This is a genomic window from Vibrio sp. 1F279, assembly GCF_041439815.1.
Lineage (GTDB): Bacteria > Pseudomonadota > Gammaproteobacteria > Enterobacterales > Vibrionaceae > Vibrio > Vibrio tasmaniensis_A.
The window spans coordinates 1-57,671 of the sequence record NZ_JBGOOU010000003.1 but is presented as its reverse complement, the minus strand read 5'-3'; the positions used below and the strand labels follow the sequence as shown (position 1 = coordinate 57,671).

Annotated in this window: 48 protein-coding genes and 1 pseudogene (1 of these 49 running past the window's edge); 19 read left to right on the top strand and 30 right to left on the bottom strand. The window is 44.7% G+C overall.

Annotated features, from left to right (window positions below):
- From ACED60_RS03365 to hrpB, 7 genes and pseudogenes are all read right to left on the bottom strand, one after another.
- Positions 1–596, bottom strand: partial view of an ammonium transporter gene (locus ACED60_RS03365; RefSeq protein ID WP_122045983.1) — the beginning only. It extends 634 nt beyond the left edge of the window; only the first 596 of its 1,230 coding nucleotides appear in the window; the start codon lies at positions 594–596; the stop codon falls past the left edge of the window.
- Between the two features lie 27 nt (positions 597–623).
- Complete coding sequence (gene glnK / locus ACED60_RS03360; protein WP_004738200.1) at positions 624–962, bottom strand: P-II family nitrogen regulator; 339 nt, start codon at positions 960–962, stop codon at positions 624–626.
- A gap of 226 nt (positions 963–1,188) precedes the next feature.
- Positions 1,189–1,557, bottom strand: a complete 369-nt coding sequence (locus tag ACED60_RS03355; RefSeq protein WP_029223087.1) for a YacL family protein — start codon at positions 1,555–1,557, stop codon at positions 1,189–1,191.
- Between the two features lie 159 nt (positions 1,558–1,716).
- Positions 1,717–4,305 (bottom strand): bifunctional aconitate hydratase 2/2-methylisocitrate dehydratase, encoded by a 2,589-nt coding sequence (acnB, locus tag ACED60_RS03350; RefSeq protein WP_371726936.1) that lies wholly within the window; start codon positions 4,303–4,305, stop codon positions 1,717–1,719.
- Between the two features lie 272 nt (positions 4,306–4,577).
- Positions 4,578–6,917: pseudogene (locus tag ACED60_RS03345) on the bottom strand (patatin-like phospholipase family protein).
- Positions 6,918–6,955: 38 nt separating this feature from the next.
- The gene (gene mrcB / locus ACED60_RS03340) at positions 6,956–9,355 is read right to left on the bottom strand and encodes a penicillin-binding protein 1B (RefSeq protein ID WP_371726935.1); all 2,400 of its coding nucleotides are present in this window, start codon (positions 9,353–9,355) and stop codon (positions 6,956–6,958) included.
- The gene (gene hrpB / locus ACED60_RS03335) at positions 9,352–11,850 is read right to left on the bottom strand and encodes an ATP-dependent helicase HrpB (RefSeq protein WP_371726934.1); all 2,499 of its coding nucleotides are present in this window, start codon (positions 11,848–11,850) and stop codon (positions 9,352–9,354) included. The genes mrcB and hrpB overlap by 4 nt, the downstream gene beginning before the upstream one ends.
- A gap of 34 nt (positions 11,851–11,884) precedes the next feature.
- On the opposite strand from hrpB, the gene sfsA reads away from it, so the two are divergent.
- From sfsA to panC, 7 genes are all read left to right on the top strand, one after another.
- On the top strand, positions 11,885–12,643 hold the full coding sequence (gene sfsA, locus ACED60_RS03330) for a DNA/RNA nuclease SfsA (protein WP_009847580.1): 759 nt from the start codon (positions 11,885–11,887) through the stop codon (positions 12,641–12,643).
- A 135-nt stretch (positions 12,644–12,778) separates the two neighbouring features.
- A complete protein-coding gene (gene dksA, locus ACED60_RS03325; RefSeq protein WP_009847581.1) occupies positions 12,779–13,225 on the top strand; it encodes an RNA polymerase-binding protein DksA in 447 nt (148 codons plus the stop codon).
- Between the two features lie 147 nt (positions 13,226–13,372).
- A complete protein-coding gene (gene gluQRS, locus ACED60_RS03320) occupies positions 13,373–14,275 on the top strand; it encodes a tRNA glutamyl-Q(34) synthetase GluQRS (RefSeq protein WP_371726933.1) in 903 nt (300 codons plus the stop codon).
- 156 nt (positions 14,276–14,431) lie between these two features.
- On the top strand, positions 14,432–15,787 hold the full coding sequence (gene pcnB, locus ACED60_RS03315; protein ID WP_371726932.1) for a polynucleotide adenylyltransferase PcnB: 1,356 nt from the start codon (positions 14,432–14,434) through the stop codon (positions 15,785–15,787).
- Positions 15,784–16,269 carry a 2-amino-4-hydroxy-6-hydroxymethyldihydropteridine diphosphokinase gene (gene folK, locus ACED60_RS03310; protein WP_065678072.1) on the top strand — a complete coding sequence of 162 codons (486 nt, stop codon included), beginning with the start codon at positions 15,784–15,786 and terminating at the stop codon, positions 16,267–16,269. Before pcnB ends, folK begins: the two co-directional genes overlap by 4 nt.
- A gap of 22 nt (positions 16,270–16,291) precedes the next feature.
- Entirely contained in the window at positions 16,292–17,086 is a 795-nt protein-coding gene (gene panB, locus ACED60_RS03305; protein ID WP_371726931.1) for a 3-methyl-2-oxobutanoate hydroxymethyltransferase, read from the top strand.
- Between the two features lie 8 nt (positions 17,087–17,094).
- On the top strand, positions 17,095–17,985 hold the full coding sequence (gene panC / locus ACED60_RS03300; protein ID WP_371726930.1) for a pantoate--beta-alanine ligase: 891 nt from the start codon (positions 17,095–17,097) through the stop codon (positions 17,983–17,985).
- A 152-nt stretch (positions 17,986–18,137) separates the two neighbouring features.
- Here the strand turns inward: panC and ACED60_RS03295 are convergent, their stop codons facing one another.
- The 3 genes from ACED60_RS03295 to ACED60_RS03285 all read right to left on the bottom strand — a co-directional run bounded on the left by ACED60_RS03295 (position 18,138) and on the right by ACED60_RS03285 (position 21,781).
- A complete protein-coding gene (locus ACED60_RS03295) occupies positions 18,138–18,908 on the bottom strand; it encodes an ABC transporter permease (RefSeq protein ID WP_009847587.1) in 771 nt (256 codons plus the stop codon).
- A gap of 1 nt (position 18,909) precedes the next feature.
- The gene (locus ACED60_RS03290; RefSeq protein WP_009847588.1) at positions 18,910–19,827 is read right to left on the bottom strand and encodes an ABC transporter ATP-binding protein; all 918 of its coding nucleotides are present in this window, start codon (positions 19,825–19,827) and stop codon (positions 18,910–18,912) included.
- 322 nt (positions 19,828–20,149) lie between these two features.
- Positions 20,150–21,781 carry a SulP family inorganic anion transporter gene (locus tag ACED60_RS03285; protein WP_029223085.1) on the bottom strand — a complete coding sequence of 544 codons (1,632 nt, stop codon included), beginning with the start codon at positions 21,779–21,781 and terminating at the stop codon, positions 20,150–20,152.
- A 286-nt stretch (positions 21,782–22,067) separates the two neighbouring features.
- Between ACED60_RS03285 and can the strand changes: the two genes are divergently transcribed.
- Positions 22,068–22,727: a carbonate dehydratase gene (gene can / locus ACED60_RS03280; protein WP_371726929.1), complete on the top strand. Its 660-nt coding sequence runs from the start codon at positions 22,068–22,070 to the stop codon at positions 22,725–22,727.
- 95 nt (positions 22,728–22,822) lie between these two features.
- Here can and hpt read toward each other — a convergent pair whose 3' ends face one another.
- Entirely contained in the window at positions 22,823–23,353 is a 531-nt protein-coding gene (gene hpt, locus ACED60_RS03275) for a hypoxanthine phosphoribosyltransferase (protein WP_009847591.1), read from the bottom strand.
- A 337-nt stretch (positions 23,354–23,690) separates the two neighbouring features.
- Between hpt and ACED60_RS03270 the strand changes: the two genes are divergently transcribed.
- Positions 23,691–24,296, top strand: a complete 606-nt coding sequence (locus ACED60_RS03270) for a LuxR/HapR/OpaR family quorum-sensing transcriptional regulator (protein WP_012604737.1) — start codon at positions 23,691–23,693, stop codon at positions 24,294–24,296.
- A 340-nt stretch (positions 24,297–24,636) separates the two neighbouring features.
- On the opposite strand, the gene lpdA is transcribed toward ACED60_RS03270, so the two are convergent.
- The 5 genes from lpdA to ampD all read right to left on the bottom strand — a co-directional run bounded on the left by lpdA (position 24,637) and on the right by ampD (position 32,741).
- Entirely contained in the window at positions 24,637–26,067 is a 1,431-nt protein-coding gene (lpdA, locus tag ACED60_RS03265) for a dihydrolipoyl dehydrogenase (RefSeq protein ID WP_012604738.1), read from the bottom strand.
- A 242-nt stretch (positions 26,068–26,309) separates the two neighbouring features.
- On the bottom strand, positions 26,310–28,196 hold the full coding sequence (gene aceF, locus ACED60_RS03260; protein ID WP_371726928.1) for a pyruvate dehydrogenase complex dihydrolipoyllysine-residue acetyltransferase: 1,887 nt from the start codon (positions 28,194–28,196) through the stop codon (positions 26,310–26,312).
- 26 nt (positions 28,197–28,222) lie between these two features.
- Entirely contained in the window at positions 28,223–30,886 is a 2,664-nt protein-coding gene (aceE, locus tag ACED60_RS03255; RefSeq protein ID WP_009847595.1) for a pyruvate dehydrogenase (acetyl-transferring), homodimeric type, read from the bottom strand.
- Positions 30,887–30,948: 62 nt separating this feature from the next.
- On the bottom strand, positions 30,949–31,710 hold the full coding sequence (pdhR, locus tag ACED60_RS03250; protein WP_009847596.1) for a pyruvate dehydrogenase complex transcriptional repressor PdhR: 762 nt from the start codon (positions 31,708–31,710) through the stop codon (positions 30,949–30,951).
- Between the two features lie 482 nt (positions 31,711–32,192).
- The gene (gene ampD / locus ACED60_RS03245; protein WP_017103844.1) at positions 32,193–32,741 is read right to left on the bottom strand and encodes a 1,6-anhydro-N-acetylmuramyl-L-alanine amidase AmpD; all 549 of its coding nucleotides are present in this window, start codon (positions 32,739–32,741) and stop codon (positions 32,193–32,195) included.
- Positions 32,742–32,876: 135 nt separating this feature from the next.
- Between ampD and nadC the strand changes: the two genes are divergently transcribed.
- The 8 genes from nadC to yacG all read left to right on the top strand — a co-directional run bounded on the left by nadC (position 32,877) and on the right by yacG (position 40,006).
- Positions 32,877–33,767 (top strand): carboxylating nicotinate-nucleotide diphosphorylase, encoded by an 891-nt coding sequence (gene nadC, locus ACED60_RS03240; protein WP_102249157.1) that lies wholly within the window; start codon positions 32,877–32,879, stop codon positions 33,765–33,767.
- A 254-nt stretch (positions 33,768–34,021) separates the two neighbouring features.
- The gene (locus tag ACED60_RS03235; RefSeq protein WP_017101230.1) at positions 34,022–34,477 is read left to right on the top strand and encodes a pilin; all 456 of its coding nucleotides are present in this window, start codon (positions 34,022–34,024) and stop codon (positions 34,475–34,477) included.
- A gap of 1 nt (position 34,478) precedes the next feature.
- The gene (gene pilB / locus ACED60_RS03230) at positions 34,479–36,164 is read left to right on the top strand and encodes a type IV-A pilus assembly ATPase PilB (RefSeq protein WP_371726927.1); all 1,686 of its coding nucleotides are present in this window, start codon (positions 34,479–34,481) and stop codon (positions 36,162–36,164) included.
- A 15-nt stretch (positions 36,165–36,179) separates the two neighbouring features.
- A complete protein-coding gene (locus tag ACED60_RS03225; protein WP_371707410.1) occupies positions 36,180–37,406 on the top strand; it encodes a type II secretion system F family protein in 1,227 nt (408 codons plus the stop codon).
- Positions 37,407–37,474: 68 nt separating this feature from the next.
- The gene (locus ACED60_RS03220; protein ID WP_086048774.1) at positions 37,475–38,344 is read left to right on the top strand and encodes an A24 family peptidase; all 870 of its coding nucleotides are present in this window, start codon (positions 37,475–37,477) and stop codon (positions 38,342–38,344) included.
- Positions 38,345–38,346: 2 nt separating this feature from the next.
- The gene (gene coaE, locus ACED60_RS03215; RefSeq protein WP_017097339.1) at positions 38,347–38,961 is read left to right on the top strand and encodes a dephospho-CoA kinase; all 615 of its coding nucleotides are present in this window, start codon (positions 38,347–38,349) and stop codon (positions 38,959–38,961) included.
- 26 nt (positions 38,962–38,987) lie between these two features.
- Complete coding sequence (gene zapD / locus ACED60_RS03210; RefSeq protein WP_012604748.1) at positions 38,988–39,728, top strand: cell division protein ZapD; 741 nt, start codon at positions 38,988–38,990, stop codon at positions 39,726–39,728.
- Positions 39,729–39,808: 80 nt separating this feature from the next.
- The gene (gene yacG, locus ACED60_RS03205; RefSeq protein ID WP_017056605.1) at positions 39,809–40,006 is read left to right on the top strand and encodes a DNA gyrase inhibitor YacG; all 198 of its coding nucleotides are present in this window, start codon (positions 39,809–39,811) and stop codon (positions 40,004–40,006) included.
- A 355-nt stretch (positions 40,007–40,361) separates the two neighbouring features.
- Here yacG and rplS read toward each other — a convergent pair whose 3' ends face one another.
- From rplS to ffh, 5 genes are all read right to left on the bottom strand, one after another.
- Positions 40,362–40,715, bottom strand: coding sequence for a 50S ribosomal protein L19 (gene rplS / locus ACED60_RS03200; protein WP_009847607.1), 354 nt, complete (start codon positions 40,713–40,715; stop codon positions 40,362–40,364).
- 59 nt (positions 40,716–40,774) lie between these two features.
- Positions 40,775–41,515, bottom strand: coding sequence for a tRNA (guanosine(37)-N1)-methyltransferase TrmD (gene trmD / locus ACED60_RS03195; protein ID WP_009847608.1), 741 nt, complete (start codon positions 41,513–41,515; stop codon positions 40,775–40,777).
- A gap of 26 nt (positions 41,516–41,541) precedes the next feature.
- Entirely contained in the window at positions 41,542–42,096 is a 555-nt protein-coding gene (rimM, locus tag ACED60_RS03190) for a ribosome maturation factor RimM (RefSeq protein WP_371726926.1), read from the bottom strand.
- Positions 42,097–42,122: 26 nt separating this feature from the next.
- The gene (rpsP, locus tag ACED60_RS03185) at positions 42,123–42,371 is read right to left on the bottom strand and encodes a 30S ribosomal protein S16 (protein ID WP_004735508.1); all 249 of its coding nucleotides are present in this window, start codon (positions 42,369–42,371) and stop codon (positions 42,123–42,125) included.
- Positions 42,372–42,583: 212 nt separating this feature from the next.
- On the bottom strand, positions 42,584–43,978 hold the full coding sequence (ffh, locus tag ACED60_RS03180; protein WP_004735506.1) for a signal recognition particle protein: 1,395 nt from the start codon (positions 43,976–43,978) through the stop codon (positions 42,584–42,586).
- 200 nt (positions 43,979–44,178) lie between these two features.
- Here ffh and ACED60_RS03175 point away from each other — a divergent pair, with 200 nt between their 5' ends.
- Positions 44,179–44,973 (top strand): inner membrane protein YpjD, encoded by a 795-nt coding sequence (locus ACED60_RS03175; RefSeq protein ID WP_065678058.1) that lies wholly within the window; start codon positions 44,179–44,181, stop codon positions 44,971–44,973.
- A gap of 125 nt (positions 44,974–45,098) precedes the next feature.
- Positions 45,099–46,370, top strand: coding sequence for an HlyC/CorC family transporter (locus ACED60_RS03170; protein ID WP_009847611.1), 1,272 nt, complete (start codon positions 45,099–45,101; stop codon positions 46,368–46,370).
- A gap of 323 nt (positions 46,371–46,693) precedes the next feature.
- On the opposite strand, the gene luxS is transcribed toward ACED60_RS03170, so the two are convergent.
- The 9 genes from luxS to ACED60_RS03125 all read right to left on the bottom strand — a co-directional run bounded on the left by luxS (position 46,694) and on the right by ACED60_RS03125 (position 57,242).
- The gene (gene luxS / locus ACED60_RS03165; protein WP_009847612.1) at positions 46,694–47,212 is read right to left on the bottom strand and encodes an S-ribosylhomocysteine lyase; all 519 of its coding nucleotides are present in this window, start codon (positions 47,210–47,212) and stop codon (positions 46,694–46,696) included.
- A 24-nt stretch (positions 47,213–47,236) separates the two neighbouring features.
- Positions 47,237–47,887 carry a hypothetical protein gene (locus tag ACED60_RS03160; protein WP_371726925.1) on the bottom strand — a complete coding sequence of 217 codons (651 nt, stop codon included), beginning with the start codon at positions 47,885–47,887 and terminating at the stop codon, positions 47,237–47,239.
- A gap of 10 nt (positions 47,888–47,897) precedes the next feature.
- On the bottom strand, positions 47,898–49,466 hold the full coding sequence (gene gshA, locus ACED60_RS03155; RefSeq protein WP_009847614.1) for a glutamate--cysteine ligase: 1,569 nt from the start codon (positions 49,464–49,466) through the stop codon (positions 47,898–47,900).
- A 99-nt stretch (positions 49,467–49,565) separates the two neighbouring features.
- Positions 49,566–52,424: a M16 family metallopeptidase gene (locus ACED60_RS03150; RefSeq protein WP_371726924.1), complete on the bottom strand. Its 2,859-nt coding sequence runs from the start codon at positions 52,422–52,424 to the stop codon at positions 49,566–49,568.
- A gap of 9 nt (positions 52,425–52,433) precedes the next feature.
- The gene (locus ACED60_RS03145) at positions 52,434–52,895 is read right to left on the bottom strand and encodes a YqaA family protein (protein ID WP_004735497.1); all 462 of its coding nucleotides are present in this window, start codon (positions 52,893–52,895) and stop codon (positions 52,434–52,436) included.
- Positions 52,896–52,901: 6 nt separating this feature from the next.
- Positions 52,902–53,855, bottom strand: a complete 954-nt coding sequence (locus tag ACED60_RS03140) for an NADP-dependent oxidoreductase (RefSeq protein ID WP_029223082.1) — start codon at positions 53,853–53,855, stop codon at positions 52,902–52,904.
- Between the two features lie 173 nt (positions 53,856–54,028).
- Entirely contained in the window at positions 54,029–55,159 is a 1,131-nt protein-coding gene (locus ACED60_RS03135) for a sodium ion-translocating decarboxylase subunit beta (RefSeq protein WP_009847617.1), read from the bottom strand.
- Between the two features lie 9 nt (positions 55,160–55,168).
- Positions 55,169–56,953 carry a sodium-extruding oxaloacetate decarboxylase subunit alpha gene (gene oadA / locus ACED60_RS03130; RefSeq protein WP_041472906.1) on the bottom strand — a complete coding sequence of 595 codons (1,785 nt, stop codon included), beginning with the start codon at positions 56,951–56,953 and terminating at the stop codon, positions 55,169–55,171.
- Between the two features lie 31 nt (positions 56,954–56,984).
- The gene (locus ACED60_RS03125) at positions 56,985–57,242 is read right to left on the bottom strand and encodes an oxaloacetate decarboxylase subunit gamma (RefSeq protein WP_004741884.1); all 258 of its coding nucleotides are present in this window, start codon (positions 57,240–57,242) and stop codon (positions 56,985–56,987) included.
- Positions 57,243–57,671 lie beyond the last annotated feature (429 nt).

Here is a 57,671-nt window from a genome sequence, read left to right as displayed (position 1 = left end):
TAGATTTCACCGTTCTTACCATATTTACCTTTACGAGCGCCCAGTAGAAGCACACCCGCTAACGCTGCTGAAGCACCAGCCATGTGTACGATACCTGAACCAGCAAAGTCACTGAAACCCGCTTCTGATAGGAAACCACCGCCCCAAGTCCAGTAACCTTCCATTGGGTAGATGAATGCTGTTAGCACGACAGAGAAGATAAGGAATGACCAAAGTTTCATTCGCTCAGCAACCGCACCTGATACCACAGACATTGCTGTTGCAACGAAAACGACTTGGAAGAAGAAGTCTGATTCTAATGAGTGGTCTGCACCTTCACCTTGAGTACCAATCAGAGTACCAAATGACGGTAACCAGCCACCTTCGCCGTTATCGACATACATAATGTTGTAACCAACGACTAAGAAAGTCGTACAAGCAATCGCGTACAAACAAATGTTCTTAGTTAAAATTTCTGTGGTGTTCTTCGAACGAACAAGGCCAGCTTCTAACATCGCGAAGCCTGCAGCCATCCACATGACCAACGCACCTGAAATGAGGAAGAAAAAAGTGTCTAGTGCGTAACGTAGTTCCATTACTGTTGTTGTAAGTTCCATATTAAAGTCTCCAGTCCTTGTAATTCTTTAAAGTGCTTCAGCATCCATTTCACCGGTACGAATTCGTACGGCTTGGCTTAGGTCATACACAAAAATTTTGCCATCGCCGATTTTTCCGGTGTGCGCCGCTTGGCTAATCGCTTCAACAACTCGGTCAACATTTTCAGCTTGGGTTGCAATCTCTAGCTTTACCTTTGGTAGGAAGTCCACCTGGTACTCTGCACCACGATACAATTCAGTGTGCCCCTTCTGACGACCAAAGCCTTTCACTTCAGAAACCGTCATACCTTCAATACCCACATCAGAGAGCGCTTCGCGTACATCGTCTAATTTGAACGGCTTTACAATGGCATTTATTAATTTCATATTCTTTCCTTAAATTCTTCACTTAATCCGTTAATACTCTTATTACAATCCAAGTAGCGTGCCAGAAATTTAAGTTGTTGATTTTAAATAAAATGGAAACAATACCGTTTTAGAAATGAAAAAGGCCGCACCAATATGGTGCGGCCTTTTCACTATCTTAATGCGCTGCATTGTCGTTGCTCTAGTTTTGGGCAACGAAACTTTCACGATGCAAAATCATTAGCAACTAGTAACCTAAAAAATCAATCCAACGTTCGATGAGCAACTCGAAATCGTCAATTCCGCAGCTTGCTTCGCTTTCACAATTATAGAAATCGAACTCACTGCCCTCTTCCATCTCTTGTTCGTGCCCTAGCACATTTTCTTGAATCGTTACGTCGTCTTCATTGATCGCTAGGCTGATCTCTTTGCCTAGTAGCGTCACTTCATTGCTCAGATCTTGTCGAGATTGCTCAATCAACGCCATCACATGATCCAGTTTCTGCTTATCTTTCCCGATCTCTTCTTGAAGCCAGCGGCCAACAATTTCATGACCCATGCTGCACTTTACATAGTACTCGCCCATTAAAGTGTTTCGTGTAAATTCAAATTCCATAAAGGCTCCGTGCACTAATGACAGATAGGGTAAAAAATGAGGCGAGAGTATATAGCGAAGTCATCAAGAGATCGAGTCGCTCGTTGTCCAGCATTCAGACATAAAAAAACGCCTTCTACGAATAGAAGGCGTTCTGTCTGTATCTTACTCAGTCAACGATTAAGCTGGTTCTTGGAAGATAATCGTGTCTGCTTTTTCCGTGTACTGACCCATTTTATGGAAGTTCAGGTAACGGTATGTATCAGCAGCCGTTGCATTAATCTTCTCAGCGTACTCTAAGTACTCTTCTTTCGTTGGGATACGACCTAGAATCGCGCCAACAGCAGAAAGCTCAGCAGAAGCCAGATAAACGTTCGCGCCATTACCTAAACGGTTCGGGAAGTTACGAGTAGACGTAGACATAACCGTCGAAGCATCAGCAACACGAGCTTGGTTACCCATACATAATGAACAACCCGGAGTTTCAATACGAACCCCAGCACGACCGAAGATGCCGTAGTAACCTTCTTCTGTCAGTTGGTCTTTATCCATCTTAGTTGGCGGAGCAACCCATAGGCGAGTATTTAAAGAGCCATTAAACTCTTCTAGCATCTTACCTGCAGCACGGAAGTGACCGATGTTGGTCATACAAGAACCGATGAACACTTCTTGAATCTCAGTGCCTTGAACGTCAGAAAGAAGACGAGCATCATCTGGATCGTTTGGTGCACATAGGATTGGTTGATCGATGTCAGCAAGATCAATCTCGATAACGTGTGCGTATTCCGCATCTGAATCAGCAGATAGCAACTCAGGGTTCGCTAACCACTCTTCCATTGCGGTAATACGACGCTCAATCGTACGAACATCACCGTAACCTTCAGCGATCATCCACTTAAGCATAACGATATTCGAGTTCAGGTACTCATCGATAGACTCTTGAGATAGCTTAACCGTACAACCAGCCGCAGAACGCTCAGCAGATGCATCTGAAAGTTCAAATGCTTGCTCAACAGACAGGTGCTCAACACCTTCAATTTCTAGTACACGACCAGAGAACTCATTGATCTTTCCTGCTTTCTCTACCGTTAGTAGACCTTGCTTGATACCGTAAAGCGGAATTGCATGTACTAGGTCACGTAGTGTGATACCCGGTTGCATTTCGCCTTTAAAGCGAACCAAGATAGATTCAGGCATATCAAGAGGCATAACGCCTGTTGCCGCAGCAAATGCTACCAAACCAGAACCAGCAGGGAATGAAATACCTAGAGGGAAACGAGTATGCGAGTCACCACCTGTACCTACAGTATCAGGAAGAAGCATACGGTTTAACCATGAGTGGATAACACCATCACCCGGACGAAGTGAAACACCTGCACGGTTCATGATGAAATCAGGCAGTGTATGGTGAGTGTTTACATCAACTGGTTTCGGGTATGCAGATGTGTGACAGAAAGACTGCATCACAAGATCCGCAGAGAAACCAAGACAAGCCAGATCTTTCAGCTCATCACGCGTCATAGGACCCGTAGTATCTTGAGAACCTACCGTTGTCATTTTAGGTTCGCAGTACTGACCCGCACGCACACCTTCAACGCCACACGCTTTACCTACCATCTTCTGAGCTAATGTGTAGCCTTTATCAGAAGCAGAAGGATCGATTGGTTTAGCAAACAGATCGGTTTCAGCTAGGCCTAGAGCATCACGAGCACGACCCGTTAGGCCACGACCAATGATCAGTGGAATACGGCCACCAGCACGCACTTCATCAAGAAGTACTTTGCTTAGCTCAAAGTTTGAAATCACAGAACCGTTCTTGTGAACAACACCTTCGTACGGGTAGATATCAATGACATCGCCCATGTTCATGTCTTGTACGTTCAGTTCAATGGGTAGTGCACCTGAATCTTCCATTGTGTTGTAGAAGATTGGTGCAATTTTACCACCCAGACAAACACCGCCAGTACGCTTGTTTGGTACGAATGGGATATCTTCACCCATGAACCAAAGTACTGAGTTTGTTGCCGATTTACGTGAAGAACCTGTACCAACAACATCACCAACGTAAGCCAGTGGAATGCCGTCTTTTTGCATTTCTTCAATTTGATTGATTGGACCAACGCTACCCTGTTCATCAGGAGTAATGCCATCACGTTCCATCTTCAGCATCGCTTTCGCGTGCACTGGGATATCAGGACGTGACCATGCATCAGGCGCTGGTGATAAGTCATCAGTGTTAGTTTCACCGGTAACTTTAAATACTTTAACGGTGATCTTTTCCGCTACTTTATTTTTCGCTGTAAACCATTCAGCATCAGCCCAAGATTGAAGTACTTGTTGTGCTGAAGCATTACCTGCTTTCGCTTTATCTTCTACATCGTAAAACGCATCGAACATCAGTAGAGTATGAGACAGGGCTTTAACTGCGATTGGAGCAAGCTCAGCATCGTCTAGCAGAGACACTAGAGACTCGATGTTGTAACCACCTTGCATAGTACCAAGCAGTTGTGCAGCTTTTGCTTTGCTTACTAGTGGAGAAGCTACTTCACCTTTAGTGATAGCCGTAAGGAAGCCAGCTTTTACGTAAGCAGCTTCATCTACACCCGGTGGAATGCGGTTTTCTAGTAGGTCAAGAATGATTTCTTCTTCACCTTGAGGTGGATTCTTTAGAAGTTCAACTAGGCCAGCGACTTGCTCAGCATCTAGTGGTCTTGGGACAACTCCCTCGGCAGCACGTTCTTCGACGTGTTTACGGTAGGCTTCAAGCACGACTTTTTTCCTCTCATTGCGGTTCACTTCTTACCTTCATAATTATTAGTAAAATTAAGAAGCGAACATCCTTGGAAACTTGGCTCTCCATTGCCATTTTTGTCATTCAATTTGTATTGATGAGCGGCATCATAGAGGCCAAACTGTGGGCGGTAGAATAGCAAATTTAACGTTAAATTAAAATCTTATCATTTTGACCAACATAGCAAGTTAAGACGAAAGTCCCACTATTTTTGCCTATTTACGCAGTTAAACGGTGACTCTACGCATGATTATTTGTAGGAAGTACCGACAATCAGATACACCGAATCAAAGTTATCTTCGGTTCGACCATAAGCTAATATGATCGGCCCGATGGGTGAGTCGACACCCGCAAAAACAGAACCTGCAGTATACATTGGTGCTTCATCTAGCTTTAAGTCATTGTTCGACCAAACACCACCATGTTCAATAGAGGCGCCCACGTAGAACGGTGATTCAAAGAGGCCGAAGTCATTTTCAAACCATTTATAACGGTAGATCAAACTGGTGTAAGCTAAGTTCTGACCGATCAAACTATTTCTTGGAATACCGGATAGATTAAGGAACCCTCCTAGCTCTTTCGGATCAATCGGAAAGACTGAGTTTTTACTTTCTACGATGCCGTAATCAACCTTTGCGACTAAAGTATGCTTTTCAATGCTTTGTGCTGCCATAAAATTGGCCGAAAGTTCAAAGACTGTATCACTCTCAGAAGAGAAATCTGAACCACCATTAGAGCTCTCATTCTCAAAATCGTCATGAGAGATAAGGTACTCTAAATCGACAAAATAACCTTCGGTAGGAAGACTGAAGTTATCCAAAGTATCCAATCTATAACTGGCAAAGGCGCCAATACGTTTATAGCCACCACTTCCTAGTGAAGGTAATGATGCCACCTCAATACTGCCATCTGTATAACGTGCACCAAATTTCAGCTCTTGCCACAATGTCGGTTGATAGCCCAATGCAAATTCACTCAGATACTCTTGATAAGACATTGGTAAATAGTCTTTGGTTGCATCCAGTGTAGGTTCTCCAATCTCGCCAATTCCTGCTGGCAGGTTTCGATTCTGGTTGCTGTAAGCAATAGACACAGATGTGAACAACTTTTGACTCGAAAAGAATGGAGAGAAGAGTTCCGCTTCAATACGCTTGTCAGTACCCATTTCAAGATTGGTTCTTAACTCTGCGCCATGTTTGTTAATATCAGTAAAGTTGGCAGAAACACCGAGCGAATACTGGCTGGTAGTCGAGAAATCATCTTCAAGAAAGAATCGAAAATTGAGGTAGTTTGGACCCCAGAATTTTTCGTTCACATCGACCAGCAGTTGATCCTCGCCATCAACATTTTCAAATTCCTAAGTAACCAACTCAAACCGATCTAAAGCATAAAGATCTTTCACTTTAGATTCGATTTCACTGGTTTTAATAACCTGACCAGAATCGAGGTTTAAACGATTTTCGATCAACTTATCTGAATAGTGGGTATTGTTGTTAATAATAACTCTATCAACGACAGTCTGGTCGCCATGTTTTAGCTGCTTTCGAGCTTGCTGTTTATGATCGATATACTTTTGATAGTCTGCGTTAGAGAGCGCCAACTTAGAAAGCTGATCCGTATACTGCCTTGTTGCTTCGTATCCAGCATGATAAGCCGTCGGCATTTTATCGAACTCTGTGGTCTCCATTTGCCCAACATCAGGACGTAGGAAAAAATCATCGTCTGTTAACGTCGCGGCTTGCTCTTGAGTGCTGCGTTGAACAAGGTAATTAGAGAGTTGGTCTGCTGCGGCTAAAAAGTTAGTGAAGTCTTCTTTGCTTTTGTAGTTAGTACTGATATCAATCGCAATAACTATGTCAGCACCCATCGCTCTAGCAACATCAACAGGCATGTTATTGGTGACACCACCATCGACCAACATTCGCCCATCAACTTCATAAGGAGGAAGTGCTCCAGGTACTGACATACTCGCCATCATCGCATCAACAAGGTGACCATGGTCGATCACGACTTCTTCAAGGTCGATAATATCGGTTGCGACAGAGCGATATGGAATAGCGAGGCTGTCGAAAGAATCGAGGGGAGATAAATTACCAGTGGTCTCGCGCAGAATACGCAACATATTCTGACCTTGAACCACACCTTTTCTGGCTTTGATTTCGCCCCAACCTAAACCGAGATCGGTATTCAGTTGATAACGGTCTTCATATTCTTTGTCTCGCACACGGCGATCACTACGGTTAACGCGATCGCGATAACCACGATTCCAATCAACCGTATAAATAAAGCTCTCGATCTCATCGGCGCTCATCCCTGTCGCATAAAGACCACCAACGTATGCGCCCATGCTGGTACCGGTAATGTAATCAACCGGAATTTGCATCTCTTCTAGGGCTTTAAGCACACCGATGTGAGCTGCACCTTTTGCCCCACCACCAGCAAGAACGACAGCAACGGTTGGCCTTTTATGAGCTTCTTTAAGTTCAACATGTTCTGATGAATCAACCTGTGCTGCAGTAGCGGAAAACAGTTGAAAACTGACCACAGTACCGACAATACCCAAGCTACTCACTAACCAACGAGAAATCATTATCTAAACTATCCTTGTCATTCTTTTCTGTTATGACTTTACCACTGAAAAAGCTTCTTTAGCCACTGTTTTGGTTGACTTTCACAGCCCTTTTTAATGCTGCCACTTTCATCCCAGACCGGCAATTTGACTGTACCACCACAGTCAAACTCTAACGCCCCTTCAGAAGTTCGAGTAAAGCTAGCGGTCGCAATTCCTGTTGGCCAAGGCAGTAATAGTTGTTCAGGCGTTCTTTGCTTCAGATAATCGGCATAGACACGCAACGCACCGCTAGAACCGGTTAGCTTAGTCGGTTTATTATCATCTCGGCCTAACCAAATCGTCGTGACTTCACGACCATCAACACCAACAAACCAACTGTCTCGACTGTCATTACTTGTGCCCGTTTTACCAGCTAACCCAGCCCATGCAAACTGACCTTGTAAGAAACGACCTGTACCTTCTGATACACCACGCTTCATCGCATAGGTTGTTAACCAAGCAGCTTGCTGGTCAACGCTTTGTGATACACGAGGAATCGACTGATACAGAACTTCGCCATCATTATCAATAACCGAACGAAGTGCAGACAAAGGCGCAATGCGACCAGAGTTGGTAATGGTTTGGTACATTTGAGCAACTTGGAACGGAGTCAGTGAGAACGAACCCAAAAACATCGACGGTACTGGGCGAATCTCATTTTTATCGACACCCAGCTTTCCAATGGTATCCGAGACGCTATCAATGCCTAACTGCATCCCTAAACGAACGGTAGGTACGTTGTAAGACTTAGAAAGCGCAACATACAAGGGTACATCGCCACGGAACTTACGGTCGAAGTTTCTCGGGCTCCATACGCTGCCTTTACTGCCTTTCAAGCTCAGTGGCGTGTCCTTCAATGTTGTCGCCAACGTGTACTTCTGGGGTTGCTCTAATGCGGTCAAGTAGATGGCTGGCTTAACCAAAGAACCAATAGGGCGACTCGCGTTCAAGGCACGGTTAAAGCCATCGTAACCGGTGCGTTTACCGCCGACCATTGCTCGGATTTCTCCGGTATTTCTATCGACAGCAATCGCCGCGGCTTCCAACTTGTTACCTGCCGTTTTTGACAGTTCAGGCACCTTACGAGCAATCGACTTCTCTAGCTTATCTTGAGAAACGGGATCCAGAGAGGTAAAGACTCGAATCCCTTTTTTCGCTTCAAATCGATCGCCTACATACTTCTTAAGCTCAATGTTTACTTGCTGGAAGTAAGCTGGCTGACGACTAGCAATACGTGGATTGTCTTGAATATCCAAATCACGACTCGCCGCTTCTTCGTATTGTCGCGGAGTTAATATGTCTTGCTGCATCAATAAGCGAAGAACCAGATCGCGTCGAGTCTTAGCACGCTCAGGGTAACGAACCGGATTGTAATACGAAGGGCCTTTCACCATACCCACCAGCAATGCTAGTTGATCGATGCGGAGCTCTTGAATAGGTTGACCGAAATACAAACGAGATGCCAAGCCGAAACCATGAATCGCTTGCCCACCATTTTGCCCAAGGTAAACCTCGTTTAAGTAAGCCTCTAGAATACGGTCTTTGCTGTAACGATGGTCCAAGATAAGCGCAATGTAGGCTTCACGAACCTTACGCCACAATGTACGTTCACTGGACAAGAACAGGTTTTTTGCCAGCTGTTGTGTCAGCGTACTACCACCCTGTACCGTTCGCCCAGCTTTGACGTTAACGACCATTGCACGAGCGATTGCTAATGGCGATACCCCATCGTGTTGATAGAAGCTTCGGTCTTCAGTTGCTAATAAGGCATCAACCATCACTTCTGGGAACTGATTACGTTTTAAGAACAGGCGTTGCTCATCGTTACTTTTTTCAAGCATACCCAACATTTTCGGCTCAACACGTAGATAGCCCATGTCGCCTTTCTTCTCTAGCGACTGTATACGAGTTAACTCGTTACCGTTGAAATGCAGCATTACATGACGATCCGCTTCCGGTCCATCGACAAACTCGAACGGACGACGAATCATTTCAATCTTGGTTGAAGAAGAAGAGTACTCACCTGGGTGACGAGGAGAATTCACTTTACGGTAATTAAGTACATCCAGTTTATTCTTAACCTGTACCAAACTCACCGCAGTCCCCGGAGACAGATCCAACACACGAGCATAAACAACGGTTGGCAGATCAAAAAGCTGACCTTCAAAACGCTGCTTAACCACTGAATCCAGATAAATACCGACGAACAACAGCAATGCGGCAAGTGCTAAGCCAGCTTTCCAAGAAATGCCCCACAGAATCTTCAACCAACCTCTCTTGCCAGACGGCTTAGCCTTAGGTTTAGTCTTTTTCGCTGCTGCTCTTGGCTTTCTAGGCTTGCCTTTCGTCGCTGGTGACTTCTTTGCTGGCGCTTTTTTAGGTGGTGCCTTTTTTGGCGTTAACATTTTGGTCATCATCGATTCAACTGTCGTTTGGTTTTAGTGGTTGCTACATGGTTAGCAGGGTCATCCGGCCAAGGATGTTTGGGGTAACGGCCTTTCATCTCTTTTTGTACTTCTTTGTACGCGCCAGCCCAAAAGCCGGCTAAATCCTGAGTAATTTGCAGTGGTCGTTGCGCAGGAGAAAGCAACTCAAGCACCACCTTTTTACGCCCTTGGGCAATCAAGGGGGAATCTTGCTCACCAAAGACTTCCTGCATTCGAACAGAGATCATTGGCTCAGATTGATATTGATATCGAATCGACTTCTTACTGCCCGTTGGCATCAGGTAATTAGTCGGTAGCCATTGATCTATTTCTTGATTCAGAGGCCAGCCAAGATAAGCGGACAATGCTTGCTCGACCGAGATACTCGTCAGTCCTTTTGCCGACTTGATACCATTCAAATAAGGTAAAAGCCACTCATCAAGATGCTCAATCAAACTCGCGTCATCCATCGCTGGCCAATCATGCTCTGGCATCCAAAGCTGTGCGCAGCGTACACGCTCAACGAGCTGTTTAGCTGAAGACGTCCAATGTAAGCGCTCCAGTCCGCAGCGAGCGATATAATTGAGTAGCGCTTGGCTCGCCTGATTCGCATCGGGTTCTGGTAAAGCTTTGGTGCTGATAATCAACTTCCCCAAAGACACTCGCTGCTCTGCCACTAAGCGACCACGTTTCTCATCCCAATCGGCGTAATCGGAACACAAAAACAGTTTTGGAAATTCAACTTCTAGCTGCGCAATATCAACCGCGGTAGCTAAGAAAACTTGACTGGCTCGCCCTGTGCTGCGCATCAAATCAATCACGACGATATAGTCATTATTCGCCAATGGATCATCATCACGAACTTCAGCACCGTGACCATTCGCCAGAAGAAAAGCACTGCTGCTCGCACTTCTCGCTTGTGCAATTCGGTCTGGGAATGCAAAACAAAGCACTAATGGTAGCAATGATTCGTCAACTTGTGACAAATCTAAGTGATGATTGAGTTTGCTGGCGAGACTTTTCGCTCGCTGCATCACCACGCTATTTTTTGAGTGTTTTCTTTGCTTCAGTCGATGCAACGAATGCTGAATATCCGTCACATTGCGCTCTGGCTCTTCAAGTAAAGCGGCAGCAACAATCGCGACATTCAACAAGGCTGGACTGTTTTGCTGAGCTTTGATCAGCATACTAGCGATACGCGGCTCAATGCCTAGGCGCTGGGCTTGCTTACCGAGCGGAGTGAACTGCCCATTAGCGTCTAACAGTTCCAGGTTTTGTAAGAGTTGCTTACCTTGTTCTGTTGAAGCTTTTGGTGGAACGTCTAACCATTGCAGTTCATCAGCACTCGCAGCGCCCCATTGCGTCAATTCAGACACCAACGAAGACAAATCAGAATGAAGAATTTCAGGTTCTGGTACAGCAGGTTGCTGCATAAGCTGTGTTTCGCTGTACAAGCGAACACATAAGCTTTCTTCGATTCGCCCAGCACGACCCGCTCTTTGCTCAGCAGAAGACTGCGAAATTTTCACTTGTTCAAGCTTGGTAATACCGGTTTTCAAATCAAACTTTGCAACTCGTTCTAACCCCGAATCAACCACTAAACGAATCCCCTCAATCGTCAAAGAAGTTTCCGCAATGTTAGTGGCTAATACCACTTTTCGACGCCCTTTCACCGATGGCGCGATCGCTCTCTGCTGCTGTTCAAAACTCAATTGGCCATACAACGGACACACGTCAATATCACTGACAAGTTGCCCAAGTTGTGATTCCACTTGTTTTATCGCCGAGACACCCGGTAAGAAAGCCAAAAGTGAACCCGATTCTTTCTCCATCAGAGAACGAATCACGTTGGCCATCTTAGGTGCTAAATATTCATTCGAGCCTAATGGCTGATAGCGGAAGTCGACAGGGAAAGTTCGGCCTTGCGATTCAACATACTTGGCATCAGGTAACAAAGATTGCAGAGCGTGTTGATCTAAGGTTGCCGACATCACCACCACTTTTAGATCGTCACGCAGCGCATCTTGGATCTCCAAGCTAAACGCCAATGCAGTATCTGCGTGAATGCTGCGTTCATGAAATTCATCAAAGATCACCATATCAACCCCAGTCAATTCAGGGTCGGTTTGGATCATTCTCGTCATGATCCCTTCAGTCACGATTTCCAAGCGAGTCGCACTACTGGTTTTAGATTCACCACGAACCCTATAACCTATGCTCTCTCCCACTTTCTCTCCTAGTTGGCTCGCTAAGTAAGTAGCAATATTCCTTGCAGCCAAACGCCTTGGTTCAAGCATAATGATTTTGCCTTGAACAGCATTAGTTTTAACCAACTGTAAAGGGAAGAATGTTGACTTACCGGCACCGGGAGCGGCCTTTAGAATAAGTTGAGTGTGTGTTTGTACGCCAGCGAGCAGATCTGGCATCACAGCTTCTATGGGCAGTTGTGGCAATGGGTGAACCTTGTGGTGTAATGTTGGCAACATTGTACATAAAAACCTACCTCTCTAAATAAGTAATATGCACTTCAATCCTCCATTAGAGCCAGCGACTCTTATTAAACGCTATAAACGCTTTCTCACTGACATCCAACTTCCAGACGGCAGCGAGCGTACTATCCACTGCGCTAACACCGGAGCGATGACAGGATGTGCGACTCCTGGCAATACGGTGTGGTACTCAACGTCAGACAATGCAAAAAGAAAGTACCCAAACAGCTGGGAGATCTCAGAAACAGACAAAGGTCACCGTATTTGTGTAAATACTGCGCGGGCAAACCAGCTAGCGGTGGAAGCAATTGAAAATGGGACTATAGTTGAACTCTTAGGTTATAACGCGTTACGAACCGAAGTGAAATATGGCAGTGAGAATAGTCGCATTGATATTCTGCTTGAAGATAACGAAAAGCCGCCTTGCTATATCGAAGTAAAAAGCGTCACTTTGCTCGACGAAGAAGTGTCAACTAAGCAACAAATATCAACTAAACAACAAGCGTCGACCGAAGGGCAAGGTTTTTTCCCTGATGCAGTGACAACTAGAGGCCAAAAACATCTGCGAGAACTCACAGAAATGGTCGAATCTGGAAGTAGAGCCGTACTTTTATTCACTGTTTTACATTCAGGCATTGAAAAAGTGTCTGCGGCACACCATATAGACGCCAAATATTCGTTATTACTAAAACAAGCACAAGACGCTGGAGTTGAAGTGCTTTGCTATAAAGCAGAGCTCAGCAGTACTCAAATACAACTAAAACAAGCTGTTGAATTTATCAATAGCTAAGCAAAAATGCTGAACTATTCACATTGATTGCAAGTTTTAACAAGAGTATTTGCCACCATTCGTTCTTTCTGCTATAGATACCCGCCTTAAAATTAGCTGCTTTGCAGTTGACTAGGTGTAAATAGGAGATGCTGTATGCCAGAATCTAAGAAAAAAGCGCTAGGCATCCTAGCCATCGCAGGTGTTGAACCGTACCAAGCAAAGACAGGTGAAGAGTACATGTCACCTGAGCAAACGGAACATTTTACAAAAATTTTATCAGCTTGGCGCAACCAGCTCAGGGAAGAAGTTGATCGTACTGTGCACCACATGCAGGACGAAGCAGCGAATTTTCCAGATCCTGTTGACCGAGCTTCTCAAGAAGAAGAATTCAGCCTAGAGTTACGCAACCGTGACCGTGAGCGCCGTCTTATCAAGAAAATTGAGAAGACACTAGATAAGATCGAAGAAGACGATTTCGGCTTCTGCGACTCTTGCGGTGTCGAGATTGGTATTCGTCGTCTTGAAGCTCGTCCAACTGCTGACCTTTGTATTGACTGTAAAACACTTGCAGAGATCAAAGAGAAACAGATGCAAGGTTAATTCTTGCGGATGTAAAGAAAGGGAGCTTTGGCTCCCTTTTTTGTTTGTTCTAAAAAGCGGTTTATATCGTTGTTGATAGCGATAAACTAATCGCCAAACGTCTTAAGAATCGGCTACTGCGGTACCATCAAGATTAGGTTTTCACTTATGAATTATATCGGACGCTTTGCACCATCACCGTCAGGTCCTCTTCATTTTGGCTCACTGGTTGCTGCTCTTGGTAGCTACTTTCAAGCGAAATCTAACCAAGGACAATGGTTAGTTCGTATGGAAGACCTAGATCCACCAAGAGAAATGGCTGGCGCTGCAGACCTCATTCTTAAGACGCTTGAGGCTTACCACCTGTATTGGGACGGTGAAGTCGTTTATCAAAGCCAGCGTCATGACCTATATCAAGCTCAAATTGATCAATGGGTCACTGACAATCAGGCTTACTACTGTCAATGTACCCGTAAGCAGATAAAGTCCTTGGGTGGGTTTTATAGTGGCCACTGCCGAGACAAAGGTTTGGTTGATTCAGGCGAACAGGCGGTGCGCTTGTGTATGGACTTTCCCATCGAGTCCTTTGATGATGTTCGTCACGGCACGATTCAAATTCCCAAAGCATTGGCTGAAGAAGATTTTATTATCAAACGCAGAGATGGGTTGTTTGCCTATAACTTGGCAGTTGTCCTTGATGACATCGAACAAGGGGTAACAGAAGTCGTTAGAGGTGCAGATCTGATAGAACCAACAGGTCGACAAATCAGTTTGTATAAGACGCTCAAGCAAAAAACCGTGAGCTACTTGCACTTACCATTGGCAACCGATGGCTTGGGGAATAAACTGTCAAAACAAAATCATGCCACCGCGATAGATCTCGACAACCCAAAACCGACGTTAATCAATGCGATGCGATTCTTAGGTTTTGATATCCCGAATGCTCTTTTCGAAGCGTCAATGGATAAAGTTTTATTGTGGGGCTGCCAGCAATGGAACGTCAATCAGTTACCTGATAGTTTACAAAAAGAGCACAGCAATGAGTTCGAAACTAACGGCAAATCGCAATAACGATACATAAAAATACCCTAACAAATACCTGTGACTAAGCAGACGATGTTCTCAAATGGCTCGCGCTAAGCTATTATTAGCCGCAATTAAACTCTGCACTACCACTTTGGACTAAGAGAAAAACAAAGCTGGCGATACCTACTTTGTTATAAACTAATGAATACAAACGACAATACCCCAAGCGAACAACGCGGATTCCACGAATTAGCTCTGAATATTTATACTCGTCAAGAGCACAATATTTCACGCAAGCAGATCAGCGACAATGCACTTAAAGTGTTATATCGCCTGAATGGTGCGGGTTTTGACGCATTTCTAGTCGGTGGTGGTGTACGCGACATCTTATTAGGCTCTCAGCCAAAAGATTTTGATATCGCGACCAACGCAACGCCAGAGCAAATCAAGCACCTATTCAGAAACTGTCGCCTTATCGGTCGACGTTTTCGCTTGGCACATATCATGTTTGGTCGTGACATCATTGAAGTAGCAACTTTCCGTGGTCACCACCAAGAGCCATCGAAAAACGTTTCTGCGCAATCTGAAGAAGGTATGTTGCTACGCGATAACGTGTACGGCAATGTTGATGAAGATGCAGAACGTCGTGACTTCACAATCAATGCGATGTACTACAACATTGCAGACTATAGCATCCACGATTACGCGGGTGGTGTAGAAGATTTAGAAGATAAGCTGATCCGCCTGATTGGCGATCCAGAAACGCGTTACCGCGAAGACCCAGTACGCATGCTACGTGCAATGCGCTTCTCCGCTAAACTGGATTTTGATATTGAGGAAGATACAGCCGACCCAATTGAAGAGTTAGCACACCTTCTAAAAGATATTCCAGCAGCGCGCCTTTACGAAGAGTCTCTAAAATTACTGCAATCAGGTCACGGTTTAGAAACCTACCACTTGATGCGTGAGTACAATCTGTTCCAGCAGATGTTCCCTTCCGTAGCGGAACACTTCACAGAAGGCTACGACTCACATACCGAGCAAATGCTTGATTTGGTACTCGACTCGACTGACCTTCGCATCGAAGATGGCAAGCGAGTAAACCCCGCGTTTATGTTTGCTGCAATGCTTTGGTACCCAATGAACAAGTTGGCAGATAAGCTTGTCGCTGAACAGGGTATGGCGCACTACGATGCGATCATGGAAGCAAGTAACATCATTCTTGATCGACAAGTAAAATCAATTGCGATTCCTCGTCGCCATACCGCAACCATTCGCGAAGTTTGGCAACTGCAACTACGACTGCCTCGCCGCAACGGTAAACGTGCCGTTCGCCTGATGGAACTCAACAAGTTCCGTGCTGGCTACGATTTCCTAGAAATGCGTGGCGAAATTGAAGGTGGCGAAACCAAAGAACTAGCAAAATGGTGGGAGCGTTATCAGACAGCAGGACGCAATATGCGTCAAGCGATGGCTAATGACGTAGCAGCACCATCAAAGTCGGGTCATCGTCGCCGTAAGACTTACAGGAACAAAAAGAGTAAGCAATCAGAATGATAACGGCTTACATTGCGGTCGGCAGTAATCTTGCCGACCCCGTTAGCCAAGCAAACTTGGCTATCGAAACGCTAAAGAATCTTCCGCGAACAACGTTTGTTGCGACCTCACAGCTATATAGTAGCACTCCAATGGGGCCGCAAAACCAACCCGACTACATCAACGCGGTAGTAGCAATTAAAACAGAATTAACGCCAATTGAACTGCTTGATTGCACTCAAAAGATCGAGCAAGAACAAGGGCGCGTCCGTAAAGACGAGCGTTGGGGGCCAAGAACCTTGGATCTCGATATCGTGTTATACGGCAATGAGGTGATCGATTCAGAGCGCTTAACCGTTCCTCATTACGGAATGAAAGAAAGAGAGTTTGTGCTCTACCCGCTTTCTGAAATCGCACCAAGTTTACAACTCCCTGATGGGACTGAGCTGACAGAACTACTAAAAATAGTAGATAAGAACGGGCTCAATGTTTGGCAGCAATAGCCAAGCGCATTAAGGAAAATCAATGAAAAAAGTAACCATTAACGACCTAATCAAGTGCAAACAAGAAGGCCGTAAATTCGCGACGTCGACAGCTTATGATGCGAGCTTTGCTCAATTATTCGAAAGCCAAGATATGCCAGTTCTACTTGTCGGTGACTCACTTGGCATGGTTCTACAAGGTCGTAACGATACATTACCAGTAACCGTTGAAGATATTGCTTACCATACTCGCTCAGTACGTGCCGGTAGCCCAAACTGTCTTCTTATGGCTGACATGCCATTCATGAGTTACGCCACACCAGAGCAAGCCTGTAAGAACGCAGCAACCTTAATGCGCGCTGGTGCGAACATGGTGAAAATCGAAGGCGGAAGCTGGTTGATTGAAACTGTGAAGATGCTAACAGAACGTGCTGTACCAGTATGTGCACACTTAGGCTTAACGCCTCAATCGGTAAACATTTTTGGTGGTTACAAAGTTCAAGGTCGTGACAACGAGCAAGCCGATAAAATGGTTGCTGATGCGCTAGCACTACAAAATGCAGGTGCTCAAATCGTTCTTCTTGAATGTGTACCAGCTTCATTAGCAAAAAGAATTACAGAAGCTTGTGACGTACCGGTTATCGGCATCGGCGCAGGTAATGTTACCGATGGTCAGATCTTGGTTATGCATGACATGTTCGGTATTTCTGCGAACTACATGCCGAAATTCTCTAAGAATTTCCTAGCTGAAACAGGTGATATGCGTAAAGCCGTCGCTCTATACAAAGAAGAAGTAGAGAGCGCACGTTTCCCTGATGATGCTCATACAATCGCTTAGGAGTAACTATGCAAACTTTTGCTGAAATAGCGGCTCTTCGTGAGCAGATTAAACAGTTTAAGCGTGATGGACGTACGGTTGCTTTTGTCCCAACAATGGGAAACCTACATGAAGGTCACCTAACTCTGGTCAAGAAAGCTCGTGAACTGGCTGACATTGTTGTTGTAAGCATTTTTGTTAACCCAATGCAGTTTGATCGCGCCGACGACCTAAATAACTACCCTCGTACGTTAGAAGCCGATTTAAACAAACTAACAGGAGAAGGTGTTGAGTTAGTCTTTACGCCAACACCAGAGGTTATGTACCCAGATGGATTGGACAAACAGACGTTTGTTGAAGTCCCTGGTATATCTCATATGCTTGAAGGTGCCTCTCGCCCAGGTCATTTCCGCGGTGTATCAACAATTGTCACGAAACTGTTTAATATCGTTCAGCCAGACTTTGCATGCTTCGGTGAGAAAGATTTCCAACAACTTGCTGTGATTCGCCAGATGACAACTGACTTAGCGATAGACATTGAAGTTGTGGGCGTAGCGACTGTTCGTGAAATGGATGGTTTAGCCATGAGCTCTCGCAATAGCAACCTAACGATTGATGAACGTCAGCGAGCTCCAGTTCTAGCGCGCACTATGCGTTGGATCAGCAGTGCTATTCGTGGTGGTCGTGATGATTACGCGTCTGTCATTGAAGATGCAACAGACCAACTACGCGCAGCTGACCTGCAACCGGATGAAATATTCATTTGTGATGTAAAAACGTTACAAGCGATCACTTCAGAATCGACTCAAGCAGTGATTCTAATGTCGGCTTTCCTAGGTAAGACTCGTCTTATCGACAACCAAGTTTTAGATTTGGTCACGGAAACGAAAGAAGAAGTGAAAGAAGAAACTGCTGAGTAATCGCTTTTTCCTCTTTACGTAAACCAGGTTCTACCGCAAAGCACAAATGAAAAACATAAAAAAGGTCGATGTAATATCGACCTTTTTCTTTGCCTGCGATTTAGGATAATTAATAGCTCCTAGATAACTAATAGCTCTTGGATAACTAAAAGTTAACTACGTAAGCCGATCCCCTTTGTAACTAAGTAATGTGCAATGCCATACAGCACGACAATAAACACACCTAGTACGCCAAACGACGTCACAATACCCACATCAGACACACCCAAAAAACCATATCTAAACGCGTTTACCATATACACGATAGGGTTCAACTTCGATACACCTTGCCAGAATTCAGGCAATAGACTGATCGAGTAGAACACACCACCGAGATACGTCAGCGGCGTTAAAATGAAGGTTGGGATAATAGAAATATCATCAAACGTGCGTGCGAATACCGCGTTGATCAAGCCACCCAGAGCAAACACAACCGACGTGAGAAATACCGTCGCAATGATCACGCCCCAGTGGTCGACTTGAAGGTCAACAAAGAACAGCGATACAAAGGTGACGATAGTGCCCACTAACAAGCCACGCACCACGCCGCCCATTACGAAGCCGGCGATAATCACGTAGTTAGGAACAGGTGCTACAAGCAGCTCTTCAATGTTCTTCTGGAATTTGGCACTAAAGAACGATGAAGCAACGTTGGAATATGAGTTGGTGATCACCGACATCATGATCAGACCGGGCACAATGTATTCCATGTAGCTAAAGCCATTCATTTCACCAATACGCGCACCAATCAGGTTACCGAAGATGATGAAGTAAAGCGTCATGGTAATCGCTGGCGGTACCAGAGTTTGTACCCAGATACGCGTGAAGCGATTGATCTCTTTGGTCAACAAGCTGCAGAAAGCGGTCCAATATAGGCTGTACATATTATTTATTCCCCTCACGGACGATACTCACAAATAGCTCTTCTAGGCGGTTTGCTTTGTTACGCATAGAGAGAACTTTTACCTGCTGCTCACTCAATTGATCAAAGATGGTATTCAAACCTCGATTCTTGTCGATTTCGATTTCTAGCGAGCCATTAACCATCACTTGGCTATTCACACCTTCAAGTTTAGGTTCAGTCGCACCCTCTTCAAGATCAAGAATAAAGGTCTCGGCACTCAACTTACCCAACAGCGACTTCATTGTGGTGTTCTCAATCAACTCACCACGATTGATGATACCAATGTTACGACACAGCATTTCCGCTTCTTCTAGATAGTGCGTAGTTAAAATAATGGTGATGCCCTGCTTCTCGTTGATCTCCTTGAGGAATTCCCACATTGAACGACGCAATTCAATATCAACACCCGCCGTTGGTTCATCAAGAATTAACAAATGAGGCTCATGCATCAGTGCACGCGCGATCATCAAACGACGCTTCATACCACCAGATAAGTTACGCGCACGTTCGCCACGCTTTTCCCACAAATCGAGCTGAGATAAGTACTTTTTAGCGCGTTCTTTAGCAAGAGCTTTCGGTACACCGTAGTAACCGGCTTGTTGTAGCACGATCTGCTCAACCGTTTCGAACGGGTTAAAGTTAAACTCTTGCGGGACTAAACCTAAGTTCAACTTCGCTAGCTCCAGATCGGTATCAATGTCGTAGCCAAACACTTTAACCTTGCCTGACGTTTTATTAACCAGTGAAGAGATAACACCAATGGTGGTGGATTTACCCGCACCATTTGGGCCAAGTAGTGCGTAAAAGTCGCCTTTTTCTACTTGTAAACTCACGCCCTTAAGAGCCTCAAAGCCCCCTGCATAAGTTTTTCTTAGTTGCTCAATTTCTAATGCATACATAGAGGTAGACTGCCATTTGCTATAGATAAGATGTTGATGACCGAGCTTGAGAAAGAGAGTAATACTTAAAACGAGCTAGCAGAAAACTAACTCAAACTTATTTACTCGACCATTTTGCAAACAAGTTTATCGTTGATTAACGATTAATACAAATACCGAGTGAGGCTTTCTTTCGAAAGCGAACAAGAATATTAGGTACCTAAAGAGCAATTCAGTGTTCAGTAAACATAAAAAATGCCGTTAAGTTATTAACTTAACGGCATTAATCACCAATACTATATTTGTCGTCTATAACTGATTCATGTCAAATTATTGCTGAAGATTAAACCGAGTCAAATTGATGTTCATCTCTATCAACATAGCTTGTTGCCGCTGTCAGGGCTTCATATCTGAATCGATAAGTATTGGATTCAGGCACAAGGTCAATCACATGGAATTTTTCTAATTGCTGACGAGTATTCTCATTAGGACACAATAAGTACACCTCACACTGCGCATCTAGGGCATCTTTAATCGCATTTTCTAGCGCTAAGCCAACGGTAACATCAATCATAGGCACATCAGTTAGGTCTAAGATCATCGCTTCATAATCAGAAATGCTCGAGTGTTGACGTGAAATCGCTTTTGAAACACTGAATATCATCGGCCCAGAAAGGTAGAAGAACAGCACTTTACCATTAGCACTATCCAGTAACTGACGTTCACTGTCAGTCAATGGGATATCGTCTTCATCATCGCCATCACTGATCGCCTTAACTTGTCTAGCTTGCTCTCGACTCAGCCTTTCAATGATCAGAATGTTTGAGATAAAAACGCCCAGCCCGACCGCAATAATTAGATCAACGAATACGGTTAATAACATCACACCGTACATGACACCCATGCCAGCATAACTCACCTTGTGTGCGCGCTGAATAAAACTCCAATCAAGGATGTTGAAACCGACATACATCGCGATACCAGCCAACACAGCCATAGGGATCGGTTCTGTTAAGCCTCCCGCAACCAATACCACTAGCGCAAGCACCAAAGCACGAATAACACCAGAAAGCGGAGAACGAGCCCCTACCTGAATATTGGTCACGGTGCCCATGGTTGCGCCCGCACCGGGTAGCGCACCAAACAGACCAGAAATCATATTCGCAATGCCTTGGCCACGAAGTTCTTTGTCTGAATCATGCTCTTTACGAGTCAATGAATCTCCGATAACCGCAGTCAAAAGCGTATCAATACAACCAAGAGTACCTAGCACCAAAGCATCGATAACCATTGTGGTGAATTGCTCAGAGCTGATAGTCGGAATAACAAGAGAAGGTAAGCCTGCGGGAATTTCACCAATACGGCGAATAGAATCGGTATCAAAGATAATAACGGATAAGAGCGTTACAGCCACTAAAGCGACCAATTGAGCGGGCACATACTTACGATATTTAGCAGGAAAACCGAAAAGGATACCAAGCGTTAACACCCCCAAAAACAGCTCACTGACTTTCAGATTTGCTAGCGTATCAGGAAGTGCCGAAAGTGTGCCCATCACTCCGCCAGAAGGGGCTGCGTGCCCTAGCAAAGGAGAAAGCTGCAGAATGACAAGAATCACGCCGATACCGGACATAAAGCCAGATATCACGCTATATGGCATCAAAGTGACGTACTTTCCTAGCTTTAATGTACCGAGTAATATCTGAAAAGCACCCGCCATCATTACCACGGTAAAGGTCATTGCCATCCCGGTTTCAGGGTACTTGGCCACCATGCTGGTCATTACTGCCGTCATGATCACTGTCATCGGCCCGGTAGGCTCTGATATCAAGCTGCTTGAGCCACCAAACAATGCCGCAAATAGGCCCACCATGATGGCGCCCCAAAGGCCAGCTTCCGCGCCCGCACCAGAAGCGACACCAAATGCCAACGCTAAAGGCAATGAGATGATGGCTGTAGTTACACCGCCAAACATATCTCCTTTGAGATTGATATCCGTAAAACGACTTCCAAACAAAACACACCTTCCTGATGATGAAATGACAAACCTTATCACTTTAACAAATGTATCAACGGTTCAGAAAGTGTTAATTTAATCACACTATTCGTCTCTTATATTCGGATTATGCCTTTTACGCGAAGTTAATGATTTTAACGACTAGTACACGTCAGATGAGTACTATTTGACACAGTTTTTACAAGATTGAATTTGTAACATTGTGTATAGTTAGAGTTCTTAATTAAGGGATGTAAGACGCAAAATGCCAGAGATTAAACAGCTTTTTGAAAACAACTCTAAATGGTCAGAAGAAATTCGCTCTCAACGACCAGAGTATTTTACAACGCTTGAAGAGGGTCAAAGCCCTGGTTTTCTATGGATAGGCTGCTCAGATAGTCGCGTTCCGGCCGAGCGTCTCACTGGTTTGTATTCTGGCGAACTGTTTGTTCACCGAAATGTCGCTAATCAAGTAGTTCATACCGACCTAAACTGCTTATCAGTAGTGCAATACGCTGTCGATGTACTCAAAGTGAAACACGTTATTGTTTGTGGTCACTACGGCTGTGGCGGTGTTAACGCAGCGATAGATAACCCTAAACTGGGTCTTATCAACAACTGGCTACTCCACATACGCGATAACTATCTTAAGTACCGTAAGCAAATTGAATCTCTGCCTCGTGAACAATGGGGTGACAAGTTATGCGAAATTAACGTTGCAGAACAAGTCTACAATCTTGGTAACTCGACCATCATGCAAAGCGCATGGGAACGTGGACAAGATATTGAAATCCACGGTGTGGTTTATGGTATTGGTAATGGCAAGCTGCAAGATCTTGGTGTTCGTTGCTCAAGTGATGATACTTTAGAAAACAGCCATTTAGCGGCGCTTGATAAAATCCTATCGTCTCCAATCCTAGGTTAATTCTTAACGTCTAACCAATAGATATAAGAAAGAATAGATATAAAAAAGGCTCGCGTTTTGCGAGCCTTTTTTGTTTGTGTTCAACAGAGTCGTTATTACTCTTGAGGTACAACTTTACCGATGTACGGTAGGTGACGATATTTTTGTGCGTAGTCGATACCCACACCAACAACGAATTCATCTGGGATTTCAAAACCAATCCACTTTGTGTCTACAATGACTTCACGACGAGAAGGCTTGTCTAATAACGTACAAATTTCGATAGATTTAGGACCACGCAGGCTCAGAATTTCTTTTACTTTAGTCAGCGTGTTACCAGTATCGATAATGTCTTCTACAAGTAGAACATCTTTACCTTGGATGTCATCATCAAGGTCTTTCAAAATACGAACATCACGTGAGCTTTCCATGCCGTTGCCGTAGCTAGACGCAGTCATGAAATCCACTTGGTGAGTTAAATCGATAGCACGAGCAAGATCCGCCATAAAGACAAAAGATCCGCGCAATAAGCCAACTAAAACTAGATCTTCGCTACCTTGGTAGTGCTCCGTGATCTGCTTGCCTAGTTCGTTCACTCGATCCTGAACTTCTTGCTCAGAGATCATGACTTCAACTGTATGCTTCATACTGCTCTCATTTTATTTGGTGATTGCGACGAATGTTGACACTTTCGTCAGTTGTGTCGCTCAATTTTGTGCGTAAGTCTAGCACTGCTCAAATACCCACACCACCTTATGCTTCGAATTTACTGTTAGATTCTCAATGAAATGTGCATTGGTGCGTTATCCAATACTCGCATCCTTTCACATCAACACTGATCACGCTTTATGTATCAAGTTTGATGTAACTGTCTATAAAACAAGCACAAGGGATTGACCATTCACATATGCACCATTACACTCATCTTGGCTTAAATAATAATAAAATCATTAATATAAAAATTCGTTGGCAAGGAAAAACAATATGGACTCAATAACGAAGAGACCTAGAACTAGGCTTTCACCCTTAAAAAGAAAACTTCAATTGATGGAAATCGCACTTGAAGTATTCTCTCGCCGTGGCATTGGCCGCGGTGGACACGCTGATATTGCCGACATCGCTCAGGTGTCAGTAGCAACAGTATTTAACTACTTCCCTACCCGTGAAGATCTGGTTGATGAAGTACTTAACCACGTTGTTCGTCAATTCTCGAACTTCCTTTCAGACAACATTGACCTAGATATTCACGCAAAAGAAAATCTACATAATATTGCGACTGAAATGGTGACGTTAGTGGCTCAAGATAGCAATTGGTTAAATGTATGGTTCGAATGGAGTGCATCAACTCGCGATGAAGTGTGGCCTCTGTTTGTAACCACTAACCGCACTAACCAGATGTTAGTACAAAACATGTTTAGCAAGGCGATTGAACGCGGCGAAGTCTGTGACGATCACGATCCTAAACACCTAGCAAATCTATTCCACGGCATTTGCTACTCGCTATTCATCCAAGCGAAACGTGTAGATACGCAAGAAGAACTTTCGACCTTGACGGATAGCTACTTGAACATGCTGTGCATTTATAAGTAGATTCGATCTTCGAACAAAACTAAAGGGTTGGCTTTTACGCTAACCCTTTTTTATTTCCTCTCACCTAATCAGATTCCCTATTCCTTCCTTCGTCACTCTAAAGAATGACGGATATAAAGAACTACTACGCTTAACTTCATCGTCATCGTAAACGACAGACGGAAAAATTAATTAGACACTAAAGCATGAGCTTCAACACTTCACTTCATCACCCTCAAGAGCGAGGGACGAGCGAGTTGGGGATCTCTTACAGGCATGACGACCATTTTTTCTTCAGACATAAAAAAGCCGCTGACGAATCAGCGGCTTTTAAAAACATTAGCGAGTGGCTAAAGAAGAATTACTTCTTCTTTTTCACTGCTTTTTTGTTTGGAAGGTCAGTGATTGAACCTTCGAATACTTCTGCAGCAAGACCAACAGACTCGTGTAGAGTTGGGTGAGCGTGGATAGTCAGTGCGATATCTTCTGCATCACAACCCATTTCGATTGCTAGGCCGATTTCGCCAAGAAGTTCACCACCATTAGTACCAACAACAGCACCACCGATTACGCGATGAGTCTCTTTATCGAAGATCATCTTAGTCATACCGTCAGCACAGTCTGAAGCGATTGCACGACCAGAAGCAGCCCAAGGGAAGGTAGCAACTTCGTAGTTCAGGCCTTCCGCTTTCGCTTCTTTCTCAGTCTTACCTACCCAAGCTACTTCTGGCTCAGTGTACGCAATTGATGGGATTACTTTAGGATCGAAGTAGTGCTTCTTACCAGAGATAACTTCAGCAGCTACGTGACCTTCATGCACACCTTTGTGAGCAAGCATTGGTTGACCAACAACATCACCGATCGCGTGGATGTGAGGAACGTTAGTACGCATTTGCTTATCAACATTGATGAAACCGCGCTCATCAACTTCGATACCTGCTTTTTCAGCGTCGATAAGTGCACCGTTTGGAACACGACCGATAGCAACAAGAACTGCATCGTAGCGCTCAGCTTCAGCTGGTGCTTTTTTGCCTTCCATTGAAACATAGATACCGTCTTCTTTCGCTTCAACAGCAGTCACTTTAGTTTCAAGCATTAGCTTGAACTTATCTTTAATGCGCTTAGTGAAGACTTTAACGATGTCTTTATCCGCAGCAGGGATAACTTGATCGAACATCTCAACAACTTCAACTTTAGAACCTAGAGAGTGGTAAACCGTACCCATCTCAAGACCGATGATACCACCGCCCATGATAAGCAGTTTTTCTGGTACTTCGTTTAGCTCTAGTGCATCCGTAGAGTCCCAAATACGTGGGTCTTCATGTGGGATGAACGGAAGTTTGATTGGGCGAGAACCCGCAGCAATGATTGCGTTGTCGAAGTTAACTGTCGTTGCTTCGCCTTCGCCTTCAACAAGAATGCTGTTAGGACCAGTGAACTTACCAAAACCGTTAACAACTGTAACGTTACGCATCTTAGCCATACCGCCAAGACCGCCAGTCAGTTGATCAACTACTTTTTCTTTCCAGATACGGATCTTGTTGATGTCCGTCTGTGGCTCGCCGAATACAACGCCGTGCTCTGCCATCGCTTTTGCTTCTTCAATTACTTTAGATACGTGAAGAAGTGCTTTTGATGGAATACAACCAACGTTTAGACATACACCACCAAGAGTGCTGTAACGTTCAACTAGTACTGTTTCTAGACCTAAATCCGCACAACGGAATGCCGCTGAGTAACCAGCAGGACCTGAACCAAGTACAACAACTTGGGCTTTAATTTCTTTGCTCATTGTGACCTCTTGTAGTCATTATCCCTAACAGGCTGAGTAGATGTTCTTAAAATTATTGGGCTTTCAAACAGGAAACATTTTACAGAGATGTTAACAGTGTGAAAGTAGCTTTAAGTTAGCCTGTGAGCTAGACAACAATTCCCCCGCAGTTTATGAGAAATGCCGGAAACTGTTCTCTAAAAATAGTCTTTATATAAAGAATTAAGGTGACCCGAAAGTCACCTTAATAATTACTTTCTCAATTACAGTACTAGACGACGAATGTCAGATAGTGCGCTGTTTAGGAAAGTAATGAAGCGTGCACCTTCAGCACCATCGATCACACGGTGATCGTATGATAGAGACAGTGGAAGCTGTAGACGTGGTTGGAACTCTTTACCATTCCAAACTGGCTTAATTTCAGACTTAGATACACCTAGGATACCTACTTCTGGAGCATTTACGATTGGAGTAAATGCAGTACCGCCAATACCACCAAGGCTAGAGATTGTGAAACAACCGCCTTGCATGTCTGCCGCTGTTAGCTTACCAGAACGTGCTTTCTTAGAAACAGCCATTAGCTCTTCAGATAGCTCGTAAATGCCTTTCTTGTTCACGTCTTTGAAGACAGGAACAACTAGACCGTTTGGTGTATCAACAGCGATACCCACGTTTACGTACTTCTTAAGAATGATGCTTTCGCCATCTTCAGAAAGAGAAGAGTTAAACGCTGGGAATGCTTCTAGCGCTTTAGCAACAGCTTTCATGATGAACACAAGTGGAGTGATCTTCATGCCAGTGTCTTTCTTCGCTTCGATTGCGTTCTGTTCTTTACGGAATGCTTCTAGCTCAGTGATGTCTGCGTTGTCCCACTGTGTAACGTGAGGGATCATTACCCAGTTACGGTGCAGGTTAGCGCCAGAGATCTTCTTAATCTTAGAAAGCTTCTGAACTTCCGTTTCGCCGAACTTGCTGAAGTCAACTTTTGGCCATGGTAGTAGACCAAGAGCAGAACCATCGCCGCCTTTGCCAGATGCTGCAGCACCAGACTCTAGACGCTTAAGTGCATCTTTAACGTAAGACTGAACGTCTTCTTTAAGGATACGGCTCTTACGACCAGTACCTTTAACCTTAGAAAGGTTAACGCCAAATTCGCGAGCAAGACGACGAACAACTGGAGAAGCGTGTGCGTAGTCACCGTTCTCTTGGAAGTCGCCAGCTGCTGGAGCTACTGCTTCTGCTTTAGGAGCAGGTGCTGCTGCCGGAGCTGCTGCTTGTGCTGGAGCTGAAGCCGCTACTGCTACTGGAGCTGCGCCTTCAACAACGAAAGTCATGATTGAAGAGCCTGTTGACACTTTGTCGCCAGCTGCAATCTTGATTTCTTTTACTGTACCAGCGAATGGTGCAGGCACTTCCATTGAAGCTTTGTCGCCTTCAACAGTAATTAGAGATTGCTCTTCTTCTACTGTATCGCCAACCGCTACCATGATTTCAGTAACTTCTACTTCGTCGCCACCGATATCTGGAACGTTCACTTCTTTCTCAGCAGATGCTACTGGAGCCGCTGCAACTGGTGCCGCTGGAGCAGGATCTGCTGCAACTGGAGCGCCAGAACCTGCCACTTCAAATACCATCACTAGAGAACCAGTAGATACTGAATCACCAGAAGCGATCTTGATTTCTTTAACGATACCAGCGAATGGTGCAGGAACTTCCATTGAAGCCTTGTCACCTTCAACAGTAAGAAGAGATTGCTCTTCTTCTACTGCGTCGCCGATAGCTACCATGATTTCAGTTACTTCAACTTCATCACCGCCGATATCAGGAACGTGAACTTCTTTAAGCTCAGCCGCCGCTGCAGGAGCGGCTGCAACTGGTGCTGCCGCTTCAACTGCTGGCGCAGCCGGTGCTGCTGCACCTTCCGCTTCAAAGATCATGATAAGAGAACCGGTAGAAACAGAATCACCTTCTGAAATCTTGATTTCTTTAACGATACCCGCTTGAGACGCAGGAACTTCCATTGAAGCTTTGTCGCCTTCAACAGTGATCAGTGACTGCTCTTCTTCAACCTTGTCGCCAACGTTTACAAGAATCTCAGTTACTTCAACCTCGTCAGCACCGATGTCTGGTACATTAATTTCGATTGTCATTGTATTTACCTACCTTAATGCCAGTCTTATGCGTATTGCGGGTTAATTTTGTCTGCGTCGATGCCGAATTTAGCAATTGCTTCAGCAACTACTGATTTCTCAACATCACCACGTTTAGCCAGTTCAGTAAGTGCTGCAACAACAACGTAGCCTGCATTTACTTCGAAGTGACGACGTAGGTTTTCACGGCTGTCTGAGCGACCGAAACCGTCAGTACCAAGTACTTTGTAAGACTCAGAAGGCATGAATGCACGTACTTGCTCAGCGTAGTTCTTCATGTAATCCGTAACTGCGATTGCAGGTTCGTTACCAAGAACAGTTGTGATGTACGGTACTTTCTCTTCAGCTTCTGGGTGAAGCATGTTGTCACGCTCTACCGCTTGGCCGTCACGAGTCAGTTCGTTGAACGACGTTACAGAGAATACATCAGATGCTACGCCGTACTCTTCGCTCAGGATCTTAGCGGCTTTACGCGCTTCGTTCATGATAGTACCAGAGCTCATTAATTGAACCTTAGACTTAGAACCTGCGTAAGACTCAAGCTTGTAAATACCCTTACGGATGCCTTCTTCAGCGCCTTCTGGCATTGCTGGCATTGCGTAGTTTTCGTTCATTACTGTTAGGTAGTAGTAAACATTCTCTTGGTTCTCACCGTACATGCGACGGATACCGTCTTGCATGATTACCGCTAGCTCGTAAGCAAACGTTGGGTCGTAAGATATACAGTTAGGTACAGTGTTCGCCATGATGTGCGAGTGGCCATCTTCGTGCTGTAGACCTTCGCCGTTTAGCGTTGTACGGCCTGCAGTTGCACCAAGTAGGAAACCACGAGCTTGTTGGTCACCTGCTAACCAAGCCATGTCACCAATACGTTGGAAACCGAACATTGAGTAGTAGATGTAGAACGGAATCATCGGTAGATCGTTTGTGCTGTATGAAGTTGCAGCTGCAACCCATGAAGCCATAGAACCTAGTTCGTTGATACCTTCTTGAAGAACTTGACCAGACGTTGCTTCTTTGTAGTAAGAAACGATGCCTTTATCTTCAGGCGTGTAGTCTTGACCGTGTGGGTTGTAGATACCAACCTGACGGAATAGACCTTCCATACCGAATGTACGAGCTTCATCACAGATGATAGGAACAATGTTCTTACCAATGTTCTTATCTTTAAGAAGGATGTTAAGCGTACGTACATAAGCCATCGTTGTAGAGATATCACGCTTCTGTTCACCCAGTAGAGGTGCGAATGCGTCTAGCTCAGGAACTTTGAACTCTTGAGTGAATTTTGGCAGACGCTGAGGAGTGTAACCTTGTAGTGCTTTACGACGAGCATGTAGGTATTCGTACTCAGCTGAACCTTCTTCCAGTGTTAGGTAAGGAAGCTCAGATACTTTCTCATCAGAAAGGATGTCTTGTAGGCCTAGACGGTCACGTAGGTATTGTACGTGAGTCATGTCCATCTTCTTAACACCGTGAGCGATGTTCTTACCTTCTGCAGCTTCACCCATACCGTAACCTTTAACTGTCTTAGCTAGGATTACTGTTGGTTTGCCACCTGTCTCTTTTGCATTGTTGAATGCAGCGAACAGTTTAGAAGAATCGTGACCACCACGTTTCAGTTCGAAGATTTGGTCGTCAGTCATGTCTGCAACTAGTGCAGCTGTTTCTGGGTACTTACCAAAGAAGTGCTCACGTACGTATGCGCCATCTTTAGATTTGAATGTTTGGTAGTCACCATCGATAGTTTCATTCATTAGTTGAAGAAGCTTACCAGTCGTGTCTTTAGCTAGTAGAGAATCCCAGTTGCTACCCCAGATAACTTTAACAACGTTCCAACCTGCGCCTTTAAATAGGCCTTCAAGTTCTTGGATGATGCTACCGTTACCCATTACAGGGCCGTCTAGACGCTGTAGGTTACAGTTGATTAGGAAACATAGGTTGTCTAGCTTCTCACGCGCAGCGAAAGAGATAGCACCACGTGATTCTGGCTCATCCATCTCACCGTCACCTAGGAACGCGTATACACGCTGACCTGAAGTATCTTTCATGCCACGACCTTCAAGGTACTTAAGGAAGCGCGCTTGGTAGATAGCAGAGATAGGGCCTAGACCCATAGATACTGTTGGGAACTGCCAGAATTCAGGCATTAGTTTAGGGTGCGGGTATGAAGGGATACCTTTACCATCAACTTCTTGACGGAAGTTATCTAGCTGTTCTTCAGTTAGACGACCTTCAACGAATGCACGAGAGTAGATACCAGGAGAGATGTGACCTTGGTAGTAAACTAGATCGCCACCGTCTGTCTCGTTTGGAGCACGAAAGAAGTGGTTAAAACATACTTCGTAGAACGCAGCAGCTGACTGGTAAGAAGCCATGTGACCACCAAGGTCTAGGTCTTTCTTAGAAGCACGCAATACAATCATGATTGCGTTCCAGCGAATAATCGAACGAATACGACGCTCAAGAGTTACGTCACCAGGGTAAGCTGGCTCTTGTGCTGCTGGAATTGTGTTGATGTAGTTCGTGTTGATGCCTGTAGCCATATCAACACCATCTAAACGCGCTTTATCTAGAACTTGTTCTAGTAAAAACTGTGCACGTTCTACACCTTCTTCACGTACTACTGACTCAAGAGCTTCTAACCAATCTTGAGTTTCCAGAGCATCAACGTCATGCTTCATGTCAGACATGGCGATCTATCCTTTTTGTTAGTTGGATTCTACTAAACACGTAAAAAGCCGAAGTATTACGACTATTTACCCTGTTGGATTCGACGTAAAGAACGTTCGCGGCGCGACTCTTCTTTGGTCAAATCCATCAATGTTTCTTCGATGTAAGCTAAATGAGAGTGTGACATTTCACGCGCCTGTTCTGGCTGTCCTGAAACGATCGCATCTACAATATTAGCTCGATGTATACTCACTTTCTCCACAACGTCTTTACGACGATGCAACAGTTTTAAATTTTCTAAGACGTTTTGTTCGAGTAACGGAGCCAAACTACGAACAATGTGCAATAACACCACATTGTGCGCTGCCTCTGTTAAAGCAATAAGAAAAGCCATCACAGCTGCAGACTCGGCTTCAATATCACCCTTATCTTGCGCACCGCGAATTTTTTCTTGGCATGCTTGAATTCGAGCAAAGTCTTCATCAGTACCACGTAATGCCGCGAAGTAAGCCGAAATCCCTTCCATCGCATGACGCGATTCCAACAAGTCTAGTTGGGTTTCAGAATGGGAGGACAACAAATTAAGCAAAGGATCTGAAAAGCTTTTCCAGATATTTTCGCTAACAAACGTACCTCCACCTTGACGGCGAGTAAGCAAGCGTTTTGCTTCTAAACGTTGTATCGCTTCTCGGATTGAAGGACGAGACACATCGAACTGTTTCGCCAGTTCACGCTCAGGCGGCAGCTGCTGCCCTGGAGCCAGTGTTCCTTCCACTATCAACCTTTCTAACTCTTGTTCGATAACGTCCGAGAGTTTTGGCTGACGAATCCTTTGATAAGCCATAGTTTGTTGTTCTTCTTTTTCTTCGCTGACAATTGGTATTACCAATTTTAAGTTGGGCAGAAATTAACATAATTAAAACGCCACTGTCCAGACTAAAATTGACCTGAATCATAGAACACAGCACGAATTAACCATGATTTAACAAATGAAATTTAAAACAGCAACCAATTTGGTCTTACCATTTACAGGGGTAATACTTTTGGGGAGTATCCGTGCTAGAAAGTTTCAGGATAAAAATGGATTGTTTCAGAAAGATGAGTGCCACTTGATTAAAAATCAAACCAAGCGCACATTAGAGGTAGAAATCCTGTTCATAAGTTTTAATATTAGATCGTTTGATAAGCTCGTCACACTCTCGATTTATTGACGCCCTCCCCCTAACCACTTTATTTACATCGCAACAACAAAAATTCACAAGTCATTATGCTAGGCGTTGACTATTCAACCACCAGCAACAATAAGAGCATCTTCGATAATGAGGCTTAAACCTTGAGCTCGCCTTTAAACTTCTGCCAGTCGAAAACCAAACCAGGGTCAGTTTTGCGTAACGGGGCTATATATTGATGACCAGTGATACGCTCGGTGGTTATTTGAGGGAAAGTCGATACGATCGTTTCTGTTAATCGAGAAAGCGCTTGGTACTGCTGCTCTGTATAAGCGATAAAGTCGCTTCCTTCCAGCTCAATACCAATCGAGTAATCATTACACCTTTTACGCCCCGCAAAGCTCGACTGGCCTGCGTGCCAAGCTCGGTCAAGAAATGACACAAACTGTACCACCTCACCATCACGGCGAATCAAGCAATGTGCCGAAACGCCCATTTGGTGAATCACTTTAAAAAATGGATGATCTGCCGGATCAAGTTTGCCCGTGAAAAACTGTTCAATGTAAGGGCCGCCAAATTGGCCTGGTGGTAAACTAATGTTATGAACCACCAGCAGAGAGATATCGTCGGTGCTGGGTCTAGCATCAAAATACGGAGAAGGAACATGCCGAGCATTGTCGTACCATCCGTTGGAGCTCATCGTCATCTTAGTCTCGCTTTCTTTTCTACTAGCGCAATAAGATTGTGACTTGGCCCATAGAGCAGTCGCGCTAGCCTCTTTAATTTGAAGTTAAGCAAGAGTATCATTCCATTCCCACTCCCTTTCAAGATTAGATTTGCGATGAAAAACACACATAACAGCCACCAACGCCTTGATTACTTAAAAGAGCAACTGCCGCTAGAGATCACTCGCGCAGTCGCTGAGACCATCAAAGAAGATCTAGGTGGAACGTTAGATCCAGCGGCTGATATTACGGCAAGTCTAATCCCTGCAGACGCAATCAACAGCGCAACTATCATTACCCGTGAGCACGGTGTGTTCTGTGGTAAAGCTTGGGCTGATGAAGTGTTTAAGCAATTGGGCGGTGAAGTCACTATCGAGTGGAACGTAGAAGACGGTGACAAGGTTGAACCAAACCAAACTCTTTGCACGCTAGCAGGCCCTGCTCGCGCACTTTTAACCGGTGAGCGTAACGCAATGAACTTCATTCAAACACTATCGGGTTGTGCGACGGCGACAGCAATCTACGCTGACAAAATCAAACACACAGAATGCCGCCTATTAGACACTCGAAAAACGATTCCTGGCCTACGTAGCGCACTAAAATACGCAGTGGCTTGTGGTGGTGGCTTCAACCACCGTATTGGTGTTTTCGATGCCTACCTAATCAAAGAAAACCACATCATCGCTTGTGGTGGGATTGAGAAGGCTATCTCTACTGCAAAAGAGCTTAACCCGGGTAAGCCTGTAGAAGTTGAAACCGAAAGCCTAGCAGAGCTCGAACAGGCGATCAGCGCCGGTGCTGACATCATCATGCTAGACAACTTCACCACAGACATGATGCGTGAAGCCGTTAAAATTAACGCAGGTCGTGCAGCACTAGAAAATTCAGGTAACGTAACTTTAGATACGATTGCAGAATTTGCTGAAACGGGTGTCGATTACATTTCTGTGGGAGCACTGACTAAGCATCTAAAAGCAATGGACCTTTCAATGCGATTCAAAGCTTAATCTCATTGTTCTATCAATCACTTAACTTCAAGGCATGGCAATCAGCCATGCCTTTTTATTGCTTTTATTATCAGTATATCAATCAGTTAACTAAGCTGATCGCATAATTTTGCGCCCTATATGAAACAACACACTAATAAATACAAAACCACTCGCGCCCACACCTGAACACCATTCCACATCTAAATCTCAACTTCTATTCTTTCCGTCAACCAGTGCTTGCACTGAAACAAACTAACGAATGGAATAGAACAATGAAAAATAAAAGTAAAAGAACAAACCAGAAAGGCTTTACGCTGATTGAATTGATGATAGTGGTCGGCATTATCGGCATATTAAGTGCAATCGCAGTTCCTGCTTATAAGAGCTATGTAATCAAAACCGAAGCAAATGCTGGAGTTAGCATACCTAAAACACTATTGACTAATATAGATATGTATATACAAGAAAAAGGGGCATTCCCAGAAGACGCTCAAGCAAGCGATTTTGGTGCAGCTACAGACATGAGTGCTATGGGAACTCTTAAATTTACAAAAGATGGAACTACAGCCACAAATGGAACTGCTGATTTCACTTTTTTACCTTCAGCATCACTTTCAGGTAAAAAAATAACTTACACGAGAAGTAATTCAGGTTGGAAATGCACGCATGACATCCCTGCTACATTACTTTCAGATACCCTGAAAGGCTGTAAACTGGCAACGCCTTAACGTGTCTAACAACCTCCCAAGAATTCTCCGTCAGGCTAACTTACTTAGCCTGACTCAAGAACAAGCCGTTGCGGAACATGTGCAAGCTACAGGTGTTTCTACGCCTGAAGCTTTGCTCGTTCTTGATTTCCTCACCGGCGATTCCTTAGCAAACAATATCAAAACCATCTTCGGCTTACCGTTAGTACAACTAGCCAGTACTGACTACGAAATCTTGTGTGAGCAATTGGGGCTTCGTGAGTTGATCACCAAATATCGAGCAATCCCGATTTCAGTATCTAATTCTACTCTCACACTCGCCTCCGCCGATCCAACCGACTTGCAAGCAGAAGATGACTTTCGATTCGCGACAGGGTTGCAGATAGAACTTGTTGTCGCTAACTACTCTGAATTAGAAGGCGCCATACGAAAGCTTTATGGTCGCTCTATTTCCGGGCAAGACTCCAAGCGTAAAGAGATCACACAGGATGAACTCGCCGATCTCGTTGAGGTTTCTGACGACGAAATAGCTTCCATTGAAGATCTCAGTCAAGACGACTCCCCTGTTAGCCGTTTTATAAACCAAATATTAGTGGATGCGGTGCGTAAAGGCGCATCAGACATCCACTTCGAACCTTATGAAGAAAACTACCGAGTGCGTCTGCGTTGCGATGGCATTCTTGTTGAGGTCCAACAGCCGGCGTCTCATTTAAGCCGTCGGTTATCCGCTCGTTTAAAGATTCTCGCCAAACTTGATATCGCTGAACGTCGCTTACCTCAAGACGGCCGTATTAAGCTGCGTTTGAACGACGAGATCGCGATCGATATGCGTGTGTCGACTCTACCGACATTATGTGGAGAAAAGATCGTACTGCGTCTTCTAGACAGCAGTGCAGCCAATCTCGACATTGATAAGCTCGGTTACAGCGAGGATCAAAAAGCGCTCTATCTCAATGCCCTAAAACGCCCACAAGGGATGATCTTAATGACTGGGCCCACAGGCAGTGGCAAAACGGTATCTCTTTATACAGGGCTTCGCATGCTTAACACCTCTGAGCGTAATATCTCAACAGCTGAAGACCCGGTGGAGATCAACCTGTGTGGTATCAATCAGGTGCAGGTGACGCCAAAGATCGGTTTTGGGTTTGCCGAAGCACTACGATCGTTCTTGCGACAAGATCCTGATGTGGTGATGGTCGGTGAGATCCGTGATTTAGAAACCGCCGAGATCGCGATCAAAGCGTCGCAAACGGGTCACTTAGTCCTCTCGACACTCCATACTAACTCAGCTTCGGAAACCGTGACTCGGCTCGCCCATATGGGGATTGAACCCTTTAACCTCGCCTCGTCATTAAGCCTGATTATCGCGCAGCGACTGGCAAGGCGACTTTGCAACCACTGTAAAGCAGCTGACAACTCGCCGGACATATTTCTGCGTCACTCTATTCCTAACAGCCAAAACATCTACCAAGCCAATCCTCAAGGATGCAATGAGTGTAATCAGGGTTACTCCGGTCGAGTGGGTATCTACGAAGTGATGCCGTTTACCGACAAACTAAAAAATAGTCTGATTAATAAACCTAACGCGTTAGAGATTGAAGATCTCGCGCGTAGAGAAGGAATGAGAACACTGCAAGAATCCGGTATCGATAAGTTGCTTGAAGGCACCACCAGCTATCAAGAACTGCAACGTGTTCTGTATCTATAATCCATCGGAGCACTCATGAGCACTAAACTGCAGTCACAATTAAAAAACTACCACTGGAAAGGCATAAATAGCTCAGGCAAAAAGGTGTCAGGGCAAACCTTGGCACTCGCTGAATTAGAAGTACGAGAAAAGCTCAAAGATCAGCATATTCAGATTAAGAAAATCAAAAAGAAAAGCATCTCAGCAGTCACTCGTTTAACACACCGAGTCAAAGCCAAAGACATCACCATTTTGACTCGACAACTTGCGACCATGCTTGCCACTGGCGTGCCTATCGTTCAGGCCATTAAGCTAGTGTCAGACAATCACCGTAAAGCTGAAATGAAATCAATTCTATTGCACATCTGTCGAGGTGTCGAAGCGGGAACCCCTATATCAAAAGCGATGCGGACGGCAAGCTCTCACTTTGACGACCTGTACACCGACTTAGTCGCTACTGGCGAGCTTTCCGGAAACCTAGCGCAAGTCTTTGAGCGCTTAGCAACCTATAGAGAAAAGAGTGAGCAGCTAAAGTCTAAGGTCATAAAAGCACTGATTTACCCCACAATGGTGGTCGCTGTCGCTTTGACTGTCTCTTACTTAATGCTCACCATGGTCATTCCTGAATTTGAATCGATGTTTTCAGGCTTCGGGGCAGATCTCCCTTGGTTTACTCAACAAGTACTCTCCCTTTCGCATTGGGTACAGGCTTACAGTCTTTATGCTGCCGTTGGCATAGGGTTAGTCACATTATTTACCTACCAACTTCGTCAACGGTCTTATTCCATTCGTTTATCATTCAGCCGTCTAGGCTTGCGATTCCCTATTCTTGGCGGAGTATTGGCCAAAGCCTCAATCGCCAAATTCAGCCGAACCTTATCAACCAGTTTTAGTTCAGGGATTCCTATTTTAACCAGCCTGAAGACCACAGCCAAAACCGCTGGTAACTTGCATTATGAATCGGCCATCATCGAGGTTCATCGTGAAACTGCCGCTGGCATGCCGATGTATATCGCGATGCGCAATACCGATGCCTTTCCTGAGATGGTTTTACAGATGGTCATGATAGGAGAAGAGTCCGGCAACCTTGATGACATGCTCAATAAAATCGCATCAATTTATGAATTTGAAGTCGACAACACCGTCGATAATTTAGGTAAGATTCTAGAGCCACTGATCATCGTATTTTTAGGCACCGCTATTGGTGGACTGGTTGTCGCGATGTACTTACCGATCTTTAATCTTATGAGTGTGTTAGGATAGCTAAAAGCAACCAAACACCCCTCAAGCAGAGAACCACTGCTTGTATTGATTAAGTGGTAAAGGACACTATGGAAGTATTTCACTACTATCCTTGGCTATTCCCCGTATTAGCTTTCATTTTTAGCCTTCTTATTGGCAGTTTCCTCAACGTAGTCATACACCGTTTACCGATTATGATGGAACGAGAGTGGCAACAAGAGTGCTCGGAGTATTTCTCTCAATATAAAATTCCAGCGCCAGAGGGGAAGTTCAATCTCAGTATCCCTCGTTCGGCTTGCCCGAAATGTAAAACCCAATTAAGAATCGTCGACAATGTTCCAGTATTAAGCTGGTTGTTCTTGAAAGGTAAGTGTCATAGCTGTGCTAACCCAATCAGTGCTCGCTATCCATTGGTCGAACTGCTGACTGCAATACTATGCACCGTAGTGGCTAGCCACTTTGGTTTCAGTTACTACGCCATTGCTTTGATTTTTTTCACCTTTGCATTGATTGCCGCAACCTTTATCGACCTAGATACCATGCTGTTACCTGATCAAATCACCTTACCTTTGGTTTGGTCTGGTATCGCGTTAGCACTGTTTAACATCAGCCCAGTATCGCTTCAAGATTCCGTAGTTGGCGCAATGGCCGGCTACCTAGCTTTGTGGTCTGTTTATTGGTTGTTCAAGCTACTAACAGGCAAAGAAGGCATGGGATATGGAGACTTCAAACTCCTAGCCGCATTAGGTGCATGGCTTGGCTGGCAACACCTACCAATGATCATTCTTTTGTCGTCGCTGGTTGGTTTGGTTTTCGGCTTGATTCAACTTCGCTTGAAACAGCAAGGCATAGATAAAGCGTTCCCATTTGGACCTTACCTGGCGATTGCGGGTTGGGTAAGTTTGATGTGGGGCAATGACATCATGGGTTGGTATTTCACTTCTGTACTAGGGATTTAATCATGGCAATCATTATCGGATTAAGCGGTGGGATCGCCAGTGGTAAAACGACGGTAGCTAATCTCTTCAGCGAACATTTTCACATTGATATTGTCGATGCTGATATCGTGGCACGTGAAGTGGTGGCGTTGGGCAGTGAAGGTCTAAAACAGATTGCGACTCATTTTGGTGAAGAGGTATTGCTCGAAGATGGAGCGCTAAACCGAGCTAAACTGCGCGAAGTGATCTTTTCTGATCCCACAGAGAAACAATGGCTCAATGAACTGCTTCACCCTATGATCCGCGACAAAATTGACAGTGACCTGTCTAAAATCACATCCCCATATGGTTTATTAGTCGCACCGCTATTGGTTGAAAACCAAATGCAAGGCATGACCGATCGCGTATTAATCGTTGATGTGCCGGTAGAAGTGCAAATAGAACGTACGATGAGTCGCGATAATGTTTCTAGGGAACAAGTTAAATCAATTTTAAAATCACAGGCATCAAGAGAACAGCGCTTAGCAGTTGCAGATGACGTGATTAAAAACCATACTAAAAACCAAGAACTTTTGCCTCAAATCACAGATTTACATCAAAAGTATCTGGCAATCAGTGCAGTAGATGGGTCAGAATAGAACAATGTTGAATGAAGGTTTGCTCGATGATCACCCATAAATTTGAACATCCTCTAAATGAGAAAACACGCATCTACTTAAGAGTTGAATCACTCTTGAGGCAGTTACACTTGTCTTCTGCATTTTCCGATGCTCAACAGTATCAACTCTTTTTCCGTTCTATCTTTGATCTGATTGAAATATTCGAACAGATACAACTTAAGAGCGAACTCGCAAAAGATATTGAGAAACAGCGTGTAACCTATAAAAGTTGGTTAGATGTTGAAGGTGTCGATCAAGAGATGCTGACATCATTGCTCAATGATATTAGTCATATCTATCGTGAACTGATGCAGGCGGAACGTTTTGGGCAATCATTAAAAGAGGACCGCTTCCTTAGCGCCATTCGTCAACGCTTTAACTTGCCAGGTGGCTCATGTTGCTTTGATTTACCGGCTCTACATTATTGGCTTCATCTTCCTCTTGATAAGAGAGTTAGAGATGCTGAGACATGGATGGATAGCCTACAGCCTCTGTATGAAGCACTAACACTATGGTTGAAGCTCACCAGAGAGACTGGTCACTTTAAGGATCAGATCGCTCGTACAGGTTTCTTCCAAAGCGATGCTGATGAAGCGAATATCCTTCGCCTTTCAATTCCAATGCAGTACGGTGCCTACCCGATGATCTCGGGACATAAAAACCGTTTCGCTATTAAATTTATGAGCTTTGAAACTGGGCAAGCCTGTACTCAAGATATTGAATTTGAGTTGGCTATCTGCAGCTAATTCATTTCCTTTATTGTTTGGCTTGAGTCCTCACTCGAGCCTAAACTCACTATTATTACACCTTCAAATTAAGAATCACTATGTCGAAGAAAATCACCATCGTTAAATGCCCTCAATGTAACACTGACGTTGAATGGGGCGAACAAAGCCCGCACCGCCCGTTTTGCAGCAAGCAATGTCAGATGATTGATTTCGGGGAATGGGCTGACGAAGAGAACAGCATCGCTGGTGCTCCAGACATGTCGGATAGCGATGGTTGGTCGGAAGACCCACACTAGGCGCGAGTAGCGAGTAGCGAGTAGCGAGTAGCGAGTAGCGAGTAGCGAGTAGCGAGTAAATTTTGAAGGGTTGGCGTTTTACGGCAATCCTTTTTTATTGCCTATAACACGGCACTAATGGGGATTCCCTACTCCTTCCTTCGTCAGTCTAGGGAATGACAGCTCTGGTTGATTCAAAAACTCCCTCAGCGGTTCGACAGCCTATCAAGGTATCACGGTATCAAGGCTTGTCATTCGTCATCCTCAGAGTGAGGAACGAGCGAGTTGGGGATCTCTTACCTGTGAGACTCTAAATAGCAGACACAAAAAAGCGGAGCCAAATGGCTCCGCTTTTATCGATAGAATGCAAAAAGAATTACTTCTTAGTAAGCTTCTCTTTAATACGAGCTGACTTACCAGAACGCTCACGTAGGTAGTACAACTTGGCACGACGTACTGCACCACGGCGTTTAACTTCGATGCTATCAACCATTGGAGAGTGAGTTTGGAACGCACGCTCTACGCCTTCACCGTTCGAGATCTTACGAACTGTGAATGCAGAGTGTAGACCACGGTTACGAATAGCGATTACAACGCCTTCGAAAGCCTGTAGACGCTCACGGTCACCTTCTTTTACCTTAACCTTAACTACAACAGTGTCACCTGGTGCGAATTTAGGAAGGTCTGATTTTAGTTGCTCTTCTTCAAGAGCCTTGATGATGTTGCTCATTTGTATAAATTCCTAGAATAAACTGATACTAAATTTAATAGGTTACTGCTTGCTTTTCGTTAAGAGCGTTGCTCTTTAATGAATTCAGCCAGTAATTGTTCCTGTTCGTCAGTCAGAGCTAGGTTTTCCAGGAGTTCTGGTCTTCTTAGCCAAGTTCGGCCCAACGATTGTTTCAATCGCCAGCGACGAATGTCCTTATGGTTTCCAGACTTGAGTACCGATGGCACATCTTTATCGTCTAGCACCTCAGGGCGCGTATAATGGGGACAATCTAGCAAACCATTTGCAAAAGAATCTTCTTCTGCTGATGCGAAATCTCCAAGTACACCCGGAACAAACCGAGATACTGAATCAATCAACGTCATGGCTGGCAACTCGCCACCCGTCATCACAAAATCTCCAATCGACCATTCTTCGTCGACTTCAGATTGAATGATGCGCTCATCTACCCCTTCATAGCGACCACAAATAAGAAGCAAGTTCTCGTTTGTTGCCAGCTCTTCAACACCTTGCTGATCGAGTTTACGACCTTGAGGTGAAAGGTAGATAACCTTCGTCTTTCCCGGTGCTGCCTGTTTGGCTGTTTGGATAGCATCGCGCAAAGGCTGAACCATCATTAACATGCCAGGACCACCACCGTAAGGTCTGTCATCAACAGTGCGATGTTTATCATGAGTGAAATCACGAGGATTCCATGTCTCAATAGATAAAAGACCTTTTTTAACCGCTTGACCTGTTACTCCAAAATCAGTAACAGAACGGAACATTTCAGGAAAAAGGCTAATAATGCCAACCCACATGTGTTCTCTCGCTCTGTAATTTGGAGTTAGAATCCAGGATCCCAGTCAACTTCGATCCGGCGAGCTTCGCGATCAACTTTCTTGAGCACTTGCTCTTCAAGGTACGGGATTAACCGTTCCTTTTGGCCAAAAGCATCTTTAAGATTTGCTTTGATTACTAGAACATCGTTCGAGCCAGTTTCTAATAGGTCAGTGACCTCACCAAGGTTGTAACCTTTAGTGGTAAAAACTTGCATACCGAACAATTCGCGCCAGTAGAATTCATCTTCTGACAATTCAGGTAATGAAGCAGGGTCAATAGCAATTTCAAAGTTGGTCATCAGTTGCGCGTCTTCACGTACATCTAATCCCGCTAGCTTACATACATAGCCTTGACCATGACGTTTCCAGCTTTCAACTTTATACTCAACCCACTCGCCCTTTAGCTTTAAATACCAAGGACTGTAATCAAATATGCTTTCAGCATTGTCTGTGTAGGAGAAAACTTTAAGCCAGCCACGAATACCATAGGTAGACCCAAGTTTACCCATAACAATTCTTTCGTTTTGCTCGCTCATCGTTTCTTTACCCTTCATCGACATAAGCTATTTCTCTTTTTAAAAAAGAATTAAGCCGCTTTTTGAGCGTCTTTAACTAGCTTAGCTACGCGGTCAGATAGAGATGCGCCTTGACCAACCCAGTGGTTAACACGATCTAGGTCTAGACGTAGACCTTCTTCTTGACCTTGAGCAGTAGGGTTAAAGAAACCTACTTTCTCGATGAAACGGCCAGTTACAGAGTTACGGCTATCCGCAACTACGATTTGATAAAATGGGCGCTTCTTTGCACCGTGACGTGCCAAACGAATGGTTACCATGTCGTCCTCTTTGCTTTCTTAATAAAATAATTAACCCCAAGTATAAGTAAATAGCTTGGGGTCTCGTGCCAAATTAAAGCCCCGGAATTTTACTCTTATTCCGGGGCAATGCAAGGGCTTTAGCTATTTTTTCACCAACATAGCCACCGCTCACTTTCTGTGACACGGCTAACACTATGAAAAGTAACGTAGCTAAAGCTTACATTTGTAGATTATCGGCCAAACGGGTTAAAACCACCACCCATTCCGCCCATACCTCCACCGCCGCCCATCATGCCTTGCATGTTGCGCATCATGCCTTTCATTCCACCTTTCTGCATTTTCTTCATCATCTTCTGCATTTGAGTGAACTGTTTAAGCATACGGTTTACATCTTGTACTTGCGTACCAGAACCTGCAGCAATACGCTTTTTGCGTGAGCCTTTGATTAGGTCTGGGCGCTGACGCTCTTTCATTGTCATAGAGTTGATGATCGCTTCCATTTGCTTGAACATCTTGTCATCAACTTTATCTTTAACGTTGTCTGGTAGCTGAGACATGCCTGGAAGCTTATCCATCATGCCCATCATGCCGCCCATGTTTTTCATCTGACCAAGTTGCTCACGGAAGTCTTCAAGGTCAAAGCCTTTCTTCTCTTTGAACTTCTTAGCCAGTTTCTCTGCTTTCTCGGTATCAACGTTTTTCTGTAGGTCTTCAATAAGAGACAGTACGTCGCCCATACCAAGGATACGAGAAGCAACACGATCTGGGTGGAATGGTTCTAGTGCGTCAGTTTTCTCACCAACACCTAAGAATTTAATCGGCTTACCTGTGATGTGACGAACAGACAGTGCAGCACCACCACGCGCGTCACCATCCACTTTCGTTAAGATAACACCGGTTAGTGGTAGCGTATCGCCAAAGGCTTTTGCAGTATTCGCAGCATCTTGACCTGTCATAGCATCAACAACGAACAGCGTCTCTACTGGTTTAATGGCAGTATGAAGCTCTTTGATTTCACCCATCATCTCTTCATCGATAGCCAAACGACCGGCAGTATCGACAATTAGCACGTCGTAGAATTTCTTCTTCGCGTGGTCGATTGCAGCGTTTGCAATATCAAGAGGCTTTTGGTCAGCTGAAGATGGGAAGAAGTCGACACCCACATCGCTTGCTAAGGTTTCAAGCTGTTTGATCGCGGCTGGACGGTAAACGTCGGCAGACACAACCAAAACTTTCTTCTTATCACGCTCAGTCAGGAGCTTAGATAGCTTACCTACCGATGTGGTTTTACCCGCACCTTGTAGACCCGCCATTAAGATAACGGCTGGCGGTTGTGCTGCTAGGTCAAGAGCCTCGTTAGACTCCCCCATCACAGCTTCAAGTTCAGCTTGAACGATCTTAATGAATTCTTGACCCGGTGTGAGAGATTTAGAAACCTCAACACCTACAGCGCCTTCTTTAACGCGCTTAACAAAATCGCGGACAACTGGCAGTGCAACGTCGGCTTCAAGTAGCGCCATACGTACTTCACGCAGCGTCTCTTTAATATTGTCTTCGGTCAGGCGACCTTTACCGCTGATGTTTTTCAGCGTTTTGGATAGACGATCCGTTAAATTATCAAACATAGTTTTCTCTTCGCTCAAAACTGCGACTATTACTGTGAGTATACATTAGCGCGGATTAGAGTCATACCCGTTGTGGAGCGTTAATCATCCACGCATGTGATGTGAGACATTATTCACTTGGAATTGAATGAGGTTCACCATAGCCCCAAAGAGCGATGCGAGGTATAATTCGCCAATTAGTAATCATTTAAATGGATACCATGGACAGTCTTATTGCGATCGCAGCAGCCTTTCTTTATACAATGGCGATTTTCACGATCATTCCAGGTCTCGTGCACCAAACAGGAATCCGTGTAAAAACGGTGTTTATCAGCGCATTACTTGCTTTAGCTTTCCATGCTTGGTTGCTTGGCGATTTAATCTTTAATGCCAGTGGTCAAAACCTCAGTATCTTAAACGTTGCTTCTTTAATCAGTTTAATCATATCTGTGGTCATGAGCGGTGCTATGCTCAAAACACGTTTGTGGTTCATCTTACCTGTTGTTTATAGCTTCGCTGCTCTAAATCTAATGGCTGCCACTTTTCTTCCTAGCACCTTCATCAAACACTTAGAGAATGACCCAAAGCTGTTGCTACACATATCTTTAGCTCTGTTCTCATACGCGACACTTACCATCGGTGCGCTATACGCTATGCAACTCGCGTGGCTAGATCACAAACTTAAAAAGAAAAAAGCCTTAGTGATAAACCCTAACCTACCTCCTTTAATGATGGTGGAAAGACAGCTTTTCAAGATCATTTTAATCGGTAATGGTTTGTTAACAGGTACTTTATTAACTGGACTTATCTTCGTACAAGATATGTTTGCTCAAGGTAAAGCACATAAAGCAGTATTGTCTTTTATAGCTTGGGTTATCTATTCCATCCTTCTTTGGGGTCACTATCAGAAAGGTTGGCGTGGGCAAAAAGTCACATGGTTTGCCCTTGCGGGTGCCACCATGCTCACACTAGCTTACTTCGGTAGCCGCTTCGTTCAGGAAATAATCCTGAATTAGTCTGTATAATGAAGGCAAGCTCTCACACCTTGCCTTTAAAATATTGAGTACGATACATTCAATTGACATCTCGACCATGTTCGGTCATAAATTAATCAAGATACACAACAAGGAAAAGAATAGTTTTGGACGACATATCAACGGGTATCTTATTTGCGCTACTCGCGTGTCTCATTGTAATTTCTGGTTATTTCTCTGGTTCCGAAACGGGCATGATGTCCTTGAACCGCTACCGTTTAAAGCACTTGGCCAATACGGGTCATAAAGGTGCCAAACGTGTAGAAAAACTTCTAAGTCGCCCAGACAGATTGATTGGCCTTATTCTCATTGGCAACAATCTCGTCAATATTCTTGCATCCGCGATCGCGACTATTCTTGGTATGCGTATCTACGGAGATATCGGCGTTGCAATCGCAACCGGAGCCCTGACCCTGGTGATCCTCGTGTTTGCTGAGGTTACACCAAAAACCATTGCTTCTCTTTTCCCTGAACGAGTTTCTTACGCCAGCAGTATTCTATTAATAATACTGATGAAGGTGCTATCTCCATTGGTTATCTTGGTCAACTTTATTACCAATGGCTTCATTCGTATCTTAGGCGTTAAAGCTAACCATGATGCAACCGATCATCTAAGCTCAGAAGAACTCAGAACCGTAGTAAATGAAGCGGGTAGCTTAATACCACAGCGTCACCAAGATATGTTGGTGTCTATTCTCGATTTAGAACACGTCACCGTGAATGACATAATGGTGCCACGTAACGAGATCACCGGCATCGACATCAATGATGATTGGAAATCGATCGTGCGTCAGCTCACTCATTCACCTCATGGTCGCATCGTGTTGTACCGTGATCAGATAGATGAAGTGGTTGGCATGCTGAGGCTACGTGAAGCTTATCGCTTGATGCTCGAAAAGAACGAATTCAATAAAGAGACACTGCTGCGTGCTGCAGATGAGATCTACTTTATTCCGGAAGCGACACCGCTTAACACCCAACTGCTTAAATTCCAACGCAACAAACAGCGTATCGGTTTGATTGTTGATGAGTATGGCGATATTAACGGTTTGGTTACCCTCGAAGATATTCTCGAAGAGATCGTGGGCGAATTTACGACTTCAATCGCACCAAGTTTATCTGAAGAGATTACACCGCAAAGCGATGGTAGCTTCTTGATTGAAGGCAGCGCTAATATCCGAGATATCAACAAAGGTTTGCAGTGGGCACTACCTACCGATGGACCAAGAACACTTAATGGTTTGATACTGGAGCATCTTGAAGATATTCCAGAGAGTCACCTGAGTGTTCAGGTTGCCAGCCATCCAATGGAAATTGTTGAGCTCGAAGAGAATCGCATTAAGCTTGTGCGTGTGTTTCCGCAGATCGTAAACGGATAGAGGCGACTCATTAGATGAGAGTAATACCAATCACAGTAAGTAAGTGATCAAAAATAGCGTAGGGAAAAGGCTTGAGAACAAGGCAGAATTTTTCGATAAGTAGTTATTCTACAATCAAAAATTCTAACGCAGTTATCGAGCGTTTTAGCAAGCTAGGGTGACCAGTTATTTACTACGATTGGTATAACCAACTGAGTTACCAACTAAGTCCTTCTACAATAAAAGGCCCGGTTCATTGAACCGGGCCTTTTAGTATCTAACTCGCTCTGCCTCTAGATTGAAATGTATCTAGAGTGAAGCGCATCTAAAGTAAAGAAAAGTGATTAGTCGATTTTAAGCTCTTGAAGCATCGACTCTGGCAATGCCAGTTCATCATTTTTGTTTACTGAAATACCGGTAGCGATGATTGCATTCGCAATCTCTTTAGCTTCATCTAAGGAATGCATTGCCGCAGTACCACACTGGTATTCGTTCAACTCAGGAATCTTATTCTGGTTCTCAACTTTCAGTACGTCTTGCATAGCCGCTAACCAAGCTTCAGCCACTTGCTGCTCTGAAGGCGTACCAATCAAGCTCATATAGAAACCGGTACGACAACCCATAGGCGAAATATCAATGATCTCAACCGCAGAGCCATTGAGGTGAGCACGCATGAACCCAGCGTATAGGTGCTCGAGAGTATGAATACCTCTCTCAGATAGGATATCTTTGTTTGGCGCAGTAAAACGCAGGTCAAATACCGTAATGGTATCCCCTTTTGGGGTTTGCATTGTTTTAGCAACACGAACTGCAGGTGCGTTCATGCGCGTGTGATCAACAGTAAAACTATCTAATAAAGGCATTGCTATTCTCCATGACGATTGGCTTTAAAAAAACCAACTTCGATTGTCTTCTAGTTCTTTTCGGCACTGTTTAAGTTGCCATCCATAATCTTTTGCTTGCTGTTCGACTTTGCTAGCCACCTTAATCAACGATGGTTTGCTGTTGTATGATTTGCGCTTATAGCCACCACGGCCTTCATGATAAGCCAGATATTGGTTATACGGGTCCCATAATGAGATCCCTAACTGACGGCGCGTCTCGCTGGTGTACCAACCAATGAACATCAATGCATCATCAAAATTGGTTCTCGAACCACCATTATTGGTCGCTTTTTGAAAGTCTTCCCAAGCAGGGTCTTGAGCTTGTGCATAGCCGTAGGCACTACTGACTCTTCCCCACGGTATAAAGCCAAGAATATAATCTTTTGGTGGACGCGCATCATGTCGAAAGCTGCTCTCTTGTTTAACAAAAGCCATCGCGACGTTAATCGGTGTGCCCCACTCATCTTGCATATCGACCGCATCTTCATACCAAGAAGGGTGCTCTCTGAAGATGCTGCATATATTATTTTGCTGCTTAGGAGGAGGCGTCGCACATCCAACCAATAGGCTAGAGACAATACCAACAGTCACAACAGGTAACCATTTTCCACCCACATGAGTAGACTGACCTAATAAGGTTTGCTTCCTTTCCACCAAAGTCTCGCTATGCTTTTAAATATGAAAAATAGTCCGTTAAGAAACTATCAAAGTCTTGAGTGCTCGCTTCTTCACTTTGCTGTTGAGCAATGACAGAGCGTTGAACTTCCGCTTCCATTAACTCAGCAGAATAAACTTTATATTGGTGTGCCTTGTGTTGTTGAGCATACGTTTTTCCTAACGCACAACCCACTTTACCCAAACCACCCAATTTCTTGGTCTCTTCTAATAACTGGCCAGAAATGGTCAACTCTGGGTTATCAATCCAGGCTTCAAGCGTATCGCACGTTTCTTGGTATGCACGACCACCTTGCTCAGCATCCATCAACTCAGCGATAACTCGAAGATCTTTGAATACATTTTTAGCCCAGTCTTGCAGAGACAGTCTTTCTCCATCACAACCAATCTTGAGCTCTAAACCAACCTGACGACCTTCTAAGATCACCTTGTTCCAGTTATCGCGCCAGCATTCAAGTTCGCAGTTATCCATCTCAGCAGAGTCTGATAACACGCTCCACGTTAGGAATAAATCTAAGAAGCGAACTTGCTGTTCATTGATACCAATTGAACTGAATGGGTTTACGTCTAAAGAGCGAACCTCGATGTACTCAACGCCAGCACGAGCCAGTGCTTCAGATGGTTTCTCACCACTTTTCGCCACACGCTTAGGACGGATTGGAGCATAAAGCTCATTCTCAATTTGCAGTACGTTGCTATTTAGTTGACGGTATTCCCCATCAACCTTAGTGCCAATCTCAGCGAATTCTTCTGATGGTGTGCGAATCGCTTGATTCAAACCTTCAAGGTATTGGTCTAGGCTGTTGAAGCCAATCTTCAGTACACTTTGCGCGCTGTTGGTGTAACCAAGGTCACTTAAGCGCAATGCCGTTGCTTTGGGTAGATACAGTGTTTCTCCAACCTTTTCAAAAGGTAGGTTGGTTTCTCTTCCTTTGATAAAAGAAGAACATAGCGCAGGTGAAGCACCGAAGAAGTATGGGATTAACCAACCAAAGCGGTAGTAATTACGAATCAAACCGAAGTACGCATCTGATTTAGCTTCGCAACGCGCTTCTTCGGTTTGCTCTCCAAACAGACTGTCCCAAAAGCTTTCTGGGAAAGAGAAGTTGAAGTGAACACCCGAAATAATCTGCATCAGACTACCGTAGCGACGCTTTAGGCCTTCACGATATAGCGTCTTCATCTTACCGTTGTTAGAAGTACCGTATTGCGCAAGCTGAATGTAATCTTCACTCCCCACATAACAAGGCATAGAGAGTGGCCACAGCTTTTCGCCGTCTAACTTGGTTTGAGTGAAGTGATGGATATCAGACAACTGATTCAAAAGCGTCGGAACGTCGTTAGAAACAGGCGTGATAAACTCCAGTAGCGACTCAGAGAAATCGGTCGTTACCCATTCGTTCATCAACGCAGATCCTAAAGCCTTAGGGTGCGGCCCAGTAGCAAGATGCCCATCTTCCGTGTAGCGCAATGTTTCCCTTTCAACACCACGACCAAATTGAGAGAAGGTCTTAGGGTTGGTTGCAACTTGCTTTAGTCGCGCAGCAAAATCAGTCAAAATTCTGTTCACTTATCTTATATTGTTCTTATTAGAACTATCATAAATTAGGTTGGAGGAGAAAAGTAGAATCTCTTCCCTCCCCCTTTAATGTGTACTCTAACGAATGATTTCAAGCTCTTCTATTGGAATATCTAACTTTTCTAATTGAGGGCGCAGCGAAGTCGCGTCACCAACAACAATTATTTGATAATCATTCGGGTCAAACCATTTCTTCGAGAGCTCATTTAAAGTCTCTTTTGAAACCGTTTCTACTATCTGGTTGCGCTGCTGTAGGTAGTCTTCATCAAGGCTCAGCGTAACAATATTACTCAACAATCCAGCCTTTTGACTTGGTGTTTCGTATTTAAGCGCATCTTGTTGACCGACGGCAAGGCGCATAAATTTCACCTCTTCGTCAGTTAATCCACTCTGACTAAATTCATTTAGCTCAGCAATAAACTCTTGAATCGATGGAACCGTCGCATTGGCTCTAACTTGAGCACTAAACACTACCGCACCAGTTTCACGCGTACTCGCAAAGTAACCGCTTGCACCGTAAGTGTAGGCCTTGTCTTCACGCAGGTTCTGGTTGATACGGCTATTGAAGTTACCGGCTAAATTAAAGTTAGCCAATTGACTTAAATACAATTCACCGGTCGCATCAAACGGTAACCCTTTACGAACTAAGCGTACAATACTTTGTGGTGCTCCCGGCTTATCCACTAAGTACAAGTTCTGCCCCGAAAGCTCCTTGATGATCTGTGGACGAGTGAGTGGTGCAGCGTCACCTTGCCATTCTTCAAAGAACTGAAGCTGCTTTCCAACCTCTTCCTTCGAGATGTCCCCTACAATAACAACATTAGCTCCCTCAGGAGTATAGTGCTGACTGTAAAACAGTTTTACATCGTCTAGAGTTAACGATTCTAGAGAGTCCTTGGTGCCATCACTCGCTCGACCAAAAATACTGCTACCGAACAACACTTCTCGGGTTGCTTGAGAAGCCATCCAGCTCGGTTGTTGATGCTGGTAGACTACGCCTTCTAACATCTGACTCTTAACGCGTTCGAAATCTTGAACATCAAACTTAGGCTCAAATAGAACTTCTTGCACGATCGCTAAGGTTTGAGGCAGGTTTTTCTCTAACGTCGAGACTGAAATGTCTGTGGTATAGCTGCCAGCACTAATGCTAACGCTACTACCAAGCTTATCTAAGGTGGCCTGTAACTCTTCAACCGTTCGTTTAGTCGAACCTTCTTCCATCATCGATGCTGTTAGGTTCGCCAAACCCTCTTGACCTTTACCAACATAGCGCTCACCCGCAGGGAGTTGAATTTGTAGCTGCACTGTCGGCGTTTCGCTAGTCACAGTACCAATCAAGTCAGTACCATTTGCAAAATGCATGCGATACAGCTCAGGCATGGTCGCTTCAACACCAAAGTTCACTTCTGGCATCACGCTGCGATCAAATGTGTTCGGTGCCTTTCTGAAATCCAATTGTTCTTCTGTCACTTTGCTGTATTCAGGAAGGGTACGAGCAGGAGTGCTAAATGTAGCCTCACGAACCGCTAAGTCGAGTTTTTTCTTAGGAACCACACTCAAGGTAACCTTGTGCTTACCTTCGATAAAACCTTGATACGCCTTGCTTACGCTTTCAGGGGTAACAGCTCGGATTTGATCGAGTTGTGATTCAATACGATCAGGCTGGCCATAGAAGGTTTGATTTGAAGCGAGCTGTGAAACCTTGCCTCTAACACTTTGCAGTGCAAACACCGCATTCGCTTCAGCCATGCCGGTAATTTGATCTAGACGATCTTGTTCCACACCGCCTTTCGAAAATTGTTCTAGGGTTTCCATCAGTTCTCTATTAAGAACCGTCAAATCCCCCTTTTCACCTGAGTCACCCATCGCATAGACATACATAGTACAAGCGAGCTCAGCACAATCGTGGAAAGAGCCTGCACTCACCGCTTTTTGCGTTTTTACGAGGTTTTGGTACAGATAACTGTTGGTCCCTGAACCTAACACGTTAGACAGCGCATTCAGTGAAGCTTGCGTATCTTCACCGCGGTAGGTTGTTGGCCAACCAACAAGCACCATCGGCTGACGAACGTTGTCTTCTAAGGTGATGTACTTATCTTCTGCTAGAACAGCTGGTTGCTTCTCAGCAGCCTTAACTTCCGGACCTTGAGGGATTGGGCCAAAGTACTGATTAACCCACTCTAGCGTGTCATCAACGTCGATATCACCACCGATAGTCAGTACCGCATTATTTGGGCCGTACCAACGTAGGAAGAACGCCTTAAGGTCATTCACATCAACACGGTCTAGATCTTCCACATAACCGATTGGTTGCCATGAGTAAGGATGACCTTCAGGGTAAAGTGCTTCACCCATGCGTTCCCACATCAAGCCGTAAGGACGGTTTTCGTAGCTTTGAGCTCGCTCGTTCTTAACCGTGCTTCTTTGAACTTCAAATTTCTTCTGAGAAACCGCATCCAACAAGAAGCCCATGCGGTCTGATTCCAGCCACAGCATTTTCTCAAGTTGGTTAGATGGAACGGTTTCAAAGTAGTTAGTACGATCACGGTTAGTGGTGCCGTTTAACGAGCCACCCGCTTCGGTAATGATCTTAAAGTGCTGCTGGTCACCGACGTTCTCAGAGCCTTGGAACATCATGTGTTCGAAGAAATGAGCAAAGCCCGACTTGCCTATTTCCTCACGAGCTGAGCCGACATGATAGGTCACATCCACATGCACAAGAGGATCAGAATCATCAGGGGAAAGAATAACTGTCAGGCCGTTTTCAAGCTGATATTTGGTGTAAGGGATCACCACTTTATCTTTAGAAGGCTTAACCTCTTCTAACAGAGTGACACCTTCTGGTAACGAGGAAAAGAAGGGTGTTGAGCTAGGTACATTGTAAGAACAGCCTGCAATGGCGATAAGAGAAAATGTACCAAGTAAAACCTTTTTCATAGGTTCTCCTTAGAAAAAACCGAAGTAGATAGCAGCAAGTAAGCTGTAGCGAGCGGCTTTGCCAATCGCTATCAAAATAACGCTAGGAATAAATTTCATTCTTAACCAACCCGCGGCTAAGCACAAAGGGTCACCAATGATCGGCAACCAACTGAATAACAGTGTCCAATAGCCATAGCGGCTCAGCCAAGCCATAGCCTTATGACCATGCTTTTCAGATTGAGTTCGATTAGGCAGCCACAAACCAATCCAATAGTTGGTCAGCCCGCCTAAAGTATTACCGAGTGTCGCCAGAAGAATGATTGATGATGTTGAGAACTGATCTAAGCTCAATGCTGCCACAAGGCTTGCTTCTGAGCCCCCTGGTAACAATGTGGCACTCAAGAAGCCACTAATGAAGAGCACCCACAGCGCCGAGTCAGAAAACCACAACGCTATGTTTTCAAAAAGAGAATTAAAGAACTCTAGCACTGCATATTAACCTTCTTGCATTTTAAGTAGTACCTTGCCTCTGGTGTGTCCGGTTTCTACTTGTAGATGCGCCGACTGTGCTTCATCTAACGGGTAGATAGTTTGAATTTCTGTTTTGAGCAATCCTACGCTAACCATGTAAAGCATAGTGTCCATTTGCTCTGGATTTGGCTCAACGAGCATACCTGAAGCAGTGAAACCCAATAATGTCGCTTTCTCGCAAATTAATTCAGCAGACAGCGTAGGCACTGTTACCACTCTCGCACCATCTTTCAAACACTTCAACGCATCAAGCGCGGTATCACCACCCACTAAATCAATCAGTACATCAACATCAGAGACTCTTTCCGATGCTGGCGCAAATTGATAGTTAATAGCATGAGCGCCTAACGTAGCAAGGTAATCAAGGTTGGCTTCGCTGCAGGTCGTGTAAACCTCAGCTTTTGCAGCCACTGCGATTTGAACCGCAAGATGACCAACGCCGCCGGCGCCCGCTAAGATGAGTACGCGATCGCCCTCTTTCACTTCCGCTTTGTTAAGCGCTTGTGCTGCGGTTTGGCTAGCGAGTGGTAAAGCTGCAGCCGCTTCTAACGCAACCGAGTCTGGGACCATACTTAATGCGACTTCTGGAACACACACATACTGGCTATAACCGCCACCTTGCAGTGGAAAACCAATAAAGCCAGCTACGTTATCACCAACAGTAAAACGCTCTGCCTGTTCGCCTAGCGTGACAATTTGCCCTGAAATATCGTAACCAGGAACCCAAGGAAGGTTGTCTTTGTTTTGTGCTGCCGCCCAACCAAGGCCTGCACGGGTTTTCACATCAATAGGATTAATGCCTGAAAAGGAAACTTTAACCACCACTTCTCCGGCCTTTGGCTCAGGAATAGCACTGGTTTGAATACTAAGGTTTTCGACGCCGCCGAATTGAGTAATCGCAATCTGTTTATTTTCCATTTCCACATTTCCTTGATTGATAGAAGCCCTGATGAGTAAGCACCCTAATTAACAAAAAGAAAGGGATGCGAAAGCATCCCTTTGACTATAAACCATTTAATAAGGCGAAGTTAACCGCTCATGCGTAAATTGACGGCCAATTAACGTAACGAGCAGCATAACCAAGTAACTCATTAACCTACGAGAGCTAATAGGATACCCGCTGCAACGGCACTACCAAGTACACCCGCTACGTTCGGACCCATCGCATGCATCAACAGGAAGTTCTGAGGATTTGCCTCAAGTCCAACCTTATTCACAACACGAGCCGCCATCGGAACCGCTGATACACCAGCTGCGCCAATCAGTGGGTTAATGTCTTCTTTCGAGAAGCGGTTCAGCAGCTTCGCCATCAATACACCACCAGCCGTACCAATACTAAACGCCACCGCACCTAAACCTAAAATACCTAGCGTCTCTAAATTCAAGAAAGTATCTGCTTGAAGCTTAGAGCCAACACCTAGGCCAAGGAAAATAGTCACAACGTTAATCAGTTCGTTTTGGGCTGTTTTTGAAAGACGATCAACCACACCCGCTTCACGCATTAAGTTACCCAAACAGAACATACCTACTAGAGGGGTTGCTGAAGGTAGGAACAAAATCGTCATCAGCAGTACAGCTAGCGGGAAAAGGATCTTCTCAGCTTTGCTTACATGACGAAGTTGAGCCATCTTAATTTGGCGCTCTTCAGGAGACGTTAACGCTTTCATGATTGGTGGCTGAATAATAGGAACTAAAGCCATGTAGCTATACGCCGCTACCGCAATCGCACCTAATAGATCAGGAGATAGCTTGCTCGCCAAAAAGATCGCGGTTGGGCCATCGGCACCACCAATGATCGCAATTGACGAAGCATCTGCCATTGAGAACTCCATTCCTGGTACATAGTTCAGCAAGATCGCGCCAAATAGCGTTGCGAATATACCAAACTGAGCAGCAGCCCCGAGCCACAGTGTTTTAGGGTTAGCAATCAACGCACCAAAGTCCGTCATAGCTCCAACACCCATAAAGATCAGCAGTGGAAAAATGCCAGTTTCAATACCAATGTAGTAAACGTAGTAAAGCAAACCGCCGGGATCCGTGAATCCAGCATTTGGAATATTGGCTAATACAGCACCAAAACCAATAGGTAACAGCAGTAAAGGTTCAAACCCTTTGCGAATTGCCAAAAACAACAGTGAGCAACCAACCAACATCATACAGATCTGGCCGAACTCAAAGTTAGCAATCCCTGTTTCAGACCATAAGGTCATCAATCCTTCCATGGTACTCCCTTACGCTAAGCTTAGTAGTGGAGCGCCTACAGTAACTGCATCGCCTTCTTTAACATTCAATTCTTGAACGATACCACTGCGAGCAGCTCGTACTTCCGTTTCCATTTTCATCGCTTCTAGGATCAGCAGAACATCACCTTCGGCCACTTCAGCACCCGCCTGAACGATGACTTTAAAGATGTTGCCGGCTAATGGAGCAGGAACCGCTTCTGCATCAGAAGCCGCAGCAGGTGCTGCTTGAGCCGCTTGTGCTGGTTTCGCTGATGGAGATACCGATGTCAGTTCACCTTGTGGGCCAACTTCAACATCATAAACTTGACCATCGACCTTCACGCTGTAGCTCTCAATGCCGCCAGCAGCAGGTTGTGGTGCAGCCGCAACAGGAGTTGCAGCTTCAGCCGTTGGTACAGGTTCAAACGCTTCAGGGTTGTGACGATTTTTAAGGAACTTAAGACCCACTTGTGGGAATAGTGCGTACGTCAGTACATCATCAACGGTATCTTCAGCGAGTGAAATACCATCTGATTTCGCTTTTTCTAAAAGGTCAGTCGTTAACGTATCCATTTCAGACTTAAGTAAATCAGCAGGACGACACGTGATTGGCTCAGCACCATCTAACACTTTCGCTTGCAGTTCAGCATCAACCTCAGCAGGAGCTTGACCGTATTCGCCTTTCAGTAGACCCGCAGTCTCTTTAGTGATGCTCTTGTAGCGCTCACCCGTTAGAACATTGATAACCGCTTGAGTACCGACAATCTGAGAAGTAGGTGTTACCAAAGGAATGTAACCCAACTCTTTACGTACGCGTGGGATCTCTTCTAGAACTTCATCCATGCGATCGGCAGCGCCTTGCTCTTTAAGCTGGCCTTCCATGTTGGTTAACATGCCGCCAGGAACTTGAGCGATCAAGATTCGAGAATCGACACCTTTTAGCTGGCCTTCCCATTTCGCATACTTTTTACGTACATCACGGAAGTAAGCCGCGATTGGTTCGATTTGGTCTAGTTTGAGATTCGTGTCGCGCTCTGTGCCTTCTAGCATAGCAACAACCGTTTCGGTTGGTGTATGGCCGTAAGTACAGCTCATAGAAGAGATTGCGGTGTCTAGAATATCAATACCCGCTTCAACAGCTTTAACGGCTGTAGCGGTTGATAGACCCGTTGTCGCGTGGCTATGCAGCGCTAGAGGCACATCACAAGACGCTTTGATGCGAGTGATTAGCTCTTCCGCTTCATAAGGCTTTAATAAACCTGACATGTCTTTGATGCATAGTGAATGACAACCTAGATCCTCTAGGCGCTTAGCCAAATCAACCCACGTATCTGAGTTGTGAACCGGACTGGTTGTGTAAGACAACGTACCTTGAGCGTGGCCGCCAACATCAATCGTTGCTTTCACTGCGGTTTCAAAGTTACGTACGTCATTCATCGCATCAAAAATACGGAATACGTCCATGCCGTTACTATGGGCACGTTCAACAAACTTTTCTACTACATCATCCGCGTAGTGACGGTAACCCAATAAATTTTGACCACGCAGTAGCATCTGCATTGGTGTGTTGGGCATCGCTTTTTTCAGCTCTCGTAAACGTTCCCACGGATCTTCTCCAAGAAAACGGATGCACGAATCAAACGTTGCGCCGCCCCAAGTCTCAAGTGACCAGTAACCGACTTTATCCAGTTCTGCCGCAATTGGCAGCATATCTTCGATACGCATACGAGTAGCAAATAGTGACTGGTGCGCGTCACGAAGTACCACATCTGTGATAGCTAGTGGTTTAGACATGCTCATAAACTCCTTTTTAATCCTTTAAATGCTACTTAGCAGTAGACGCACGGTATTGATGAACCGCGGCCGAAATTGCTGCCACTACCTGTGGACTAACAGCTGAAGGGTTTGATTGTGATTTTTGAATTTTTTTAGGTGCTGCGATCGGCTCCGGTACTTCTTCTGGTACCAGTTTTGACATCAACCGAACGAGGTAAACTAGAATAGTTAAGAAAATAAAGACAACGGACATCCCCGTTATCATTAGAGTCGCCGCATCTCCTAGCAGGCTTCCAATATTAGTCATGTTGCTTCCTTTCTTCGTCATCCTGACATACGTACAGGATTTCAGCGAATAGTGATCCCGACCCATGGATTATCTCGATTGGTAAAAGTTTGTCAATTTTGTTTAAGGTTCTGTTACGGATAACGCACACATAAGGTTAATTATTCGCCTATCAGATCACATAAATCTGTCAAATGAGTCATTTTTAGATATTTAAACTGTGACTTAAACGGGGCTTTTCTGAGAATTGATATGAGAAAGGTAGAATAACAAAGAAGCAATCAAGAATTACTTTAAATACAACAAGTTAAAAACATCACAAATTTAACATTGTTGCAACAAATTTATAACGAACATAAAAAAAGCCTCGTAAAAACGAGGCTTTCTCTAATAATGTGGTGCGCCCTGGAGGATTCGAACCTCCGACCGCCTGGTTCGTAGCCAGGTACT

Bases quoted from the DNA above. Each gene is read 5' to 3' on its own strand.
- glnK (WP_004738200.1), bottom strand. From the start codon at position 962: ATGAAATTAATAAATGCCATTGTAAAGCCGTTCAAATTAGACGATGTA.
- ACED60_RS03355 (WP_029223087.1), bottom strand. From the start codon at position 1,557: ATGGAATTTGAATTTACACGAAACACTTTAATGGGCGAGTACTATGTA.
- mrcB (WP_371726935.1), bottom strand. From the start codon at position 9,355: ATGATGACCAAAATGTTAACGCCAAAAAAGGCACCACCTAAAAAAGCG.
- hrpB (WP_371726934.1), bottom strand. From the start codon at position 11,850: ATGTTGCCAACATTACACCACAAGGTTCACCCATTGCCACAACTGCCC.
- sfsA (WP_009847580.1), top strand. From the start codon at position 11,885: ATGCACTTCAATCCTCCATTAGAGCCAGCGACTCTTATTAAACGCTAT.
- dksA (WP_009847581.1), top strand. From the start codon at position 12,779: ATGCCAGAATCTAAGAAAAAAGCGCTAGGCATCCTAGCCATCGCAGGT.
- gluQRS (WP_371726933.1), top strand. From the start codon at position 13,373: ATGAATTATATCGGACGCTTTGCACCATCACCGTCAGGTCCTCTTCAT.
- pcnB (WP_371726932.1), top strand. From the start codon at position 14,432: ATGAATACAAACGACAATACCCCAAGCGAACAACGCGGATTCCACGAA.
- folK (WP_065678072.1), top strand. From the start codon at position 15,784: ATGATAACGGCTTACATTGCGGTCGGCAGTAATCTTGCCGACCCCGTT.
- panB (WP_371726931.1), top strand. From the start codon at position 16,292: ATGAAAAAAGTAACCATTAACGACCTAATCAAGTGCAAACAAGAAGGC.
- panC (WP_371726930.1), top strand. From the start codon at position 17,095: ATGCAAACTTTTGCTGAAATAGCGGCTCTTCGTGAGCAGATTAAACAG.
- ACED60_RS03295 (WP_009847587.1), bottom strand. From the start codon at position 18,908: ATGTACAGCCTATATTGGACCGCTTTCTGCAGCTTGTTGACCAAAGAG.
- ACED60_RS03290 (WP_009847588.1), bottom strand. From the start codon at position 19,827: ATGTATGCATTAGAAATTGAGCAACTAAGAAAAACTTATGCAGGGGGC.
- ACED60_RS03285 (WP_029223085.1), bottom strand. From the start codon at position 21,781: ATGTTTGGCGGTGTAACTACAGCCATCATCTCATTGCCTTTAGCGTTG.
- can (WP_371726929.1), top strand. From the start codon at position 22,068: ATGCCAGAGATTAAACAGCTTTTTGAAAACAACTCTAAATGGTCAGAA.
- hpt (WP_009847591.1), bottom strand. From the start codon at position 23,353: ATGAAGCATACAGTTGAAGTCATGATCTCTGAGCAAGAAGTTCAGGAT.
- ACED60_RS03270 (WP_012604737.1), top strand. From the start codon at position 23,691: ATGGACTCAATAACGAAGAGACCTAGAACTAGGCTTTCACCCTTAAAA.
- lpdA (WP_012604738.1), bottom strand. From the start codon at position 26,067: ATGAGCAAAGAAATTAAAGCCCAAGTTGTTGTACTTGGTTCAGGTCCT.
- aceF (WP_371726928.1), bottom strand. From the start codon at position 28,196: ATGACAATCGAAATTAATGTACCAGACATCGGTGCTGACGAGGTTGAA.
- aceE (WP_009847595.1), bottom strand. From the start codon at position 30,886: ATGTCTGACATGAAGCATGACGTTGATGCTCTGGAAACTCAAGATTGG.
- pdhR (WP_009847596.1), bottom strand. From the start codon at position 31,710: ATGGCTTATCAAAGGATTCGTCAGCCAAAACTCTCGGACGTTATCGAA.
- ampD (WP_017103844.1), bottom strand. From the start codon at position 32,741: ATGACGATGAGCTCCAACGGATGGTACGACAATGCTCGGCATGTTCCT.
- nadC (WP_102249157.1), top strand. From the start codon at position 32,877: ATGAAAAACACACATAACAGCCACCAACGCCTTGATTACTTAAAAGAG.
- ACED60_RS03235 (WP_017101230.1), top strand. From the start codon at position 34,022: ATGAAAAATAAAAGTAAAAGAACAAACCAGAAAGGCTTTACGCTGATT.
- ACED60_RS03225 (WP_371707410.1), top strand. From the start codon at position 36,180: ATGAGCACTAAACTGCAGTCACAATTAAAAAACTACCACTGGAAAGGC.
- ACED60_RS03220 (WP_086048774.1), top strand. From the start codon at position 37,475: ATGGAAGTATTTCACTACTATCCTTGGCTATTCCCCGTATTAGCTTTC.
- coaE (WP_017097339.1), top strand. From the start codon at position 38,347: ATGGCAATCATTATCGGATTAAGCGGTGGGATCGCCAGTGGTAAAACG.
- zapD (WP_012604748.1), top strand. From the start codon at position 38,988: ATGATCACCCATAAATTTGAACATCCTCTAAATGAGAAAACACGCATC.
- yacG (WP_017056605.1), top strand. From the start codon at position 39,809: ATGTCGAAGAAAATCACCATCGTTAAATGCCCTCAATGTAACACTGAC.
- rplS (WP_009847607.1), bottom strand. From the start codon at position 40,715: ATGAGCAACATCATCAAGGCTCTTGAAGAAGAGCAACTAAAATCAGAC.
- trmD (WP_009847608.1), bottom strand. From the start codon at position 41,515: ATGTGGGTTGGCATTATTAGCCTTTTTCCTGAAATGTTCCGTTCTGTT.
- rimM (WP_371726926.1), bottom strand. From the start codon at position 42,096: ATGTCGATGAAGGGTAAAGAAACGATGAGCGAGCAAAACGAAAGAATT.
- rpsP (WP_004735508.1), bottom strand. From the start codon at position 42,371: ATGGTAACCATTCGTTTGGCACGTCACGGTGCAAAGAAGCGCCCATTT.
- ffh (WP_004735506.1), bottom strand. From the start codon at position 43,978: ATGTTTGATAATTTAACGGATCGTCTATCCAAAACGCTGAAAAACATC.
- ACED60_RS03175 (WP_065678058.1), top strand. From the start codon at position 44,179: ATGGACAGTCTTATTGCGATCGCAGCAGCCTTTCTTTATACAATGGCG.
- luxS (WP_009847612.1), bottom strand. From the start codon at position 47,212: ATGCCTTTATTAGATAGTTTTACTGTTGATCACACGCGCATGAACGCA.
- ACED60_RS03150 (WP_371726924.1), bottom strand. From the start codon at position 52,424: ATGAAAAAGGTTTTACTTGGTACATTTTCTCTTATCGCCATTGCAGGC.
- ACED60_RS03140 (WP_029223082.1), bottom strand. From the start codon at position 53,855: ATGGAAAATAAACAGATTGCGATTACTCAATTCGGCGGCGTCGAAAAC.
- ACED60_RS03135 (WP_009847617.1), bottom strand. From the start codon at position 55,159: ATGGAAGGATTGATGACCTTATGGTCTGAAACAGGGATTGCTAACTTT.
- oadA (WP_041472906.1), bottom strand. From the start codon at position 56,953: ATGTCTAAACCACTAGCTATCACAGATGTGGTACTTCGTGACGCGCAC.
- ACED60_RS03125 (WP_004741884.1), bottom strand. From the start codon at position 57,242: ATGACTAATATTGGAAGCCTGCTAGGAGATGCGGCGACTCTAATGATA.